This is a genomic window from Microbulbifer magnicolonia (assembly GCF_035117725.1).
In the GTDB taxonomy this organism is placed as follows: Bacteria; Pseudomonadota; Gammaproteobacteria; order Pseudomonadales; family Cellvibrionaceae; genus Microbulbifer; species Microbulbifer magnicolonia.
Map to the genome: position 1 here is coordinate 1 of NZ_JAYEFD010000006.1, position 55,536 is coordinate 55,536.

Genomic DNA, 55,536 nt, shown 5'->3' on the forward strand with positions numbered 1-55,536 from the left:
GATTCGAGCCAATGGCTCTCACCCTCCGGGCTGCCTTTGGCAGTCCAAACGGCGTTGCCGTTTGTCAGGCTTCTAAATAAAAGAAAGGGCCACCCATCGGGTGGCCCTTTTTTTATTTATGCGCCCGACGATGGGCAACTGCCGAATATGGTGGGAGTAGGGTGAGGAGCGGTTGCCGCAGGCAACGCAAAGCATGCTTTGCGAGCGACGAACGCCTCGCCATGGATGGCGAGGCCGGGGCTCAACCGAACACACCGCTGTCGCGCCAGGGATGGCAACGCAAACGCCAAAAGCCTCTGCAAAACCACCCGCAGACCGTACTCCCGGGCAACCACTGGATTCCAACGAAACCGCTGAACGCCCCGCAGACAGCACCTGCCGTAGCCGCGAGCCACACAAAAATCCCGCCAGCGCCAAAACTCCCACCATCACCGCAAAAGCGCAGAGACACCCCCCTGCCGTCTCGGCTGCACAATACCAGCACAGTCGATTCCGCAATCGCAGACTTGACACGCTGCTTCTGTGGCCTGGCTGTGGCCTTCGACATGCCGATGAAAAACCGCCGTCCCGCCCTTGCCAATGATGTGCCGTGATAATCCCGAAAGCGCAGTTTCGACGTGGCGCTTTTTTATGCGCCCAGTGCCAGGCGCACGGCGGTAGGCCTCAGCGCCAATATCCCAAAGTTATGCACAGCTATGTCCAAGGATTCTGTGCGTAACAAGATGGTCATGCGAATTGGCGGTAAAGAACTGGCTGAGGCCTCGCCTATCAGCTGGGCCCTATCTGTGGCGCACTCGCTCCCGGCTGCGTCGACACTCCAGGTAATGCACTTTTATGAACTTCTACTAACTCGACGCTACCCTGGTATCGCAGCTGCCAGGGCAATTTCCTCGCAAACAAGCGCAGACTTGGAACGGTGTTTTTTTATGCGTCTCCGGCGATTGCAGCTACTGCGGGGCTCGGCGCCGATATCCCAACCTTATTCACAGCTCTGTCCATGGATTCTGTTAATAACGGGAACTTGCAGCCATCGGGACTGTGCCGATGGCAGATATCCTGCGCCGCTGGCCGCACTAGTGCCCGTGCAATAAATCCTTACAATGGCGCTATCAAATTTCCTGCAATTAACCGCGATCCAATTTCCTATGCAACGTATTCAAACTGCCGCAAAGCAAAGCTTTTCCCTGTCCCGGCTGGCAATGGGGCTCTGGCGCCTTGCTGACTGGGGTTACTCGTCCAAGGAAACACTTCGTCTGCTGGAGCAGCTGATCGAACACGGCGTCACCACGATCGACCTGGCCGATATTTATGGGGACTATCGCTGCGAGCAGCTCGTCGGCGAAGCATTGAGGTTAAAGCCGGCATTGCGAGGGCAGATGGAAATCGTCTCCAAATGCGGGATCAAACTGGTGGGCGGTGGCAATGACTATGCGCTCAACCACTATGACACCAGTGCGGCACACGTAATAGCTGCGGCGGAGTCCAGCTTGCAAAAAATGGGCATTGAATCACTGGACCTCTTGCTGATCCATCGTCCCGATCCCCTGATGGATGCAGACGAACTCGCCCGTGGTCTGGATCGACTGGTGGCTGATGGCAAGGTGCGCGCGGTTGGTGTTTCGAATTTCCTTCCGCACCAGGTTGCGCTATTACAGTCCCGACTGTCCGTGCCTCTGGTCGTCAACCAGATTGAGGTGTCGCTGCTTAACTGTGAGCCGATGTTCGACGGCCAGCTGGACTATTGTCAGCGCGAGAGAGTGATTCCGATGGCGTGGTCGCCTTTTGCTGGCGGCAGGCTGTTCACTGGCTCCAGTGAGGCTGAGTTGCGGGTCCAGGGGTGTCTGGAAGAATTGTCGCGGGAGCTGGACATGGAGCCGCAGCAGATAGCCCTGGCCTGGCTGTTGAAGCATCCATCGGGGATGGTGCCGGTGCTGGGGAGTGGCAAGATATCCCGTTTGCGCAGCGGCATCGAGACTCTGGAAAAGGAGATGCCGCGGGAGGCCTGGTTCCGGCTGTTGCGCGCCGCCCGCGGTCGGGATGTGGATTAACGCTCGTAGGCGTTTTCCGGTACCAGGTCGTAGCTCCGGTCGCCCAGATCAAACTCTTCCAGTGGGGCCAGCTGCGTGGGAACCGAGTAGTGCCGCAACGGCTGGTCGTCACGCCAGTCCATCACGTGCAGGTTCTCACCCTCTATGCCGTGCAATAAAGTTCCGAACTCCGTCACTGCGGCGGTGACCAGTGATTGATATTCCAGTTTGTCGCCAAGTTTGGCGAAGCGGAAATCCTGCCCGGCTTGCTCAATACGAAGCCAGCCGGCACCGCGCTTTTTGTCCGCCTCGCCAATGACGAGCGGACCCTGCTGGTCCCGGAATAGCGGTATCAGCGGAGTGCGGCTGTGCGGATCCTCCGGGGTGCCGAGCCAGACCCAGCCGGACAGCCCGATACGGCTGAGCTGCCACTCGCTGAGCCAGACCGTCTGTTCGTCGTCGATACGAAACTCGCTGTACTCGCGCTGGCCCGAACGATGATCAAAATTGATTTCCGCGTTGGGGTTATCCCTGCGGAAATTGTGCAGTTGCTGGGTCATCTCGTAATTGACTTCCCAGCGCTTCTGCAGCCGCCACTGGATCGGGTATTGCCCCCATTCGACGATGTACTCCTCGCGATCGCGCACGGTCTGCGCGACCCGCCAGAAGGCGCCGTCGATCAGAATGCAGGTGTCCCCGGGCTTACTGCCGGGGGCTATGATGCTGCACTCGGGCGATGCTTCCGATGCGTTGACCACATGTTCACTGCGGCCCTCGATGACTTCATACCAGGGGAAGCCGTGGCGCAGGGGCGGGGGAAAGGCGAGAGGCGGGCGCCCGGCCAGCAGACGGCGGAACAGCACCGACTTCTCGATTTCCAGGTCTGAAAGCGTATAGCCTTCCTTGTGTGTGATCTGACCCCAGGCGAAAGCGGCGCGGATTAGTTGTTTTTCTCGATCTGAAAAGCTCATGGGTACAAGCAGTGGGGGAAGCAAAGCGAAACCTTACCACTGTGGGCCCGGCGGCGCTAATGCTATCGGCGATGGTGCGCTGTGATGGCGACACAACTGATAAAAGTTCGCTAGACTGGCGCTCTTTCCATGGTTTGTAAGAGGGAGACATGGTCGTGGTATGGATGCGACGGCTGCTGTTGGGTGCAGTACTTCTGATCGGGATCGTATCGTCGGCATGGGCAGATGCGCAGGGAGGGCCGGCCGCCCGGACCTGCTACCTGGACGGCTGGGGCGAATCCCTGCGCTGTTACCGGGTGGCGGTTGGCGAGGGTCCCGGCAGCGAGGCGCTGGCGGTAATGGTGGCGCCGGCGGTCAATGATATCGGGCGCGAACCCCTGTACCTGCTCGCCGGCGGGCCGGGCCAGGCAGCGAGCGACCTGGCACCGCTGCTGAATGCCTTTCGCAAGATCAACCGCGAACGCGCCATTGTCATGGTGGACCGGCGCGGGGCCGGCCGCTCCGGGGCCTTTCGCTGTGGGTTCGAGCGCGAGATGCCGGCGGACCTGCAGCGTTTTTCCCGGCAGCTGGCGGACTGCTACCTGCAGCGGGCGGATTTTGCCGAATCGCTCAGCAGCCGCCAGGCGGTGGAGGACCTGGAACGCGTGCGTCGCTATTTCGGCCACAACCGCATTGCACTCTGGGGCGGCTCCTGGGGTACGCGCACGGCGCTGCTGTACCAGCAGTGGTATCCGCAATCCCTGAGCATGCTGGTGCTCGATGCCGTGGCTCCGATCGAGACCAAGGTGTTTCTGACCGCGACGGCAGCGGAGCGGGCGCTGCGCAAGCTCGACCGGGATTGTGCGAGTGACCCTGCCTGTTCTAGGTTCGGAAACTGGAGGGGCCAGCTCGCGCAAATAATGGCCGGCTGGGACGGGGAGCGGGCGGCCGTGTTTCCCGATCCACTGACCGGTGCTCCCGCGGCCGAACCTGTGCCGCGCTGGGTGCTCGCGAATGCCATCCGCGCCGCTCTATACGACCCGGCCGCCGCCGCGCAGCTGCCCTACGCAGTGCACCAGGCGAGTCGCGGCAACTATCTGCCGCTGTCGGGTATTACCGGCCTGTTTATCAACACGGCCGATTCGATGGCCATGGGGCTGACCTTTTCCGTCGCCTGTGCTGAGGAACTCAATCGCATCAGCGCGGACGAGGTCGCGGCGGACAGTCTGGACTCCTTCCTCGGTTCGGCCTTCTTCGACCTTTTCCATAGCGGATGTCGGGCGTGGCCGGTCGGTGCGAAGCCCTATGGTACTCCCGAGCCGCGGGCCCAGCCGGTGCTGCTGATCTCCGGCGAAGCCGATCCGATCACGCCGCCCTACTACGCAGAGCAGCAGCTGGGTTATCTGTCGCACAAGCAGCACCTTGTGGTGCCCGGCGGGGGGCATATCAACTCCCGTCGCGGTTGCATTCCGGACCTGATTGCGCGCTTCCTCAATGCGCCGGATATGCCGCTTGACCAGGCGTGTGTGGCGGAGATCCGCCGGCCGCCGTTTATGGTCGACGCTTTCGGGCCGGCGCTGGGCAGCGAGAGCCGCACCGAGCGGCGAGGAGGACAACTGTGATCGCCGTGGAATCAGTCGAAAAGCAGTTTGCCGGCCGGAAAGTGCTGAGCGATCTCAGTTTCACGGTACCGGACGGGCAGATAACCGCGCTGCTCGGCGCCAACGGTGCCGGCAAAACCACTTGCCTGCGCATTATCACCGGGCTGTTGCGCGCCGACGCGGGGCGCGTGCTGCTCGGTGGAGTCGATGTGGCAGTCCAGCCGATGGCAGCGCGCCGGCAACTGGGTGTAGTCGGCGATCGCGAGGGGCTCTATGAGCGCCTGACCGTCGTCGAGTACTTGTCGCTTTTTGCCCGCATGCAGGGGCTGACCGGGGCGAGCCTCAAACGGGCGCTTGAGTCGGTGCGGGAAGCGCTTGAGCTGGACGATCTATGGCTGCGCCGCACCCGCGGCTTCTCCCAGGGTGAGCGCATGAAGGTCTCCCTCGCGCGCGCGCTGGTGCACCGGCCCCAGCACCTGATTCTGGACGAACCGACCCGCGGACTGGATGTGCTGGCGGCGCGGCTGCTGCGCCGAACGCTGCTGCGACTGCGCGCCGAGGGCACCACCATACTCTTCTCCAGCCATGTGATGTCCGAAGTGTCCGAGCTCTCGGACCGGGTGCTGATCATGGCCGCGGGGCACATCGTCGGTGGCGGTTCGCCGCAGGAGCTGATGCGTATCAGCGGTTGCGACAACCTGGAAGACAGTTTCGTCGCCCTGGCTTATGGCGCGGCGGCGGACAAACGGCGGGAGGCGCTGGCATGACTGGGGTTGATCGCATTTTCTCCCGGCCAATGGTGGCATTGTTGCGCAAGGAGTTCCTCGAGGCCTGGCGCGATCGCCGCGCCTTATGGATGGCGATCTGTTTTTCGCTGCTGTTTCCGGTGCTGCTGGCCGCTTCGACTATCTTCTTTGTCAAAAAACACACCGAGGAATCCACGCGGCTGGTATTGCTGGGCGGCGAGGATGTGCCTTTGCTGGCACAGCAACTGCGCGGTGCAAGTCTCGAGGTGGACGTGGTGGCGGAGGCCGAGCCGCGCCAACTGCTCGCCGATGGTTACGATCTTGTCCTGCAGGTGGAGGAGGGTTTTGTCGAAGCCTATCGCCAGTTTCGCACTCCCAAGCTGTACCTCTATGTCGACAGCTCTTCCGCTTCCGCCGGCAGGGCTGAGCGCCATCTGCAGGAGCGCCTCGGCCAGCTGCAGCAATTGATTGCGGGTCAGCGCCTCGCCGCCCGCGGCGTGGCGCCGCAACTGCTGGCCCCCTGGCAATTGCAGGTGCGCGATGTAAGTACGCCGTCGAGTCGCGGGACTCTGATCCTGGCAATGGTGCCCGGGCTGCTGATCCTGACCCTGTTTGTAGCCAGTCTCGCCACGTCGGTGGATACCTCGGCCGGCGAGCGCGAGCGCCTGAGTCTGGAAACGCTGTTGCTGCAGCCGCTGCCCGGCTGGCAGCTGATCGCGGCCAAGACGCTGGCGGTCGCCAGTATGGGCTGGCTGGGCGCACTGCTGGCCGTCGGCGCACTGGTCGCACTGATGCCGCTGATGCCGCTCGCCGAGCTGGGCATTCAGCAGGCCACCACCACCTCGGGCGTGATCATCATGGGTCTGTTATTGTTGCCGTTGGCGCTACTGGTGGCGGTTGTTCAGATACTCCTGGCGCTGCGTTCGCAATCCTTCAAGGATGCGCAGACCCAGTTGAGTATTTTGCAGCTGGCGCCGGTCACATTGCTGATGGCCCTGGACATGTCGCGCGTGGAGCTGAGTGAGCCTTTCTGGCAGCTGGTGCCCCTGGTTGGCCAGCAGCAGTGGCTCAAGTCCCTTCTGGTGGGGGATGCGGTATCCGTGGCACTGGTGCTGGCGGGATCTCTGGTGTCCCTGCTGTTGGTGGCCGTAGCCATTGCCTGCGGCAGCCGCGCCCTGCGCCGCGAGAGTCTGCTCGGGGCGGTATAGCAAAGCGAATTGAGTAAAGAAACGGCATGAGTGACTCCCGCGAAGGTCTTTTGACCATAGACCTGCAGGCGATCGGTGAAAACTATCTGGATCTCTGTGACCGCCTGGCCAGTGGCAGTCGCTGCGGTGCGGTGGTCAAGGCGGATGCTTACGGCCTCGGTATGGCACAGGTGGCGCCGGCGCTGCACCGGCGCGGCTGCCGCGACTTCTTCGTCGCGACTCAGGCCGAGGGCGAGAGCCTGCGCAGGGCGCTTGGCGACGCGGTCAACATAGTGGTGCTGACCGGCGTGCGCGACGGTGCCGAGCTGGAGTGCGCCCGCGCCGGGCTGGTGCCCACCCTGTTCACCCTGCAGCAACTGCGCAACTGGGTCGCAATCTGCGCGCGGGAGAAACTGGCGGCGCCCTGTGCGGTCAAGGTCGACTCGGGCATGACCCGGCTCGGCATGACCCCGGAGGAGTTCGAGCAATTGCTGGCGGACCCAGAACTGCTGCGCGCCGCCAATATCCAGCTGTTACTCAGCCACCTGGCCTGTGCGGATGAGCCGCAGCATCCGTTGAATGAAATTCAACTGCGCAGTTTCAAGCGGGCTGGCGAGCGGCTGCGGGCACAGTGTCCGGAAGTGCTGCTGAGTCTCGCCAATTCCTCCGGGATCTTCCTCGGCGAGGAGTACCACTTCGACATCGCCCGTCCCGGCTCTGCTCTCTACGGCGTCAACCCGGTACCGGGATCCCGCAACCCGATGCGGGCGGTGGTGGAGCTGAGCCTGCCGATAGTGCAGAAACGCCACGTCAGCGGCGACCAGCAGGTCGGCTACGGCGCTACCCAGAGCATTGCGGCCGGCAGCTGGCTGGCGGTGGCCCGCGGTGGCTATGCCGACGGTATACTGCGTGCCCAGAGCGGTCGCGGCTGCGGCTGGGGGGGCGGCCGGCGCTTGCCGATGGTGGGGCGGGTGTCGATGGACTCCACCACTTTCGATATCAGTGCCCTCAGCGCCGCCGAACGCGATACGCTGGATTCCATCGAGGTGCTCAACCGGGAGCTGACGGTCGACGAAGTGGCGGAATACGCCGGCACCATTGGCTACGAGATACTGACCAGTCTGGGTAACCGCTACTTTCGCCGCTATCTGAGAAGCTGAATTTGCACGACTCTACCCCGAAAAGTCCGCTGGAACAGTTGCGTCCGGTCCTGAACCTGCTGGCCGATGGCGAGGTGCACTCCGGCGAATCCCTCGGCGCGGCGCTGGGGGTGAGCCGTGCGGCGGTATGGAAGCAGCTGCAAAAGCTCGAGCGATACGGGCTGGCGCTGGAGTCGGTCAAGGGGCGCGGCTACCGCCTGCCCGGCGGCCTGAACCTGTTGTCATCGGAGGCGATCACGGCGGGGCTGGCGCCCGCGAGCCGGGATCTGCTGCGGCAATTGATTCTGTGCGACGAGGTGGATTCGACCAACGCCCAGCTGCTGGCCCGCCTGGAGCGTGGCTGCGGCCACGGTGTGGCGATGTTCGCCGAGCGACAGACCGCCGGCCGCGGGCGGCGCGGGCGCAACTGGATCAGCCCGTTCGGCGGCGGTATCAACCTGTCCGTCGGCTGGCAGTTCAGTGGCGGCGTGCAGCTGCTGGAGGGTTTGAGTCTGGCCGTGGGCGTGGCCCTGGCGCGCGCACTGGCGGAATTCGAGGTGCCGGATGTGCGCCTCAAGTGGCCCAATGATGTCTGGTGCCGGGGGCGAAAACTGGCGGGTGTGCTGCTGGAGCTCAGCGGCGACCTCACGGATCGCTGTGCGGTGGTGGTGGGCATCGGGCTGAATGTCGGTCTGCGCGGCGAGAGCCCCGCCGCGATAGATCAGCCGTGGATTGATCTGCACAGCGTGCGCCCCGGTATCGATCGCAACCGGCTCGCCGCCGCCATGCTCAATCAACTGCTGCCGCTGCTGCAGGCCTATCCGGAGCGCGGCTTCGGCGCCTATCGGGAGGCGTGGCTGGCGCTGGATCAGTTCGCGGGCCGGCCGGTGCGGTTGCAGTCCGCGACGCGGGAATGGTGCGGCACCGCCGCGGGCGTCGATCGCTCCGGTGCGCTGATCCTGGATATGGATGGCGAGCAGCGACTGTTTCACGGCGGCGAAGTCTCCCTGCGGGAGGTCTCGTGATACTCGAGCTGGATCTCGGCAATACCCGCGGCAAGTGGCGGCTGCTGGACCAGGGTGGCCCCTGCGCGCGCGGCAGTCTCTCCATTGCCGAGCTGCGCGAGGGGCGAACGCCGGACGCCTGGTCGGAGTTTCGTTTGCAGCGGGTGCGGGCCGCCAATGTCGCGGGTGTTGCGGTTGCCGAGGCGCTGACCGCTGCGGTGCGCGACCGGTTTGCGCTGCCGGTGGAATTCGCGCAGGTGGTTCCGCGCTGCGCCGGCGTCACCTGTGGCTACCACAACGTCGGGCGCCTGGGGGTGGACCGCTGGCTGGCAGTGCTCGCCGCCCATCACCGGGATCCCCGCCCTGCGCTGATTGTGGACTGCGGCAGTGCCGTGACCCTCGACTTGCTGGATAATGGCGGCCGCCACCTGGGGGGCTACATAGTGCCGGGGCTCGACCTGATGCGCCGGACGCTGTACAAGGATACGGATGCGGTCAAGGTGCCCCAGGCCTTCGCCCCCGGGATGCCCCTCTCGCCGGGGCGCGACACCGGCGAGGCGGTGAACCGCGGCCTGGTATTGATGGTGCTCGGGGCGATAGATCGCGCTTTGGACGTGCTGGCCCGTTCCGGCGCGGATGAGCCGCTGCTGTGGCTGACCGGCGGTGATGGTGCGCTTTTGTCGTCCCTGTGCCGATTCCCGCACCAGTTGGTGCCCGAGCTGGTGCTGGACGGCTTGGCACTTAGTAACCCATGATATTTCTTGCAACTTTATGCGCTGGATAGTTCTCGCTCTGCTGTTCGCCAATATCGGCCTCTTTGCCTGGTTTCAGACCGCGGGTCGCCCCGCCGTCTCGCCGGCGGATGCGCGGGCGCGGCCCCCCGCCGAAGAGGGCGAGCGTATTGCCCTGGTCCGCGAGGTTTCCCGCGAGCAGTTCGCGGCAGCGCCGGTACCGCCAACGCCAGAGCCCCCGAAACCGAAAGCGGCTGGGACAGAGCAGTTGTGCACATTGCTGGGGCCGTTTGTCGAGGAGTATCAGGGGCGCGATATAGTGCAGCGCCTGCAGGCCCTGCAAGTGGAGGGGCGTCTGCGTGAAGTCGAGATGGACGGGCAGATGCGCTATTGGGTCTTCCTGGCTCCGCTGGGTTCCCGGCGCGAGGCCTTGCGCAAGTTGCGCGAATTGCAGGCGGCCGGTGTAGACAGTTATGTGATCCCCAAGGGCTCACTGGCCAACGGCATTTCCTTCGGTATCTTCACCGAGCTCGACCGTGCCGAATCGCTGGCGGCGGAACTCAGGGACCGCGGTGTCGACGCTCAGTCCCGCGAGGAGCCGCAGACTTATCTCGAGCGCTGGATAGTGCTGGAGCCCGGTGCGGCGGAGCAGCTGGCGGACGACTTCTGGGTGCAGTTGCAGGCCGAGTATCCGGAGTTGGACCGGCGCCAGAATCTCTGCAGCGAAGTAAGAGAAGGTTAGCCGGGGTGCACGCCCGCCGCGCAGCCGTTGGCGCAGGAGTCGTCGTCTGTGCGCCGCTTGCCGCCACTGCAACCTTCGCCAGAGGGGCAAATCTTCTCTCGCAGCTCGGGGTCTCCCGGTTAAAAAGACGGTTTAAAAAGACGGTTGCTTGTCGGCAGAACATCCCCTAGAATCCCGCCTCCACTTACGGGGCCGCTTGCGGTTTCCGGGGTGCGGGACAGGGCTGGCGTAGCTCAGTTGGTAGAGCAGCTGACTTGTAATCAGCCGGTCGGGGGTTCGACTCCTCTCGCCAGCTCCATTTTTGTCCCGGGTGCTGCAGCGCTTAGATTTCATAGAAGGTTCCGCAGATAAGTGCGTGAATTTAAAAGGAAAAGGTGTTGACAGCGCGGCGGGTCGTGTAGAGAATACACGCCGCTTTGAGCAGGGGTTCCCGAGTGGCCAAAGGGATCAGACTGTAAATCTGACGCGCAAGCTTCGGTGGTTCGAATCCACCCCCCTGCACCATATTAAGGCGTCGCAAGGCGCCGCCAGCGGAAGGTTAAGGCCTTTTGCTAAGAGGTTCCCGCATGCGGGCTTGGTCCTGCGGGCATAGTTCAATGGTAGAACCTCAGCCTTCCAAGCTGATGATGCGGGTTCGATTCCCGCTGCCCGCTCCATACTGAGTCTGGAGCCAGGTGGGAATAAGTCGCCCCCAAGATAAGATGTTGGTGGTGGCGAGGTGAGTGGTCGAGGTTGGCTGCTTGCCGGATCGGCGCCCTGCGGGGTGGTCGATGTAGGCAGTAATGTGCTCATGTAGCTCAGGGGTAGAGCACACCCTTGGTAAGGGTGAGGTCGGCGGTTCAAATCCGCCCATGAGCTCCATTTTATGGCCGCAGTGGCAGGTGCCCCTGCGGCTATTTGTATCCGGGCTCGGCGGCCAATTTGGGCTTGGCTGGGGTCGGATGCGCCTGTTCTGGACGTGGGTGGCGCTGGTATTTGCGCGCCTATATTAGGAGGCTGCAATGGCAAAAGAGAAGTTTGAACGTTCCAAGCCCCACGTAAACGTGGGCACCATCGGTCACGTTGACCACGGTAAAACCACCCTGACTGCAGCGCTGACCCGCGTTTGCGCCGAAGTATGGGGCGGCCAGGCTGTAGCGTTTGATGGTATCGACAACGCTCCGGAAGAGCGCGAGCGCGGTATCACCATTTCTACCTCCCACGTTGAATACGAGTCCCCGACCCGTCACTACGCGCACGTTGACTGCCCGGGACACGCCGACTACGTGAAGAACATGATCACCGGTGCTGCCCAGATGGACGGCGCTATCCTGGTCTGTTCCGCTGCTGACGGCCCCATGCCGCAGACCCGCGAGCACATCCTGCTGTCCCGTCAGGTAGGTGTACCCTACATCGTGGTATTCCTGAACAAGGCCGACATGGTTGACGACGAGGAGCTGCTGGAGCTGGTAGAGATGGAAGTTCGCGAGCTTCTGGACCAGTACGAGTTCCCGGGCGACGACACCCCGATCATCGTTGGTTCTGCCCTGATGGCCCTGAACGGCGAAGACGACAACGGCCTGGGCACCAGCGCTGTCAAGAAGCTGGTTGAAACCCTGGACGAGTACATCCCGGAGCCGGTGCGCGCTATCGACCAGCCGTTCCTGATGCCGATCGAAGACGTATTCTCCATCTCTGGTCGCGGTACCGTAGTAACCGGCCGTGTAGAGCGTGGCATCGTCAAGACTGGTGACGAAATCCAGATCGTTGGTATCAAGGAAACCACCACCACCACCTGTACCGGTGTGGAAATGTTCCGCAAGCTGCTGGACGAAGGCCGTGCTGGTGAGAACATCGGCGCCCTGCTGCGCGGCACCAAGCGTGACGAAGTAGAGCGTGGTCAGGTGCTGGCCAAGCCGGGTTCCATCACCCCGCACACCAAGTTCGAAGCGGAAGTGTACGTGCTGTCCAAGGACGAAGGTGGTCGTCACACCCCGTTCTTCAAGGGCTACCGTCCGCAGTTCTACTTCCGTACCACCGACGTGACTGGTGCGTGTGAGCTGCCGGAAGGCACCGAGATGGTTATGCCGGGCGACAACGTCCAGATGACCGTAACGCTGATCGCCCCGATCGCCATGGAAGAAGGTCTGCGCTTCGCGATCCGCGAAGGTGGCCGTACCGTTGGCGCCGGCGTGGTAGCCAAGATCATCGAGTAATCTTTGATCGCCGCGCCGCCGGAGTTCTCCGGCGGCGCGCTTTGCTAAATGTGGGGGAGGGTGTTAAGATCCGCCCCCTCGTTTTTAGGGCGCAGTGTGTCCCTGTTTGTTTAGGCCAGTAGTTCAATTGGTAGAGCACCGGTCTCCAAAACCGGCTGTTGGGGGTTCGAGTCCCTCCTGGCCTGCCAATTTTCAATCGCCCCGCCTTGTATGTGCCTGAGGGCGTCGCCAGCTCCTGCATCTGTAAGGGCTTGCGTGTGTAAGCGCTAAGGGCTTATCTATAGTGCGTTAAGGGCTTCTTTGTATGAATGCTAAGGTAGAAGCGAAATCCTTTCGTCTTGACGGCCTGAAGTGGCTGCTGGTGGTGCTGTTGGTTGGCGCTGCTGTTGCGGGCAACTCCTATTACGCCGAATTCCCCCTCCTGTACCGTGTTCTGGCGCTCGTTGCGATCTGTGCCGTGGCGCTCGTTGTGGCGGTCAATACTGCCAAGGGCAGCGCGTTCTGGAATCTGTTGCGTGAGGCGCAAACGGAAGTCCGTCGCGTAGTCTGGCCGACCCGCCAGGAGGCAACCCAGACCACGCTGATCGTGGTGGTATTCGTATTGATTATGGCGCTGATTTTGTGGGCGCTGGATACCGCCCTTGGATGGGCGGCCTCCAAAGTCATCGGCTAAAGGTTGATACATGTCTAAGCATTGGTACGTGGTTCAGGCTTACTCCGGCTATGAGAAGCGCGTCGCCGCCTCTCTGAAGGAGCGCATCGAGCTGCACGAGATGGATCACCTGTTTGGTGATGTGCTGGTTCCCACCGAGGAAGTGGTGGAGATGCGCGCCGGCCAGAAGCGTAAGAGTGAACGTAAGTTCTTCCCCGGTTACGTGCTGGTCGAGATGGAGCTGAACGACGACACCTGGCACCTGGTCAAGGAAACGCCGCGCGTACTTGGCTTTATCGGTGGTAAGGCGGATAAGCCGGCGCCGATTACCGAACGCGAAGCTCAGGCTATTCTGCATCGTATAGATGATTCCGTAGCCAAGCCGAAGCCCAAGACCCTGTTCGAGCCCGGCGAGATGGTGCGGGTTACGGATGGTCCGTTTAACGATTTCAACGGTGTGGTGGAAGAGGTCAACTACGAGAAGAGCCGCCTGCGTGTGGCGGTGCTGATCTTCGGTCGCTCCACGCCGGTCGAGCTGGAATTCAGTCAGGTCGAGAAGACCTGAGGCTGGCTGGAAGTTTTCGGCCCTCTTTCGCCGCGCGGTGGAAGAGGGCTTTCGCGTCTCCGAAAATTGCGCTGTGCCATTTTCGGGGCATACGGGGAGCCGGGCGTTGCAATCCTTGAGATTGTCCAGCGCAGGCGTTACCACCCAACCAGAGGAGAGCTGTAATGGCTAAGAAAGTCGAAGCTTATATCAAGCTGCAAGTGAAGGCCGGTCAGGCCAACCCGAGTCCGCCCGTCGGCCCCGCGCTGGGTCAGAAAGGCGTGAACATCATGGAGTTCTGTAAAGCGTTCAACGCTCAGACCCAGGGTCTGGAGCCGGGCCTGCCGGTGCCGGTAGTGATCTCTGTTTACAGCGATCGCTCCTTCACCTTCATCATGAAATCTCCGCCGGCCGCAGTGCTGCTGCGCAAGGCTGCAGGTATCAAGAGCGGCTCTGGCCGTCCGAACACCCAGAAAGTGGGCAAGGTCACCCGCGCCCAGCTGGAAGAAATCGCCAACACCAAAATGGCAGACCTGACTGCATCCGATATGGACGCGGCCGTGCGCACTATCGCCGGTTCCGCTCGCAGTGCCGGTATCGAAGTGGAGGGTCTGTAAGTGGCTAAGTTGAGCAAGCGTCAGCGCGCAATCGCTGAGAAGGTGGATTCCGGTAAGGCCTACGGTATCGAAGAGGCCGTAGCCCTGCTGAAAGAACTGTCCAATGTGAAGTTTGCCGAAACCGTGGACGCGTCCATCAATCTGGGCATCGATCCGCGCAAATCCGACCAGGCAGTCCGCGGCGCCACTACGCTGCCGCACGGCACTGGCAAGGAAGTGCGTGTGGCCGTATTCGCCCAGGGTGCCAATGCCGACGCGGCGAAAGAAGCCGGTGCCGACCTGGTGGGTATGGATGAGCTGGCTGCCGAAGTAAAGGCCGGCAAGATGGACTTCGACGTGGTGATCGCTTCTCCGGATGCGATGCGCGTTGTCGGTCAGCTGGGCCAGATCCTGGGTCCGCGCGGCCTGATGCCGAACCCGAAGACCGGTACCGTAACCCCGGACGTGGTAACTGCGGTCAAGAATGCCAAGGCCGGTCAGGTGCGTTTCCGCGCCGACAAGGGCGGTATCATCCACGGTGGTATTGGTAAGGTGAGCTTTGATCTGAATGCGATCAAGGAGAACCTGGAAGCGCTGGTTGCCGACCTGAAGAAGGCCAAGCCGGCTTCATCCAAGGGCGTGTATCTGAAGAAGATCACCCTGAGCACCACCATGGGCCCGGGGCTGACCATCGATCCGTCTTCCCTGAGCATTTAATTGCCGCTGGGAGCGCCGAGCACCGGCTCGGCTCGCGGGCCAGCGGCCCGCCAGGCAATGCCGCTCTCCAGCTAACAGAACTTTGGGGTCTGCTGTGCACTGTGCAGCGGGCCGTCAAAGACCGTAGGTGCCGGGCGCGTTTGAGGTTTAGCGCGTCTGGCTTAATCCGGGCTTCGACCGGGGCGGCCATCCGAGGCTGGCCACTGAGGAGTCCGAGCCTACGCAGACGGTGTTGCCCAAACCAGTATTTTGCTGGATTTGAGCTTTGAGCACCGGAACGGATCGGGGTGTGTATCCCCCGGTCTTTTTTCAAATCCAGGAGTGACACTATGGCTATTGGACTCGAAGACAAGAAAGCGATTGTCGCAGAAGTCCAGCAAGCTGCTTCGAGCGCTCTGTCGGCGGTAGTTGCGGATTCCCGCGGCGTAACCGTGAACGACATGACCGCTCTGCGCAAAGAGGCGCGCGAGAACGGCGTTTGGTTGAAAGTCGTCCGCAATACTCTGGCGCGTCGCGCTCTGGCAGGTACCGAGTACGAGTGTCTCGTAGAGAAACTCGTCGGTCCCAGCATTATTGCATTCTCCAACGAACACCCGGGTGCCGGTGCGCGCATCCTGAAGGAGTTCGCTAAAAAGAATGACAAGCTGGAACTGAAAGGTGCTGCCTTCGAAGGCGCGGTCACCGACGTTGCACTGTTGGCAAGCCTGCCGACTTACGACGAGGCGATCGCCAAGCTGATGAGCGTGTTGAAAGAAGCATCTGCTGGCAAGCTGGTTCGCACTATTGCGGCCATTCGCGACCAAAAAGAGCAGCAAGCTGCCTAATTTCTTCGCTGTGCGAAGTGGCGGTTTTCAAAGTCTCTTTTTTTAATGAATAGACGAGCAGTTTACTGCTCACACAAATCAGGTACTGACTCATGTCTCTGACTAAAGAAGATATCATCAATGCTGTTGCCGAAATGTCTGTTAAGGACGTTGTCGAGCTGATCGAAGCAATGGAAGAGAAGTTCGGCGTAACTGCAGCTGCTGCAGTTGTTGCTGGCCCGGCTGCTGCTGAAGCGGCTGAAGAGAAAGACTCTTTCGACATCGTTCTGACCTCTGCCGGCGAGAAGAAAGTAAACGTGATCAAGGCCGTTCGCGGCATCACCGGCCTGGGCCTGAAAGAAGCCAAGGAGCTGGTAGACGGCGCGCCGAGCACTCTGAAAGAAGGTGCAAACAAAGCGGAAGCCGAAGATGCCAAGAAGCAGCTGGAAGAAGCTGGCGCAACTGTAGAACTGAAGTAATTCGGTTGTTGCGACTCTCCGCTGTCAGCCGGTTTGACCGGTTGGCGGCGGCAAGGCTGGTGGACTTTGTCCGCCGGCCTTTTTGCCGTTTGCGGCATCGAGGTTTTTGTGGGTCTTCCTTCAGGCGAAATGACTGGCTGGACCGCGAATACACCTTATCGCACTCTGCGCGCGGCTGAAAAGCGCGAGCGCTGGCAGAGAAAGCAGAGAGGGTTCCGATCAGAGTAGCGATGCTGCTTTGCTCAGAGGCTTCTCGCCCGGAGGGGCTCCTTGTCGCCGTTAGAGGCCGGAGCTCCACGAAGTCTTGTCACTGATCAAGCTGGGGAATATGAATGGCTTACTCATACACTGAGAAAAAACGTATCCGCAAGGATTTTGGCAAACTGCCGAAGGTCATGGATGTGCCTTTCCTGCTTGCGATACAGCTGGATTCTTATCGCAATTTCACACAGGCCGACAAGCGCCCCGACGACAGGCTCGACGTCGGTCTGCAAGCGGCGTTTAAGTCCGTATTTCCGATTGTCAGCTATTCCGGCAATGCCGCCCTGGAGTATGTGAGCTACACGCTGGGCAAGCCGGCTTTCGACGTCAAGGAGTGTACCCTCCGCGGCGTGACCTACGCCTGCCCGCTGCGGGTGCGCGTACGTCTGATCATCTACGATAAAGAGTCTGCCAGTAAGTCCATCAAGGACATCAAAGAGCAGGAAGTTTACATGGGCGAAATTCCGCTCATGACCGACAACGGTACCTTCGTGATCAACGGTACCGAGCGTGTGATCGTGTCCCAGCTGCACCGTTCCCCGGGTGTATTCTTCGATCACGACAAAGGCAAGACCCACTCTTCCGGCAAGCTGCTGTACGCCGCGCGCGTGATCCCCTACCGCGGTTCCTGGCTGGACTTCGAGTTCGATCCGAAGGACCTGGTCTACGTGCGTATTGACCGTCGCCGCAAGCTGGCAGCGACCATCCTGCTGCGCGCCCTGGGTTATTCCTCCCAGGAAATGCTGGAAATGTTCTTCGAAACCAGCAAGTTCGACCTGCACGAAGACAGCGTCAGCCTGGAATTGATCCCGTCCCGCCTGCGTGGCGACGTGGCCTCTTTCGATATCAAGGACGGCAAGGGCAAGGTCATCGTCGAGGAAGGGCGCCGCATTACCCCGCGCCACATCCGTCAGCTGGAGAAGGCAGGCGTCGAGCGCCTCGAGGCGCCGCTGAGCTATCTCTACGGCCGCGTGCTGGCCCACGACATCATCGATGAATCCACCGGTGAAGTGGCGGTCGAGTGCAACAGCGAAATCACCGAAGAGGTGATCGGCAAGCTGCGGACACTGAACGTCAAGAAGCTCGAGACCCTGTATACCAATGATCTGGACCGCGGTCCGTTCATTTCCGATACGCTGCGCGCAGATCCGTCCCGCACCCAGCTGGAAGCGCTGGTGGAAATCTACCGCATGATGCGCCCGGGCGAGCCGCCGACCAAGGAGTCTGCGGAGTCCCTGTTCGAGAACCTGTTCTTCACCGACGAGCGCTACGACCTGTCTGCGGTCGGCCGCATGAAGTTCAACCGCCGTCTGGGCCGCGAAGACGAAACCGGACTGGGCACCCTGAGCAAGGAAGACATCGTCGATGTACTGAAGACGCTGATCGATATCCGCAACGGCCAGGGCATGGTCGACGACATCGATCACCTGGGTAACCGCCGCGTGCGTTCCGTCGGCGAAATGGCCGAGAACCAGTTCCGTGTCGGTCTGGTGCGCGTCGAGCGCGCAGTGAAAGAGCGCCTGTCCATGGCGGAGTCCGAGGGCTTGATGCCGCAGGACCTGATCAACGCCAAGCCGGTGGCGGCCGCGGTGAAGGAGTTTTTCGGCTCCTCGCAGCTGTCCCAGTTTATGGACCAGAACAACCCGCTGTCGGAAGTGACCCACAAGCGTCGCGTGTCCGCGCTCGGTCCGGGTGGTCTGACCCGCGAGCGCGCCGGCTTCGAGGTGCGCGACGTGCACCCGACCCACTACGGCCGGGTGTGCCCGATCGAGACGCCGGAAGGCCCGAACATCGGACTGATCAACTCTCTGGCGGCCTACGCCCGCGCCAACCACTACGGCTTCCTCGAGAGCCCGTACCGCAAGGTGGTCGACGGCCAGGTGACCGACGACATCGAATACCTGTCCGCGATCAACGAGGCCAACTACGTGATCGCCCAGGCGTCCGCTGCCGTGGATGAAAGCGGCCGCTTTACCGATGACCTGGTCAGCGTGCGTCACCAGAACGAATTTACCCTGAAGACGCCGGACGAGATCCAGTACATGGATGTGTCAGCGAAGCAGGTCGTATCCGTCGCCGCGGCGATGATCCCGTTCCTCGAGCACGACGATGCCAACCGCGCCCTGATGGGCTCGAACATGCAGCGCCAGGCCGTACCGACGCTGCGCGCCGAGAAGCCGCTGGTGGGTACCGGTATGGAGCGCACCGTGGCGCGCGACTCCGGTGTCTGCGTGGTGGCCCGTCGCGGCGGTGTGATCGAGCGTGTCGATGCCAGCCGTGTGGTTGTGCGTGTCGCCGATGCCGAGGTGGAGGCCGGTGAGGCGGGTGTGGATATCTACAACCTGACCAAATACACCCGCTCCAACCAGAACACCTGTATCAACCAGCGCCCGATCGTGAAGACCGGCGACGTGGTCGAGCGCGGCGATATTCTCGCCGACGGCCCGTCCGTGGACCTGGGTGAGCTGGCGCTGGGCCAGAACATGCGCATCGCGTTCATGCCCTGGAACGGTTACAACTTCGAGGACTCGATCCTGATCAGTGAGCGCGTGGTGCAGGAAGACCGCTTCACCACCATCCACATTCAGGAACTGACCTGTATTGCCCGCGACACCAAGCTGGGCAGCGAGGAAATCACCGCGGATATCCCCAACGTGGGCGAGTCTGCGCTGAACAAGCTGGATGAGTCCGGCATTGTCTACATCGGTGCGGAAGTGGGCGCCGGCGACATTCTGGTGGGCAAGGTGACGCCGAAAGGTGAAGCCCAGCTGACCCCGGAAGAAAAACTGCTGCGCGCCATCTTTGGGGAAAAGGCGTCCGACGTGAAGGACACCTCCCTGCGCGCGCCGAGCGGTACCCGCGGTACCGTCATCGACGTGCAGGTCTTCACCCGCGATGGTCTGCAGAAGGACCAGCGCTCCCTCGATATCGAGAAGGCGCAGCTGGACGAGGTGCGCAAGGACCTGAACGAAGAGTACCGCATCGTCGAAGGCGCCACCTTCGAACGCCTGCAGGCGGCACTGGAAGGCCAGAAAGTGGCGGGTGGCAAGGGCGTCAAGAAAGGTGACGTGCTCAGCGCTGAGGTGCTGGCGAGCCTGCCGCGCGAGGACTGGTTCAAGCTGCGCATGGCCGAAGAGAGCCTGAACGAGCAGCTGGAAAAGGCCGAGGCACAGCTGAAAGAGCGCCGCAAGCTGCTCGACGAAGCCTTCGAGGACAAGAAGAAGAAACTGGAGTCGGGCGACGACCTGGCGCCGGGCGTGCTGAAGATCGTCAAGGTCTACCTGGCGATCAAGCGCCGCATCCAGCCGGGCGACAAGATGGCCGGTCGCCACGGTAACAAGGGTGTGATCTCCGTGATCAAGCCCGTCGAGGATATGCCCTACGACGAGAACGGCGAGCCGGTGGATATCGTTCTGAACCCGCTGGGTGTACCGTCGCGGATGAACGTCGGTCAGGTCCTGGAAATGCACCTGGGTATGGCTGCCAAGGGTCTCGGCGAGAAGATCGACCGCATGATCAAGGAGCAGCAGGAAGTCACCAAGGTGCGCGGCTTCCTGGAAGAGGTTTACAACTCCACCGGTGGCCGCAAGGAAGAGCTGGACGAGCTGTCCGACCAGGAAGTGCTGGCGATGGCGGAAAACCTGCGCAGAGGCGTGCCGATGGCTACGCCGGTATTCGACGGTGCCGACGAGAGCGAGATCAAGCAGCTGCTGCGCCTGGCGGATGTGCCGGATTCCGGCCAGATCACGCTGTACGACGGCCGTACCGGTGATTCCTTCGAGCGCCCGGTAACCGTGGGTTACATGTACATGCTGAAGCTGAACCACCTGGTGGACGACAAGATGCATGCGCGTTCCACCGGTTCCTACAGCCTGGTAACCCAGCAGCCGCTGGGTGGTAAGGCGCAGTTCGGTGGCCAGCGTTTCGGGGAGATGGAGGTCTGGGCACTGGAAGCTTACGGCGCCGCCTATACCCTGCAGGAAATGCTCACGGTCAAATCCGACGACGTGGAAGGCCGGACCAAGATGTACAAGAACATCGTGGACTCCGACCACCGCATGGAGCCGGGTATGCCGGAATCCTTCAACGTACTGGTCAAGGAAATCCGCTCTCTCGGCATGAACTTCGAGCTTGAGCACGAGTAAGACCGGCATCAATCGGATTTAGTAGATACAGGTCGGTGGCGCAGTCGTAAGCGCCGCCGGCCAACCCGGCTCAAAATGCTGCAAGCCGGGTTGACTACCCCCTAGTGGAGGAAAGGCCTTGAAAGATTTGTTAAACCTGGTGAAAGACCGGGAACAACTGGAAGAGTTTGACGCCATCCGTATCGGTCTGGCGTCTCCGGATATGATCCGCTCCTGGTCCTACGGCGAAGTGAAGAAGCCGGAGACCATCAACTACCGCACCTTCAAGCCGGAGCGCGAAGGCCTGTTCTGTGCCAAGATCTTTGGTCCGGTCAAGGACTACGAGTGTCTGTGTGGCAAGTACAAGCGCATGAAGCACCGCGGCATCATCTGCGAGAAGTGCGGCGTCGAAGTGACCAAGGCCAAGGTGCGCCGCGAGCGCATGGGCCACATCGAACTGGCGAGCCCGGTTGCGCACATCTGGTTCCTGAAATCGCTGCCGTCCCGTATCGGCCTGCTGCTGGACATGACCCTGCGCGATATCGAGCGCGTGCTCTACTTCGAATCTTATGTGGTGACCGACCCGGGTATGACCACCCTGGAGCGCGGCCAGCTGCTGAACGACGAGCAGTACTTTGAGGCGATGGAAGAGTTCGCCGACGAGTTCGAAGCCAAGATGGGCGCCGAGGCGATCCAGGAGCTGATGCGCGACATCGAGCTGCCGGCGGAAATCCAGCGCCTGCGCGAAGAGATCCCGTCCACCAACTCCGAGACCAAGATCAAGAAGCTGTCCAAGCGCCTGAAGCTGCTGGAAGCCTTCTACAAGTCCGGCAACAACCCGGAGTGGATGATCATGCAGGCGCTGCCGGTACTGCCGCCGGACCTGCGCCCGCTGGTACCGCTGGACGGCGGCCGCTTTGCGACCTCCGACCTGAACGACCTGTACCGCCGCGTGATCAACCGCAACAACCGTCTGAAGCGCCTGCTGGAGCTGAACGCGCCGGATATCATCGTGCGCAACGAAAAGCGCATGCTGCAGGAAGCCGTGGACGCGCTGCTGGACAACGGCCGCCGCGGCCGCGCCATCACCGGTTCCAACAAGCGCCCGCTGAAGTCCCTGGCGGACATGATCAAGGGCAAGCAGGGCCGTTTCCGTCAGAACCTGCTGGGTAAGCGCGTCGACTACTCCGGCCGTTCCGTGATCGTGGTCGGTCCGACCCTGCGCCTGCACCAGTGCGGTCTGCCGAAGAAAATGGCCCTCGAGCTGTTCAAGCCGTTCATCTTCGGCAAGCTGGAAGCGCGCGGCCTGGCCACCACCATCAAGGCGGCCAAGAAAATGGTCGAGCGCGAAGAGGCGGTGGTGTGGGACATCCTCGACGAGGTGATCCGCGAGCACCCGGTGCTGCTGAACCGCGCCCCGACCCTGCACCGTCTGGGTATCCAGGCGTTCGAGCCGGTGCTGATCGAAGGTAAGGCGATCCAGCTGCACCCGCTGGTGTGTGCGGCCTATAACGCGGACTTCGACGGTGACCAGATGGCGGTGCACGTACCGCTGACCATCGAGGCGCAGCTTGAAAGCCGCGCGCTGATGATGTCCACCAACAACATTCTGTCCCCCGCCAACGGCGAGCCGATCATCGTGCCGTCGCAGGACGTGGTACTGGGTCTGTACTGGATGACCCGCGAGCGCGTCAACGACAAGGGCGAGGGTATGTTCTTCGCCGACATCAAGGAAGTGAGCCGCGCTTATTACGCCAAGCAGGTAGGCCTGCAGGCGCGCGTGAAAGTGCGTATCAACGAAGCAGTTGTCGGTGAAGACGGCGAGAAGCATCCGTCGCGCAAGGTCTACGACACCACCGTGGGCCGCGCGTTGCTGTGGAATATCGTGCCGGAAGGTCTGCCTTTCGACATGGTCAACCAGCCGATGAAGAAGAAGGCGATCTCGCGCATCCTGAACGAGTGCTACCGCAAGGTGGGTCTGAAGGCGACGGTGATCTTTGCCGACCAGCTGATGTATACCGGTTTCGACTTCTCCACCAAGTCCGGTTCCTCCATCGGTGTGAACGACTTCGAGATCCCGGCGGCCAAGGCCGAGCTGATCGCCGCTGCGGAAGCGGAAGTGAAGGAGATCGAGAGCCAGTTTGCCTCGGGCCTGGTAACCGCCGGTGAGAAGTACAACAAGGTGATCGACGTCTGGTCCCGTACCAACGACAAGGTCACCCAGGCGATGATGGCCGGCATCAAGAAAGAGAAGGTGATCGATCGCGAGGGTAAAGAGGCCGAGCAGGACTCCTTCAACTCGGTGTTCATGTATGCAGACTCCGGCGCTCGTGGTTCTGAGGCGCAGATCCGTCAGCTGGCCGGTATGCGCGGCCTGATGGCGCGTCCGGACGGCTCCATTATCGAGAACGCCATTACCGCGAACTTCCGTGAAGGCCTCTCCGTACTGCAGTACTTCATCTCCACCCACGGTGCCCGTAAGGGTCTGGCGGATACCGCCCTGAAGACCGCGAACTCCGGTTACCTGACCCGCCGTCTGGTGGATGTGGCCCAGGACGTGGTGATCACCGAAGTGGACTGCGGCACCGACGACGGCCTGACCATGGCGCCGGTGATCGAGGGCGGCGACGTGATCGAGTCCCTCGGCGACCGTATTCTCGGCCGTGTAGTGGCCCGTGATGTACTGAAGCCGGGCAGCGACGAGATCGCCGTTTCCGCCGGCACCATGATCGACGAGAAGTGGGTCGAGCGTATTGAGGGGATGGGTATCGACGAGGTAATCGTCCGTTCACCGATTTCCTGTGAGACCGCCCACGGCATCTGTGCCCAGTGTTACGGCCGCGATCTGGCCCGCGGCCACCGCGCCAACTCTGGTGAGTCTGTGGGCGTCGTTGCCGCCCAGTCTATCGGTGAGCCGGGCACCCAGCTGACCATGCGGACCTTCCACATCGGTGGTGCGGCGAGCCGCGCCTCCGCGGCGGACAGCATCCAGGTGAAGCAGTCGGGTACCGTGCGCCTGCACAACGTGAAGACCGTGAAGACCGAGAGCGGCACCCTGGTAGCGGTTTCCCGCTCCGGTGAGCTGGCCATTGCCGACAGTGCCGGCCGTGAGCGCGAGCGCTACAAGCTGCCCTACGGCGCCATCATCAGCGTCGCGGAAGGTGCCGAGGTGGATGGCGGCCAGGTAGTGGCCAAGTGGGATCCGCACACCCACCCGATCATTACCGAAGTGGCTGGCTGGGTGAAGCTGTCCGGCATGGAAGACGGCCTGTCGATCCGCAAGCAGACCGACGAGATCACCGGTCTGTCCTCCATCGAGGTGATCGACCCTGCCGAGCGTCCGGCTGCCGGTAAGGACCTGCGTCCGGCCGTGACCCTGATTGATGAAAACGGTGAAGAGCTGACCCTGGCGAGCAGCAACGCGCCGGCGCACTACGCGCTGCCGCCGCGCGCCATCCTCAGCCTGAAAGATGGCGACAAGGTGAGCGTCGGTGATGTCATCGCCCGTATTCCGCAGGAATCCGGCAAAACCAAGGACATCACCGGTGGTCTGCCGCGCGTGGCCGACCTGTTCGAAGCGCGCAAGCCGAAAGAGCCGTCCATTCTGGCGGAGATCTCCGGTACCGTGTCCTTCGGCAAAGAGACCAAGGGCAAGGTACGCCTGCAGATCACCCCGAAAGACGGCCAGCCGCTGGCCAGTGGCAAGGATCACTACGAGGTACTGATTCCGAAGCACCGCCAGCTGACGGTGTTCGAAGGTGAAACCGTAGAGAAGGGCGAGGTCATCTCCGATGGCCCGTCCAACCCGCACGACATTCTGCGCCTGAAAGGCGTCGAGGAGCTGGCGCGCTACATCACCAACGAGATCCAGGAGGTTTACCGCCTGCAGGGCGTGAAGATCAACGACAAGCACATCGAAGTGATTGTTCGTCAGATGCTGCGCAAGGTGGAAATCCTCGAGATGGGTGACTCCGAGTTCATCAAGGGTGACCAGGTGGAGTACCAGCGGGTCATCGAAGAGAACGAGCGCCTGCGCGCGGAAGGCAAGCAGCCGGCCCAGTTCGAGCGCCTGCTGCTGGGTATCACCAAGGCGTCTCTGGCCACCGAGTCCTTCCTGTCCGCGGCCTCCTTCCAGGAGACCACCCGCGTACTGACCGAAGCGGCGGTGACCGGCAAGGAAGACAGCCTGCGCGGCCTGAAGGAGAACGTGGTCGTGGGTCGCCTGATCCCGGCCGGTACCGGTCTGGCGCACCACCTGGAGCGCAAGCGCAAGCGCAGCCTGCAGCTGGAAGAGGGCTACGGTGAAGGCCCGTCCGCCGCAGAGGTGGAAGCGGCCCTGACCGAGGCCCTGAAGTCCTCCGGGGAGTAACTTCTTACGCCTCCACTCCCGCTTGCGGGGGAGGGGGCGGGGGAGAGAGCGCTGGAATTAGGCACCGTAGCGGCCCTGCTACCGGTGCCTTTCCGCCAGACGCGCCGTGAATACATCCCTGTAGGCTTGTCGGCCGGATCCCTCCGGCCGACAGTCTGGCGAAAAGGCCCCGCTATCAGGCCCTTCGCATCAGGCTTCGTGTGTTCGTTCAGGCTGAGACTGCTTGTCGGCAATGAAGGTTAGTGCTTACTTTCATTGCCAATTGACTGGGCGGGCCGCCGCCTATAGAATGCGGCCCCCGCTTATGTGGGGTGTACTGTCCGGCTCTCTTGTTAGGAGCGGTCGGCAGCACACACAGACGACTGGGCCCCCGCTTTCCAGGTGGGGGCGTTTTATTTTTGGAGTGATTTTTAATGGCAACGATCAACCAGTTGGTTCGTAAGCCGAGAAAACGCAAAGTCGAAAAAAGCGACGTTCCCGCTCTGCAGGCCAACCCGCAGCGCCGTGGAGTTTGCACTCGTGTGTACACCACTACACCGAAGAAGCCGAACTCTGCACTGCGCAAGGTTTGCCGTGTGCGCCTGACCAACGGTTTCGAAGTAACTTCGTACATCGGTGGTGAAGGTCACAACCTGCAGGAGCACAGCGTGGTGCTGATTCGCGGCGGTCGTGTAAAGGACCTGCCGGGTGTGCGCTACCACACTGTACGCGGTGCACTTGACTGTGCCGGCGTTAACGATCGCAAGCAGGGCCGTTCCAAATACGGCGCCAAGCGTCCTAAAGGTTAATCCCCTTTAACGATTTGCGTTTCGGTTTCCAACCGGAGTAAGGCTGAGCTCGCCGAGTTGTAAGTGTTTACGGCGGCGTCTCAGAGTAACCCTGAAGAGAGGCAATTCTCATGCCAAGAAGACGAGTAGTCGCCAAGCGCGAAGTACTGCCCGATCCTAAATTCGGGAATGTCACCCTGGCCAAGTTCATGAACCACGTCATGATCAGCGGCAAGAAATCTGTGGCAGAGCGCATCGTATACGGCGCTCTGGACATGGTTTCAGAAAAACTTAACAAAGACCCTATCGAAGTTTTCGAAGAGTCCCTGGAAAATATTGCGCCGATGGTGGAAGTGAAATCCCGCCGTGTTGGTGGTGCGACTTACCAGGTGCCGGTAGAAGTGCGTCCCTCGCGCCGCATGGCACTGGCAATGCGCTGGCTCGTAGAGTTCTCCCGCAAGCGCGGTGAGAAGTCCATGGCCCAGCGTCTGGCCAACGAAATGATCGACGCGTCCCAGAACAAGGGCGGCGCGGTCAAGAAGCGTGAAGACGTTCACCGTATGGCGGAAGCCAACAAGGCGTTCTCTCACTACCGCTTCTAAGTCTGATGAATATCACCATCGGAAATTAATACCGAAAGGCAGCACGGAAATTTCCAGGCTGCCTTTTGCCGTTATATCGAGGAAACTACTGTGGCACGTAAAACGCCTATCGCACGCTACCGCAACATCGGTATCTGTGCTCACGTAGACGCTGGTAAAACCACCACCACCGAGCGCGTACTCTTCTACACCGGCCTGTCCCATAAGATTGGTGAGGTGCATGAGGGTGCGGCCACCATGGACTGGATGGAGCAGGAGCAGGAGCGCGGTATCACCATTACTTCTGCGGCGACCACCTGTTTCTGGTCCGGTATGCAGCAGCAGTTCGACCAGCACCGCATCAACATTATCGACACCCCCGGGCACGTAGACTTCACCATCGAAGTAGAGCGCTCCCTGCGCGTACTCGACGGCGCTGTCGTGGTTCTGTGTGGTTCTTCCGGTGTGCAGCCGCAGACCGAAACCGTATGGCGCCAGGCCAACAAATACCACGTTCCGCGCATGGTGTTCGTGAACAAGATGGACCGCACCGGTGCCAACTACCGCAAGGTTGTCGGCCAGCTGAAGACCCGCCTGAACGCCAACGCGGTGCCGCTGCAGATGACCATTGGCTCTGAAGACGAGTTCAAGGGTGTTGTCGACCTCGTCAAGATGAAGGCCATTCTGTGGAATGAAGCCGACCAGGGCATGACCTTCGAATACGCCGATATCCCCGCTGACATGCAGGACGAGTGCAACGAGATGCGCGAATTCCTGGTGGAAGCGGCAGCGGAAGCCAGCGAAGAGCTGATGGAGAAGTACCTGGAAGAGGGCGACCTGACCGAGGAAGAGATCAAGGCCGCCATCCGTCAGCGTACCCTGGCCAACGAAATCGTGCCGGTTCTGGGCGGTTCCGCGTTCAAGAACAAGGGTGTGCAGGCGGTTCTGGACGCAGTCATCGAATACCTGCCGGCGCCGACCGAAGTTAAGGCCATCGAAGGTACCCTGGAAGACGGCGAGACCGTTGAGACCCGCGAAGCCGACGACACTGCGCCGTTCGCTGCGCTGGCGTTCAAGATCGCTACCGATCCCTTCGTGGGCACCCTGACCTTCTTCCGTGTTTACTCCGGTAAGCTGGAGAGTGGCACCGGGGTATACAACTCCGTGAAGCACAAGCGCGAGCGCATCGGTCGTATGGTGCAGATGCACGCGAACAACCGTCAGGAAATCAAAGAAGTACTGGCGGGCGACATCGCCGCCGCGATCGGTCTGAAGGACACCACTACCGGTGACACCCTGTGTGACGAGAACAACAAGATCGTTCTCGAGCGTATGGAGTTCCCGGAGCCGGTAATCTCCGTGGCGGTAGAGCCGAAGTCCAAGCCGGACCAGGAGAAAATGGGTATCGCACTGGGCAAGCTGGCTCAGGAGGACCCGTCCTTCCGTGTGAAGACTGACGAAGAGACCGGCCAGACCATCATCTCCGGTATGGGTGAGCTGCACCTGGACATCATCGTCGACCGTATGCGTCGCGAGTTCAATGTCGAGGCCAACATCGGTAAGCCGCAGGTGGCCTACCGCGAGCGCATCACCAACAAGTGTGAGATCGAGGGCAAGTTCGTTCGCCAGTCCGGTGGTCGCGGTCAGTACGGCCACGTGTGGATCCGCTTCGAGCCGAACCTGGACGCGGACGCGGAAGACAGTCTGGTATTCCAGAACGAACTGGTCGGTGGTGTGGTGCCGAAGGAATACGTTCCGGCGGTGCAGAAAGGTATCCAGGAGCAGATGCAGAACGGTGTTCTCGCCGGCTACCCGCTGCTGGGCCTGAAGGCTACCATCTACGACGGTTCCTACCACGATGTGGACTCCAACGAAATGGCGTTCAAGATCGCTGCGTCCATGGCCACCAAGCAGCTGGCCCAGAAAGGCGGCGCGGTACTGCTTGAGCCGATCATGAAAGTGGAAGTGGTAACTCCGGAAGAGAACATGGGTGACGTGGTGGGCGACCTGAACCGCCGCCGCGGCCTGATCCAGGGCATGGATGAGAGTGCGTCCGGTAAGGTGATCAACGCGGAAGTGCCGCTGGCCGAAATGTTCGGCTACGCGACTGACCTGCGTTCTGCCACGCAGGGCCGCGCCACTTACACCATGGAGTTCGAGAAGTACGCGGAAGCGCCGAAGAACGTTGCCGATGAGATCATCGCAAAGAACAAGGCTTAATTTACTTTGACTCAAAGTGCCCCGGCTTTGCCGGGGCCTCTTTGACAAACTTTTAGCTAGAGGATCCTGAAAATGGGAAAAGAGAAGTTTGAACGTTCCAAGCCCCACGTAAACGTGGGCACCATCGGTCACGTTGACCACGGTAAAACCACCCTGACTGCAGCGCTGACCCGCGTTTGCGCCGAAGTGTGGGGCGGCCAGGCTGTAGCGTTTGATGGTATCGACAACGCTCCGGAAGAGCGCGAGCGCGGTATCACCATTTCTACCTCCCACGTTGAATACGAGTCCCCGACCCGTCACTACGCGCACGTTGACTGCCCGGGACACGCCGACTACGTGAAGAACATGATCACCGGTGCTGCCCAGATGGACGGCGCTATCCTGGTCTGTTCCGCTGCTGACGGCCCCATGCCGCAGACCCGCGAGCACATCCTGCTGTCCCGTCAGGTAGGTGTACCCTACATCGTGGTATTCCTGAACAAGGCCGACATGGTTGACGACGAGGAGCTGCTGGAACTGGTAGAGATGGAAGTTCGCGAACTTCTGGACCAGTACGAGTTCCCGGGTGACGACACCCCGATCATCGTTGGTTCTGCCCTGATGGCCCTGAACGGCGAAGACGACAACGGCCTGGGCACCAGCGCTGTCAAGAAACTGGTTGAAACCCTGGACGAGTACATCCCGGAGCCGGTGCGCGCTATCGACCAGCCGTTCCTGATGCCGATCGAAGACGTATTCTCCATCTCTGGTCGCGGTACCGTAGTAACCGGCCGTGTCGAGCGTGGCATCGTCAAGACTGGTGACGAAATCCAGATCGTTGGTATCAAGGAAACCACCACCACCACCTGTACCGGTGTGGAAATGTTCCGCAAGCTGCTGGACGAAGGCCGTGCTGGTGAGAACATCGGCGCCCTGCTGCGCGGCACCAAGCGTGACGAAGTAGAGCGTGGTCAGGTGCTGGCCAAGCCGGGTTCCATCACTCCGCACACCAAGTTCGAAGCGGAAGTGTACGTACTGTCCAAGGACGAAGGTGGTCGTCACACCCCGTTCTTCAAGGGCTACCGTCCGCAGTTCTACTTCCGTACCACCGACGTGACTGGAGCGTGTGAGCTGCCGGAAGGCACCGAGATGGTTATGCCGGGCGACAACGTCCAGATGACCGTAACGCTGATCGCCCCGATCGCCATGGAAGAAGGCCTGCGCTTCGCGATCCGCGAAGGCGGCCGTACCGTTGGCGCCGGCGTGGTGGCCAAGATCATCGAGTAATCTCTACTCCTGATCCGAAACGAAAAGGCCGCAGCGGAAACGCTGCGGCCTTTTTGTGCCTAGGAATATGCGATCAGTGGCCCGTTCAGGAGAGGCTGCCGGGACCTGTCAGTACCTCATACTGTGCCCGCTCGCGGCGAAGATAAATGGCAAGCAGCATAAAGAGCAGGCCGGGAGTCATGCAGATGCAAGTCAGGGCCGCCGCGGGTACAGCCACCGGGTGCTTCTGCACCATAGCAGCTGCAACGGCGTTGATGTCGTCTAGATTGGCGAATACCCAGAAAAAGCCACAGAAAAACGCAAATAACATCGCTGTTACGAACAGCAATGCTGCAAGCATCAGCAGGTTGTCAATGTTTTCATTATCGGTGGGCTTGTAGGCCATTTTGAGTCACCGTGATCCTCGCTGGTCATTGTCAGCCGGATTTGCGGGTTACAGGGAAGTATAGACCACGCCCCCGAATGCTGGTGGCGCAGGAGAACACTCGCGCCCTTCCGCCGCAGTTGGCAGGCGCAGTATCGTCTGGCGCCGGCTCCGATCACGGACGCCGGCGCAATTTTGCAGCCCCTATTACGGCCAGTCTTTGCTCAGATCACAGCTGTGACTGCCGGAAAACAACTTCGCAAAGCGTGCGCCATCCATTTCCACCAGCTCCTCATGGTCACCGGCTTCGAAGTAAACGGTGTCGCAGTGACGCAGGCTGTTGTCCAGCAGAGTGGTGACGCCGTAAGCCTGCCCCAGTGGCGGCAGGGCACCCAGTTCGCAATCGGGGAAGACACGCCCCAGTTCATCCTCCGGCACCATTTCCAGGTGATTGCGCCCGGTTTCCTCGTGCACCGCACGCATATCCAGACTGCTGCTGGCCGGAATGACCGCCATCACATACCCCTGGTCGTCCTTCATCAAGATGGCCTTGGCGACCTGGTCCTCGCGCACATGGGCAGCGTGCGCGCTTTCCCTACTGGTGTGGCTGTGCGGATGTTGGACCAGCTGGTAATCGACTGACTGGTCGCGCAAATACTGACTCACTCTCGCGGCAATGGTCATTTTCTTACCCTCTTTCGGCTGCCGATAAACAATTGTAGTTTGCCGGAGCCCGGATTCGCGCCGGCGGCGGGCCGCAAAACTAACCCCGCAATCGGGTTGACAGGCAATTGCGTGGCCCGTAGAATTCGCGCTCCTTTTCGCCCGCCCTCGGGGCTGTGTAAAAGGACGTTCTTTAGTTATTAAGTTGGAGTTTGATTCCATGCAGGGTCAACGTATCCGAATTCGCCTGAAGGCGTTCGATCACAAGCTGATCGACGCGTCTACCCAGGAGATCGTCGAGACGGCCAAGCGCACTGGCGCGCAGGTTCGCGGTCCCATTCCGCTGCCGACTCGCAAAGAGAAGTACACCGTGCTGATTTCTCCGCACGTCAACAAAGACGCGCGCGACCAGTACGAGATCCGTACTCACAAGCGTTTGCTGGACATCGTTGAGCCTACCGAGAAAACCGTCGACGCGCTGATGAAGCTCGATCTGGCGGCCGGTGTTGAGGTTCAGATCAGTCTCGGCTAACACTTTAAATTAACTACCGAATCCCGGGCGAAAAAGGTCCGGGTAGTGTAACGCTCTGAAACTGGGCGGCCGCAGTGGGTTAAAGCCCCGTGCACTGAGAGGTTGATAAAGATGACTATAGGTATTGTCGGCCGCAAAAGCGGCATGACTCGCATCTTCACCGAAGATGGCGCTTCTATTCCGGTTACCGTTATCGAGGTAGCTCCGAATCGCGTCACCCAGGTGAAAACTGTGGAAACTGACGGCTATGCTGCGGTTCAAGTAACCGTGGGCAATCGCAAGGCTTCCCGTGTCTCCAAGCCCCAGGCGGGCCACTTCGCCAAAGCCAACGTAGACGCTGGCTCTGCTCTGTTCGAACTGCGTACTGACGGTTCCGACGAGACTTTCGAAATCGGTTCTGAAATCACTGTTTCCGGCTTTGAAGCTGGTCAGAAGATCGATGTAACCGGCACTTCCAAGGGTAAAGGTTTTCAGGGCGGTATTAAGCGCTGGAACTTCCGCACCCAGGACGCCACTCACGGTAACTCCCTGTCTCACCGCGCTCCCGGTTCTATCGGTCAGTGCCAGACTCCTGGTCGAGTGTGGAAAGGCAAGAAGATGGCCGGTCACATGGGTGCCGAGCGCGTAACCGTGCAGAATCTGGAAGTGGTTCGTGTCGACGCCGAGCGTAATCTGCTGCTGGTCAAGGGCGCCGTTCCAGGTGCTCCGGGTGGCGACGTTATCGTTCGTCCGGCAGTAAAAGCCTAAGTCTGAGGGGAAATAGATATGGAACTGAATATCGCTACTCCCGAAGGCGCTAAAGGCACTGTAGCTGTCTCTGAAGTGACTTTCGGACGTGAATTCAATCAGGACCTGGTGCACCAGGCGGTTGTGGCCTACATGGCCGGCGCCCGTCAGGGAACCAAGGCCCAGAAGAACCGCGCTGACGTTTCCGGTGGCGGCAAGAAGCCCTGGCGTCAGAAAGGTACTGGCCGTGCCCGTGCCGGTACCATCCGCAGCCCGCTGTGGCGTTCCGGTGGCGTAACTTTCGCCGCCGAACCGCGTGATCACAGCGTCAAGCTGAACAAGAAAATGTACCGCGCTGCTCTGCGCTGCATTCTGTCTGAGCTGGCCCGTCAGGAACGCCTGGTTGTCGTTGAGTCCTTCGATGTGGACGCACCGAAAACCAAGCAGCTGGTGAGCAAGCTGGCCCAGTTCGATCTGTCTAATGCGCTGATCGTGACCGAGGAAGTGAGTGAAAACCTCTACCTGGCCGCGCGCAACCTGCACAAGATCGACGTTCGCGACGTGCAGGGCATCGATCCGGTAAGCCTGATCCGCTTTGACAAAGTCGTGGTTACCGTTTCTGCGCTCAAGAAAATTGAAGAGGTGCTGGGATGAACCAAGAGCGACTCTACAAAGTACTGCTCGGCCCGGTAATTTCCGAAAAAGCTGCTGTGTTGGCGGACTCCGCCAATCAAGTGGTTTTCAAGGTCACCACCGGTGCCGATAAAGCCGAGATCAAGGCCGCGGTAGAAAAGCTGTTCAACGTTTCCGTTGAGCAGGTTCGCACCGTGAACGTAAAGGGCAAAACCAAGCGTACCCGCTTCGGCGTTGGCCGTCGCAACGACTGGAAAAAAGCCTACGTTCGCCTGGCCGAAGGCAGCGACATCAACTTTGAAGCTGCTGAGTAAAGGGGACAGTTACAATGGCTATTGTAAAAGCAAAACCGACCTCTGCCGGCCGTCGCCACCTGGTCAAGGTTGTTAACCCCGACCTGCACAAGGGTGCGCCTTACGCGCCTCTGGTAGAGAGCAAAAGCAAAAGCGGTGGTCGCAACAACGCTGGCCGCATTACCACCCGTCACGTAGGTGGTGGTCACAAGCAGCACTACCGCATGGTGGATTTCAAGCGCAACAAGGACGGTATTCCGGCCAAGGTTGAGCGCCTGGAATACGATCCGAACCGCAGTGCGCACATCGCTCTGGTCTGCTACGCGGACGGCGAGCGTCGCTACATCATCGCGCCGAAAGGTCTGAAAGCGGGTGCAACCGTTCAGTCCGGAGACGCCGCACCGATTGTTGTCGGCAATACCCTGCCGCTGCGCAACATTCCGGTGGGTGCCGTGATTCACGCGATCGAACTGAAGCCGGGCAAAGGTGCTCAGCTGGCCCGTTCTGCCGGCGCCTCTGTGCAGCTGGTGGCGCGTGAAGGTCAGTACGCGACCATCCGTCTGCGTTCCGGTGAGATGCGTAAGGTATTGTCCGAGTGCCGCGCCACCCTGGGTGAAGTGAGCAACTCCGAGCACAGCCTGCGCAAGCTGGGTAAAGCTGGTGCGAAGCGCTGGCGCGGTGTTCGCCCGACCGTTCGCGGTGTGGCGATGAACCCGGTCGATCACCCGCATGGTGGTGGTGAAGGTCGTACCTCTGGTGGACGTCACCCGGTAACGCCGTGGGGCATTCCGACCAAGGGTAAGAAAACGCGCAAGAACAAGCGCACCGATAAGATGATTGTACGTCGTCGCGGCAAGTAATTCTCAATAGAGAGTGCCGCGCGGTGTGTGAGCAGCTAAAGAGGAATCTAAAGTGCCACGCTCATTAAAGAAAGGTCCCTTTATTGATCTGCACCTGATCAAGAAGGTGGAGGCGGCGATCGAAGCCAATGATCGTCGACCGATTAAAACCTGGTCCCGCCGTTCCATGATTATGCCGGAAATGGTTGGACTGACGATTGCCGTGCACAACGGTCGTCAACACGTGCCCGTACTGGTCAACGAAGAAATGGTTGGCCACAAACTGGGCGAGTTCGCCGCTACCCGCACTTACCGCGGTCACGCTGCGGACAAGAAAGCGAAGAAGCGCTAAGCCGAGGTTATAACGATGGAAGTAGCAGCAAAATTACGCGGCGCTCGTCTGTCGGCGCAAAAGGCGCGACTGGTAGCTGATCAGATTCGCGGCAAAGGCGTTGAAGAAGCCCTGGATATTCTGGCATTCAGCAATAAAAAGGGTGCGGCGATCGTCAAGAAGGTTCTGGAATCGGCCATCGCCAACGCCGAGCACAACGAAGGTGCCGACGTTGACGAGCTGAAGGTGTCCACCATTTTCGTGGACGAAGGTATGACCATGAAGCGCATCAAGCCGCGCGCCAAGGGTCGTGCCGATCGTATTTTCAAGCGTACTTGTCACATCACTGTGAAAGTGGCCGAGAAATAAGAGAGCAGGCGAGAAAACCATGGGACAAAAAGTACATCCTACCGGCATTCGTCTGGGTATCGTTAAAAAGCATACCTCTGTTTGGTATGCCGGCAGCGACGAGTACGCAGACAAGCTGTACACGGATCTGAAAGTTCGCGAATTCCTTCGCAAAAAGCTGGCCCACGCTTCCGTGAGCCGTATCGAGATCGAGCGCCCGGCGAACACCGCGCGTGTGACCATTCACACCGCCCGCCCCGGTATCGTGATCGGTAAAAAAGGTGAAGACGTTGAGCGTCTGCGCAATGAAGTGAGCGCGCAGATGGGCGTTCCGGTGCACATCGACATCGAAGAAGTGCGCAAGCCGGACATGGACGCAGCGCTGGTGGCCCAAAACGTGGCCCAGCAGCTGGAGCGCCGTGTAATGTTCCGTCGTGCGATGAAACGCGCGGTTCAGAACGCCATGCGTCAGGGCGCCGAAGGTATCAAGATTCAGGTAAGTGGCCGTCTCGGCGGTGCGGAAATCGCCCGTACCGAGTGGTACCGCGAAGGTCGTGTGCCGCTGCACACCCTGCGTGCCAATATCGACTACGCCACAGCTGAAGCGATGACTACTTACGGCATCATCGGTATCAAAGTCTGGATCTTCAAAGGTGAAGTCATCGGTGACGAAATGCCCGATGAGAAGCCGACGAAGACCCGCAAGAAAGCTGCTAAATAAGGGGTACGCAAATGTTGCAACCAAAGCGTACAAAATTCCGCAAGGTACAGAAGGGTCGCAACCGCGGTCTTTCTCAGCGCGGCTCTAAAGTGAGCTTTGGCGAGTTCGGCCTCAAGGCCATCGGTCGCGGTCGCATTACTGCCCGTCAGATCGAAGCGGCTCGTCGCGCAATGACTCGTCACGTTAAGCGTGGCGGCAAGATCTGGATTCGCGTGTTTCCGGACAAGCCCATTACCAACAAGCCCCTCGAAGTGCGGATGGGTAAAGGTAAAGGTGGCGTTGAATACTGGGTGGCTCAGATCCAGCCGGGCAAGGTTCTCTATGAAATGGAGGGCGTGTCCGAGGAACTGGCTCGCGAAGCTTTCGAGCTCGCTGCGGCCAAGCTGCCTGTAAAGACAACTTTCGTTAAGCGTTCGGTGATGTAATGAAGACTGCAGATCTACGCGAAAAGTCAGTTGAGGAGCTGAACCAGGAATTGCTGAATCAGCTCGAAGCTCAGTTCAAGCTGCGTATGCAGAAGTCCACTGGCCAGCTGACTCAGACCCATCTGCTGAAGCAGGCTCGTCGCGACATTGCTCGCATTAAGACTGTGTTGACCGAGAAGGCAGGTATTTAATCATGGCTGAAGCAAAACTGAAGCGTACTCTGACCGGCAAGGTCGTGAGTGACAAGATGGATAAAACCATCACCGTTTTGATCGAGCGCCGTGTTAAGCACCCGATCTACGGCAAAATCGTGAGCAAGTCCACCAAGCTGAAGGCACACGACGAGAACAATGAGTGCAACATCGGTGATGTTGTAACCATCGAAGAATCTCGCCCGCTGTCCAAGAGCAAATCCTGGGCTTTGCAGAAAATTGTAGAGCGTGCGGCGAAGGTTTAACCCCTAGCGCATTGAAGAGTTTCGGAGAGAGACGATGATTCAAGCGGAATCCTACTTAGAAGTAGCCGACAACAGTGGGGCTCGCCGTGTCATGTGCATCAAGGTGCTGGGCGGCTCCCATCGTCGTTACGCCGGCGTGGGCGACATTATCAAGGTGACCGTTAAGGAAGCCATCCCCCGCGGTAAAGTGAAGAAGGGTCAGGTAATGAACGCCGTAGTGGTTCGCACCAAGAAAGGTGTGCGCCGCGCGGACGGATCCCTGATCAAATTTGACGATAACGCAGCGGTGCTGCTGAACCAGCAATTGGCGCCGGTCGGCACCCGTATTTTTGGCCCGGTAACTCGCGAGCTGCGCGGTGAGAAGTTCATGAAGATCATCTCGCTGGCACCAGAAGTTATCTAAGCCTGAGGCGGAGAAATAGAGTTATGCGCAAGATCAAGCGTGACGACGAAGTGATCGTTATCGCCGGTCGCGACAAGGGCAAGCGCGGTTCAGTACGCAAGGTGCTGAACGACGGTCGCCTGATCGTATCCGGTGTTCAGATGATCAAGAAACATCAGAAGCCGAACCCCCAGCTGGGCGTTGCCGGTGGCATCGTGGAGAAAGAAGCTGCTATCCAGGCTTCCAACGTGGCCATCTTCAACCCCAGTACCCAAAAGGCTGACCGGGTGGGCTTTAAAGTACTGGAAGACGGCACTAAGATTCGCGTCTTCAAATCCAGCGGCGAAGCCATCTAAGGCTTTAGGCGCAGAAGCAGGTTGGTAGATCATGGCAAAGCTTAAAGAGCTCTACACGAAAGAACTCGCGCCCAAGCTGAAAGAAGAGCTGGGGCTCGAAAATGTGATGGCAGTGCCGCGCATCACCAAGATCACCATCAACATGGGTGTTGGTGAGGCTGTTGGTGACAAGAAGGTGCTGGATCACGCTGTCGAAGATATGACAGCAATTACTGGTCAGAAACCCATCATCACCAAGGCGCGCAAGTCAATTGCGGGCTTCAAGATCCGTGATGGCTGGCCGATCGGCTGCAAGGTAACTCTGCGCGGTGAGCGCATGTACGAGTTCCTGGAGCGTCTGATCGACATCGCGATTCCGCGTATCCGCGACTTCCGTGGCATCAGCCCGAAGCAGTTCGACGGCCGCGGTAATTTCTCGATGGGTGTGACCGAACAAATTATCTTCCCGGAAATCGACTACGACAAAGTAGACAAGCTCCGTGGCCTGGATATTTGTATTACTACTACAGCAGCCAACGATGACCAAGGTCGTGCACTGCTGAAAGCGTTTAACTTCCCGTTCAAGGGTTAAGAGGATTCCATGGCGAAGAAATCCATGATTGCGCGCGAAGACAAGCGCGCTCGAACCGCAGCTAAGTACGCCGAAAAGCGTCAAGAGCTGAAGGCGATCATCGCCAGTACCACTGTTTCCGAAGAGGAAAAGTGGGAGGCTCAACTCAAGCTGCAGAAACTGCCGCGCGATGCAAGCCCGGTACGTCAGCAACGCCGCTGCCGTATTACTGGTCGCCCCCACGCTGTCTACCGCAAGTTCGGCCTGTGCCGTAACAAACTGCGTGAAGCAGCCATGCGTGGTGATGTTCCCGGCCTGGTTAAGTCCAGCTGGTAAGTTGGCTTGAGGAGTCGTAAAAAATGAGTATGCAAGATCCGTTGGCAGATATGCTGACCCGCATCCGCAACGCCCTGGCTCGCGGAAAGGCGGAAGTCACCCTGCCTTCATCCAAACTGAAAGTGGCTGTAGCCAAAGTCCTCAAAGACGAAGGCTACATCACTGATTGCACCGTAAGCGAAAACGCCAAGCCGGAAATGACTATTGCTCTGAAATACTTCCAGGGCAAGCCGGTTATCGTTGAACTGGACCGCGTTTCCCGTCCGGGTCTGCGCGCTTACACTGGCAAGAAAGCTCTGCCTACCGTGCGCGGTGGCCTGGGTATCGCGATTGTATCCACCTCCATGGGTGTGATGACCGATCGCGCTGCGCGTCAGGCCGGTGTCGGTGGCGAAGTGCTCTGCACCGTATTCTAAGCGGGGGTTGGTATGTCTCGAGTAGCAAATGATCCAGTAAAAGTCCCCGCAGGTGTTACCGTTGACCTGAAAGGCCAGGATATCGCTGTAAAAGGCGGTAACGGTAACCTGAACATGGTGATTCACAGCGATGTAGAAGTGAGCCAGGCCGACAGCCAGCTGACTTTCGTAGCGCGCAATAATTCCAAGCAGGCCAAGGCGCTGGCAGGTACTACCCGCGCACTGGTTAACAACATGGTGGTAGGCGTCAGCCAGGGCTTCGAGAAGAAGCTGCAGCTGATCGGTGTAGGTTACCGTGCCAAAGCGGCCGGTAAGACCGTGAACCTGACCCTGGGCTTCTCCCACCCGATCGATTATCAGCTGCCGGAAGGTGTGACTGCGGATACGCCGACACAGACTGAAATCGTACTGAAGAGCAGCAATAAGCAGCTGCTGGGCCAAGTGGCCGCCGAGATCCGCGCGTTCCGTCCGCCGGAGCCCTACAAAGGTAAGGGTGTCCGCTACGCCGACGAGCGTGTGTATCGCAAAGAGGCCAAGAAGAAGTAAATAGGGCATAGATATGAACGTTAAGAAAGCATCTCGCTTGCGTCGTGCACGTCGTGCCCGCGCCAAGATCCGTGAGCTGGCCGCCGTTCGCCTGACAGTGAACCGCACGCCGCGCCACATTTACGCACAGATCCTGTCCGCCGAAGGCAACAAGGTACTGGCTTCCGCCTCTACCCTGGACAAGGACCTGCGTTCCGGTAAAACCGGTAACGTCGATGCCGCAAAAGCGGTTGGTACTCTGATCGCCGAGCGCGCCAAGGCCGCCGGTGTTGAACAAGTTGCCTTCGATCGCAGCGGTTTCAAGTACCACGGCCGCGTTAAGGCCCTGGCTGACGCTGCCCGCGAAGCCGGTCTGAAATTCTAAGGGTTGAGTTATGGCTAGAGAGAAAGACAAAAGCAACGACGAAGGCCTGCAGGAAAAGCTGGTCCAGGTCAATCGCGTTGCCAAGACTGTAAAAGGCGGTCGTATCTTCGCCTTTACCGCACTGACCGTAGTGGGCGACGGCAACGGCCGCGTCGGCTTCGGCCGCGGCAAGGCTCGCGAAGTGCCGGTCGCTATCCAGAAGGCGATGGAAGCTGCGCGTCGCAACATGATCCAGGTCGAGCTGAATGGTGACACCATTCAATACGCGACCAACGGGCGTCATGGCGGCTCCAAGGTTTACATGCAGCCCGCTTCCCAGGGTACCGGTGTTATCGCCGGCGGTGCCATGCGCTCCGTACTGGAAATGGCTGGCGTACACAACGTACTGGCCAAGTGCTACGGCTCCACCAACCCGGTGAACGTGGTGCGCGCGACTTTCAGCGCTCTGGAGCAAATGCAGAGCCCGGAAGACGTCGCAGCCAAGCGCGGTAAATCAGTCGATGAAATCCTGGGCTAATTGCGGCCCGGACAAAAGGTTATTGGTGGGTTAAGACCATGGCTAAGAAGACCATTAAAGTCACCCAGACCAAGAGCATTCACGGACGCCTGAAGAACCATCAGGCGTGCGTTGCCGGTCTGGGCCTGCGCCGCATCGGTCACACTGTGGAAGTGGAAGACACTCCCTCTGTGCGCGGCATGATCAACAAAGTAAATTATATGGTTAAGGTTGAGGGGGAATAAGATGCGTTTGAACGAACTGTCTCCCGCAGAAGGCCACAAGCAAAGCGCCAAGCGCGTTGGTCGTGGTATCGGCAGCGGCCTGGGTAAAACCGGCGGCCGTGGCCACAAGGGCCAGAAAGCCCGCTCCGGCGGTTCCGTGCGTCCGGGTTTCGAAGGCGGTCAGATGCCGCTGCAGAAGCGCCTGCCGAAGTACGGTTTCACCGCGCGCGTTACTCGCTTCGTTGCGGAAGTGCGCCTGGCGGAGCTGGCCAAGGTCGACGCGGACGTAATCGATTTGGCAGCGCTGAAGAATGCCGATATTATCGGCAGCCACATTAAGCGCGCCAAAGTGTTCCTGTCTGGCGAACTGACCAAAGCGGTTACCGTGAAGGGTCTGGGCGTCACCAAGGGTGCGAAAGCGGCCATCGAAGCTGCTGGCGGTAAAGTAGAAGACTAATCGAGGCCCCAATGGCACGACCAGGATCCGGTGTAAATCCCCTGGGCAACAGCAAGGGATTGGGCGAGCTTTGGGCTCGCCTTCGTTTTCTGTTCCTCGCGATTCTTGTGTATCGCGTCGGAACGCATATTCCGGTGCCCGGTATAGACCCGGAGAAGCTGTCGAACCTATTTAACCAGAACCAGGGCACAATCCTGGGCCTGTTTAACATGTTCTCCGGCGGCGCCCTGGAGCGCATGAGCATCCTGGCACTGGGCATCATGCCCTACATCTCCGCGTCCATCATCATGCAGTTGATGACCGCGGTGACGCCCTCTCTGGAAGCTCTGAAGAAGGAGGGGGACGCCGGGCGGCGCAAGATCAACCAGTACACCCGTTACCTGACGGTGGTGCTGGCTCTGATCCAGGGTATCGGCATGACCTTCGGTCTGGCTGGCCAGAACCTGGCCTACTCAGCCGAGCCGGCATTCGGTTTCTACTTTGTGGCGGTAACGTCACTGGTAACTGGTGCGGTGTTCATGATGTGGCTGGGTGAGCAGATCACCGAGCGCGGTGTCGGCAACGGCATCTCCATGCTGATTTTTGCCGGTATCGTAGCCGGTCTGCCCAGTGCCGTCGGTCAGGCGTTTGAGCAGGCGCGCCAGGGTGAGCTGCATATCCTGCTGCTGTTGGCCATTGGCTTCGTGGCGCTGGCGGTAGTGTATTTCGTTGTGGTGATGGAGCGCGGTCAGCGTCGGATCACGATCAACCACGCCCGCCGCCAGGCCGGTCGCTACTCCGCAGCTCCGGCTGCGCAGTCCAGCCACCTGCCGCTGAAGGTGAACATGGCCGGTGTTATTCCGGTGATCTTCGCCAGCAGCATCCTGCTGTTCCCGGCTACGCTGGCGCAGTGGTTTGGTCAGGGCGGTGAAGGTGTGGGTGCGCAGATTCTGCAGTGGATGGCGCTGCAGCTGGGCCCGGGTCAGCCGCTGAACATTATTCTGTTCGCACTGCTGATTGGTTTCTTCTGCTTCTTCTATACGGCGCTGATGTTCAACCCGAATGAAGTGGCAGATAACCTGAAAAAATCCGGCGCTTATGTGCCCGGCATCCGTCCCGGTGAGCAGACCGCACGTTACATCGACAGCGTGCTGACCCGACTCACTCTGGTAGGTGCCGTATACATCGCGCTGGTATCCCTGCTGCCGCAGTTCCTGGTGGTAGGACTGAATGTTCCCTTCTATCTGGGGGGTACCTCACTGCTGATCGTTGTCGTGGTAGTGATGGACTTTATGGCACAGGTACAATCGCACCTGCTGTCTCACCAGTACGAAGGTTTGATGAAAAAAGCGAACCTGCAAGGCTATGGTCGTCGCTAGTGCGTCACCTGCTCGCAGTTTGATTGAATTGAGGTAAGGTCATGAAAGTACGCGCTTCTGTTAAAAAGATCTGCCGTAACTGCAAAATCGTACGTCGCAAGGGTGTTCTGCGGGTCATCTGCAGCGCCGAGCCGCGTCACAAGCAGCGGCAGGGCTAATCCGCGCGCGGCGCGGTGCGCCGCAAACGCGCAGATTAGCACCCCGCCATGGAAGGCGGGGCCGGTGTCGGCTCCAGGGAGGGCGACTAGCGACGCCAGTTCGTTCGTGAAAGAATCAGCCGGATTACACAGCCCCGTGTATTCCGGCGACACCGCAACCCCTCCCGGGTGCGCGGTGGAGACCGACGAGTCATATCTTGGCGGTCTCAAACTGGGGGCGTTGACTGTCGTCTACAACCTTTTCGGGAAACCGGAGAGGGGGTGGGCTATTGCAATTTAGTGTCTGAAAAGCTATTCTTGCGCGCCTTTTTCGTGGCGCCGCCGGTTTTTTAGTCGCTGTCAGCGCCGAATTCAAAGCTGAGTCACACGCTTATTTGCAGTAAGTGGCTCCCAATACGTGGAGTAAGCCTCTATGGCACGTATTGCTGGTGTCAATGTACCAGACCACAAGCACGCCGTGATCTCCCTGACCCATATTTACGGGGTAGGTCGCACCACGGCAAAGTCTATTTTGGCAGCGATTGGTATCGCTGAATCCACCAAAATCCGCGACCTGTCTGAAGAGCAGATCGAATCCATCCGCGGTGAAGTTGCGAAGCTCACCGTTGAGGGCGACCTGCGTCGTGAAGTATCCATGAACATCAAGCGTTTGATGGACCTGGGTTGCTTCCGCGGCCTGCGTCACCGTCGCAGTCTGCCGCTGCGCGGTCAGCGCACCAAGACTAACGCCCGTACCCGTAAGGGTCCGCGCAAGCCCATTCGTAAATAAGTTTTGGGCAAGTAAGACTCGCAATCGCGGATTAACAAGCCCGTCCCCCAAGTGAGGCGGGATTTGATACAGGATTTAGGATACAGGTATGGCTAAGCCAAAAACTACTGTTCGCAAGAAGGTCAAAAAGACCGTTGTTGACGGTATTGCCCACATCCACGCATCGTTCAACAACACGATCGTAACGATCACTGATCGTCAGGGTAATACCCTCAGCTGGGCCACCGCGGGTGGTTCCGGTTTCCGTGGCTCTCGCAAGAGCACCCCGTTTGCAGCCCAGGTTGCCGCGGAGCGCGCAGGCACTGCCGCTCAGGAGTACGGCCTGAAAAACCTAGACGTAGAAGTTAAGGGCCCTGGCCCCGGTCGCGAATCCGCTGTTCGCGCACTGAACAACTGCGGCTACAAGATCACCAACATCACCGACGTGACGCCGATCCCGCACAATGGATGTCGTCCGCCCAAGAAACGTCGCGTGTAAGAGGGGGCTGACAAAATGGCACGTTATATTGGACCGAAATGTAAGCTTTCCCGTCGGGAAGGTACCGATCTGCAGCTGAAGAGCGGTGTACGCCCGCACGACTCCAAGTGTCGCGCGGAATCCAAGCCGGGTCAGCACGGCGCCGGCCGCGGCCGCCTGTCCGACTACGGCGTACAGCTGCGTGAAAAGCAAAAAGTTCGCCGCATCTACGGCGTACTGGAAAAGCAGTTCCGCAACTACTATAAGGAAGCGGCTCGCCTGAAGGGCGCCACTGGTGAAAACCTGCTGCAACTGCTGGAAAAACGCCTGGACAACGTGGTTTACCGCATGGGCTTCGGCTCGACTCGTTCTGAGGCGCGTCAGCTGGTTGCCCACAAGGCGATCCTGGTGAACGGCACCGCTGTGAACATCCCCTCTTACCAAGTGAAGGAAGGTGATGTGATCGCGGTGCGCGAAAAGGCCAAGAAGCAGCTGCGTATCCAGAATTCCGTTTCCCTCTCCGCCGCACGCGGCGATGTCGAGTGGGTAGACGTCAACGCGAGCAAGCTGGAAGGCGTTTTCAAGCGCGTTCCGGATCGCGTGGATCTGCCGGCAGAGATCAACGAAAACCTTATCGTGGAACTCTACTCCAAGTAAGATCTAATCCACTTTAAGGAATGCAACTGTAAACAGGTATGGCTATGCAGACTGCTGTCAACGAGTTTTTGACACCGCGTCGTATTGACGTCACCGAGTACAACCCGAACCATGCCAAAGTGGTTCTGGAGCCCCTGGAGCGTGGTTTCGGCCACACTCTCGGCAATGCGCTGCGTCGCATCCTGCTGTCCTCCATGCCGGGCTGCGCCGTCACCGAGGTCGAGATCGACGGTGTTGAGCACGAGTACAGCGCGATCGAAGGTGTGCAGGAGGACGTAATTGAAATCCTGCTCAACCTGAAGGAAATCGCCGTTGTCATGCACGGCAAGGATCAGGCGGTACTCAGCCTGAGCAAGAAGGGCCCGGGCGCAGTGACCGCTGGAGATATCCAGGTCGATCACGATATCGAGATCGTCAACCCCGAGCACGTGATTGCCAACATCACCGGCGACGTGGAACTCAGCCTGCGTCTGACAGTGGCGCGCGGCCGCGGCTATCAGCCCGCCGACGCCCGTCGCGACGAAGAGGAAGAGACCCGTTCCATCGGCCGTCTGCAGCTGGATGCCTCCTTCAGCCCGGTGCGCCGCGTGTCCTACAGCGTGGAATCCGCGCGTGTAGAGCAGCGCACCGACCTGGACAAGCTGGTTCTGGACCTGGAGACCAACGGTACCCTGGATCCGGAAGAGGCCATCCGTCGCGCCGCCACTATCCTGCAGCAGCAGCTGGCAGTGTTCGTGGACCTGGAAGGCGAGAAAGAGGCCCAGCCCAAGTCCGAGGAGCCTGAAGTCGATCCGGTGCTGCTGCGCCCGGTAGACGACCTGGAGCTGACCGTGCGTTCGGCCAACTGTCTGAAAGCAGAGAATATCTACTACATCGGTGACCTGATTCAGCGCACCGAAGTGGAACTGCTGAAGACCCCGAACCTGGGCAAGAAGTCCCTGACTGAAATCAAGGATGTCCTGGCTTCCCGCGGTCTGTCCCTGGGTATGCGCCTCGAGAACTGGCCGCCGGCCAGCCTCAAGGGCGACAGCAAGCTCAGCCCCCTGTAAACAGTTTTAGTAGGCGCGGCCAGTGGCCGTGTAATAGAAAGAAACCGAGCGGTGCCACGATTTAGCGCGACACCGCTCAAGAACGACTTGCTGAGACAGCACCTGTCGTTAGCAAAAACGTCGTAAGGAATTGAGTCATGCGTCATCGCTATAGTGGCCGTAAATTCAGCCGTACCAGCGCTCACCGCAAGGCCATGTTCAAAAACATGACCGCCTCTCTGGTAGAGCACGAACTGATCAAAACCACACTGCCGAAAGCCAAGGAGCTGCGTCGCGTCGCCGAGCCGCTGATTACCCTGGCCAAGAAGGACAGTGTTGCCAACCGCCGACTGGCTTTCGCCCGTATCCGTGACAAGGATGCCGTGCGCAAGCTGTTCGACGAGCTGGGCCCGCGTTACGAGGCCCGTCCGGGTGGTTACATCCGCATCCTGAAATGCGGTTTCCGCGCCGGCGACAAGGCCCCGATGGCCTACGTCGAGTTGGTTGATCGTCCCCAGGTTGAGGGCGACGAAGCCGAAGTTGCCGAAGCGTAAGCTGCGGCAGCCGAGGGCAAAGGAAGGCCGGTCATTGACCGGCCTTTTTTTTTTCATTCGGGCCATCCATGGCCTCAGGAGCGGCCATCCATACCGTTTCGCGTGAAGCGCTTCGCCTTGCTTCACCCGCGGTCAGGTCAGGCCGGCCGAAAGTGCTCCCCCGGCGCCTGTATGTAGGTTGCTATCGATACGAGGTAATCCCGTATGTCATTTGAACAGCTGCTCGCCAACCTCAATCCGCAGATTATCGGCAGCCTCAAGCGTGCCATTGAACTGGGCAAGTGGCCCAATGGTGCCGCGCTGACCAATCAGCAGCGCAGCCTGTGCGCCGAAGCAGTGGCCAACTGGGAGAAGCGCAACCTGCCGATGGAAGCCCAGGTCGGCTATGTGCCACCAAAGAAAACCCCCTGTGCCGATCGCGCCGAGGAAGAGCAGCAGCTCAACTGGGTCTGATTTTCTGCCTGCGCGAATGCCGCTTCGATCCAACCTTCCACCCAGCGCTCCCGTTATCCGCAACAGAGGCGCGGATATCTACATCACTCTGCGCACAAGCGTTCACCAATCGCCGATTCTCTGCTTACATGGATGCCGGGCCGCGCTATCGTGCGGCTCCGTAGATCAGTAACGAACTCGGCGGAAAATAATGCGCAAAAAGATCCGGATACTAACGGCAGGCATCGCGACAGTGGGCGCTTCAGTTTTGGCGATCCAGTATTTTGCTGCTGATACCCCGATTCAGGGCAGCCGGCAAGGAGCGCCAACGTCGCCTGCGGTCGCGGCTGAAGCGTCGGCGAACGACGAGCTGCTTAACGAGTTGGGATTGGCCGAAGAAGAGATTGCTGCGCTCCTCAGCCACCCGCGCGTAGCGACTTATCTGCAGCGCGAAGGCGACAAGAAGGCGCTGCGAGAATACTTTTCGGGCAGCGACACCGCACCATCCGACGCGGAGATCTGGCAATTGATAGAGAGTATCGAAAGCCGCGGCCACATCCTGGCTTACGAAGCCCTGGCACTCAAACTCGCCTGGCTGGAGCGGAACAGCGCAACCAAGGCCGAATTCGATCAGGCAGCTGCGGCGCTGGTGGAGACTTACCGCCAGAAGGCAGAACGCAGCGCACGCGAATATGATCCTTACGAAGACGTACCGGGTTTTGCCGAATACAAGGCGGCGGAAAAGCGCATAGTGCGGGAGGTGCAGGAGATGTCGTCCTTCCCGGATGGTATGAGTCGGCAGGAATACCTGCGCAAGCGCTTGCAGGAGGCGCGGCAGGCCGCTTACGGATCCTGATCGATGGAATAAAATCGCGGCCGGAGCCGCGTATTTTATCTGCGGCCGACTAAAGAAGGCCGCCCACTAGATCGTAAAACCAGTTGTGATTGTTTTCGAAGTCTGAAACCTGATCCGACTCGTAAGCCCGCATCACAGCCCCGCCCCGGTAATTGACGATATTGTTGAGGAAATCCCGCAACACCAGGCCGTGCTCGGCGATTTCACCGTATTCCAGGTCGAGAATTGTGGTGCAATGACTCTCGTTGAAATCCCGATACATCGGGAAATAGTAGCCCCAGTTACTGGTCTGTTCGAGCAGCGGGATCAGGTTGTTATGGGTGTCGTATTGCCACTTCTGCCGCAATTTTTTCAGGCGTGATGCTGCATCGGGATCGCTGTAAATGTCCTCGTGGAATCGCTCATAAGAATACGAAGAGAAATTGCCATCGGCGAGGAAGTGGGTGATACCGAGGCGGTCGCCGGGGAACTTGTTTGACAGTGCGGCATAAAGCGAAGCCAGCTCATCATTGTCGAATCCCGGAGTGATACTGGCGAGCATATTGATAGGGTTTTCTGCCGAAGGGTCACCGCCCGGAGTGAAGGTGGTCCAGGAGTCCAGTACTTCGTTGTGGAGCGGCGCCGATGGGTAGCGGGTGCTGTCACTGCTCGCCAGCGGCGCGCGGTAGAGCGGGCCGGAATCATCGATCAGGTAGCCGTAATCAACGTTCATATCACCGCGCAGTTTGGAGTAATTCAGCAGGGCTCCGATACTGCCGGCACTGCATCCCGCCGCGACCATCTGCTTGGGCTTCTGCAGATTGTTCTTCACCCAGGAAGTCACCGCCTGCACATTGCGCAGCCCGTTGTGATGCCACACCAGGTCTGCATTCTGGCCGGTCGGGTCTTCGTAGATCTCGGTCTTGTCGCCGACGTAGATGTCACCGGTGCAGTAGGGTACGTACACCAGGTTCCACTCGCCGGTCTTGAACTGATTGTACGGGTGGTGGGTATAGATCAGCGGTGACACCGCGGCCGTGGCGAGATTGGCGGAGTTCTGGAAATCGAGCAGGTTAATATTCTGCACGTAGTTGTCGGGAATGCCGTTAGGGTTGCGGGCGCCACGGATGCCCGCCTGCCCGGAGCAGCTCTCGTAATCCCAGCAGGCACCACCGCCTTCGAAGTAGAAAATGGTATTGCTGGTGTCCGGTACCCGATGGACAAAGAACTTGTAGGGTGATCCGTTACCGCACATGGCACCGGTGCTCGCCGGGACATCGACTCGCTGCCAGTTGTCGTAGTCGGCGGGATCGAAACCATCATTGAAATTCGGATTGTCCAGAGACAGCGGGTACATACCCTGGGTCTGTGCCGGTGTCACCGGTGCATTGGCTTCGCGTGGGCTTATCAGGTTGCCGAGCGTGGCCCAGAAACCGTAATCGCCGGGTTCGGCCCGTACATTGCTGGCGAGCAGTGAAGTGCTGGCGGCAACCGCCAGCGTCAATTGACGGAGAGCTTTTGTCATTATTGATCCCCTTGCGTTAAGTAGAGTTTTCTCTCTGGACTGCGTCGAATTGATAACGCGGAGTCGTACTACTTGGGGACTACAGAAAAAATGACACCCTTAATCGACCGAGTCAGTTTGGACGCTTGTCCAAATCGCCTTTTGGGTAAAACGCCCAGAGATTAGTGAATAAATTCTGGGTGGTCTAGAAAATTTCAAATGAAAACCCTTTGGTCATCATAGACGTACCAGTCTCAAAATAATGGGCAGACCTGCAGCACTTTCTATCGATGTAGAGGGGCAAAAAAGACACCGGCGCGGGTTAACGCTATCGTTACTGCCGCGGCCACTTGCGTCGTGAATATAGCCATAGTGAGAGCACGGTAGTGCGGCGCTCGCGCGGGGTCGCCCTGTCCTATGTCCTCACCGGACTTTACCTGTCGCCAGCACTCGGAGAAACTGGCGTACTACATAGCGAAAAGAATAAAGGCCGGGAACAGCATATGAGAGCGATCCAGAGGGCGGCGTTGGGCCTGGGTACGCTGGCGGCAGGAGCGCTGCTGGTCGGTTATCTGCATTTGCCGGTGAGTGTGCCGAAGCAGCTTGCGCAGCGCGACTACGCAGCCGAGGCCCTGCATTTCGATGTGGAAATCCTGCGCGATAACTGGGGCATCCCACATATCTACGGAAACAGCGATGCGGACGCGGCCTTCGGCCTCGCCTATGCCCATGCCGAAGACGACTTCGCCACCATCCAGGACGTAATCCTCGCCACCCGCGGCCAACTGGCCGCGGAGAAAGGCCTCGCGGCGGCGAAGACCGACTACCTGGTGCAGTGGATGGGCATCTGGCCGGCGGTAGCGAGTGGTTACTCACGGCTGTCGCCCGCAGCGCAGGCTGTGGCCGAGGCCTATGCCGCCGGCCTGAATCTCTATGCGGCGCGCCACCCGCAGGCGGTTTCGCGCTATCTGCTGCCGGTTACGGGCGAGGACCTGGTGGCCGGCTTTACCTTCAAGACGCCGATGTTCTACGGCTTCGACAAGGCCCTCGGCGAGCTGCTGGAGCCACAGGCGCCCCGCGAGATCGCCAAGTCCGGTGACTCCGCACTAGCATGGACGCCCCGACAAGCGCTGCCAATCGGCAGCCAGGGCATCGCCGTGGCCCGGCACAGGTCGGGTGACGGTGCCGTCCGCCTGCTGATCAATTCGCATCAACCGCTGACCGGCCCGGTCGCCTGGTACGAGGCGCGGGTGCACTCCGGCGAGGGTTGGAACATGGCCGGCGCCACCTTCCCCGGCGCGCCGGTAATCATTCACGGCCACAACGAATACCTCGGCTGGGCCAACACCGTGAATAAGCCCGACCTGGTGGATATCTACCAGCTCGAGATCAACCCTGAAAACCCCGCTCAGTATTTGCTCGACGGCCAGTGGCGCGACTTCGACAGGCGCGAAGCGAAGATCCGGGTCAAATTGCTCGGCCCCCTGCACTGGACCTTCCGCGAGGAGATACTGATCGCGGAACACGGGCCGGTATTCATCACCGACCACGGGGCATACGCCGTGCGCTGGGCGGGCATGGGTGAAGTGCGCACCCTGGACATGATGCTGGCACTGAACAAGGCCTCCGATAAAGCCGAGTTCGAGGCCGCGCTGAAAATGCAGGCCATGCCCAGCATCAACTATGTGTACGCCGACAGGGACGGCAATATCGGCCACTACTACAACGCCATGTTTCCCGCGCGCAGCGAAGGCTGGGACTGGCAGAAGTACCTGCCCGGCGACCGGTCAGAACTGATCTGGCGCGGATACCGCGATTTCCAGTGGATGCCGAAAACCCTGAACCCGGATAGCGGCCTGGTTTACAACGCCAATAACTCGCCATTTCAGGCCACCGATGGCGATGACGATGCCTGGGCCGAGGACTTTCCGCCTTCCATGGGCATAGAAGCGGTTGTTACCAATCGAGCGCTGCAAATCGAGAGCCTCTATGGCGCGCGCGAGACAATTTCCGCGGAGGACTTCGAATCCCTGAAATACGACCATCGCTACCACCCGGACTCTTACCAAGTGCGGACCCTGCGCCAGTGGCTGGCAGCGGAGAAGCCGGCGGAACTGCAGGGCGAAAGATACCGGGCCGCGCTGGCTTCTCTTGCCGCCTGGAATCTGGCAACCGACAGGGACAATACAGCGGCGGCGCTGGCGATACTGACCCTGGAGCCCGTACAGCGGGCCAGTGGCGCTTTGACCGATTTCGCCGAGATGGACAGTGCTTTCCAGGGTGCGGTCGACAGGCTGCACGACTTCTACGGCCGCACCGAAGTGCCGTTCGGTGAGATCAACCGGCATGTGCGCGGCAAGCGCAGTTGGCCGCTGAATGGCGGTCCGGACACGCTGCGCGCAGTCTACGGCGGCCCCCTCGACGACAGCGGTAAATTTGCGAACAAGGCCGGCGACAGTTTTATCATGCTGGTCGAGTGGGATGGCGAGGGCGGGGTGCACTCACGCGCGGTGCACAACTTCGGTTCGGCCACGCTGGATGCCGGGTCGCCCCACTATGCGGATCAGGCGGAGCTCTTTGCCCGGGAAGAACTCCGCGACGTATTTTTCGGGCGCGAAGCGCTGCTCAACAATCTGTCGCGCCGCTATCGCCCCAACCGGCTGTAACCGGTGGGAAACCCGGCTGCTGCTGTGATGCCTCGCAATAACGCCGACGCCTCCGCAGCCATAACCGCTCAGTCTCAAACTGCTGGTGGATAGGCCTCCCTACTGTGCAGCCAGAGCCGCCTGTAGTTGATCCATTAACCGCACTTTGCCAGCGAGTATTTCCCGCGCTTGCCGTAGGCTGACTTTCGAAAAGCTGGCGCGGTCATTGGGTTTCAGCTGCCCGAGCATATGCTGGTCGGCACTAATCACATGCGCGATACGCGGATAGCCGCCGATGGTCTGTCCCTCGACGAAAGAGACAATCGGCTGGCCGCTCGGCGGTACCTGAATGGTGCCGGGGCACAGGCCGGAGGAAACCAGCTGCGGCATTTCTTTCACGCCCAGCGCGTCGCCTGACAGGCGGATGCCCATGCGATTGCTCTGCGCCGAGACCCGAAATGCCTGCCGGTAGAACGCCCGCTGTGCTTCATCGCTGAAGTAGGGCTCTTCGGCGCCGGCGACGACCCGCAGTCGCGGGTGCCCGGTGTACTTGAGTCGAAACTTTTCTTCGAGGCAGAGCGGGCGGACGCGCCGAATCCGCCTGAAATGGATAGTATCTCCCGCCCGAATAGCCCTGCCCTCCAGGCCGCCGAATTCCCCGAGCAGATAAGTGCTGAAACCGTCCAATACCAGCGGCAGCTCCATCTGCCCGGAGAAGGCGATATAAGCCCTGGCGCCGCTGCGGAGCCCGCCGAAGCTAAGGGTGTCGCCGCACTTTATCTGCAGCACCCGGTTGCTTTCGACATCGTGATTATTCAGTTGCAGTTCGAAATCTGCGCCGACAATCGCGATCGAGATATCGCACTGGAACTCGACGCTTGGACCGGTCAACGTCACCTCGAGTGCCGGGTTCTCCGGCGGATTGCCCAGCAGCAGATTGGCCAGCGTCATCGCCACCGAATCGGCGGCGCCGCCGCGGGAAATGCCGTAACGCATCAGTCCCGTTCGGCCGAGATCCTGGACGCTGGTTTGCAGGCCGGACTTTAGGAAGCGAATGCTCACGGACCCGGCTCCAGCGGCGTGACTTCCAGGGCGCCCTGTTCAAACCCCTCGAACTGCTGCCTGTCGATCGGATAAAATGCGATCCGGTCCAGCGGCTCGGCGATAAATGGCTGTGCGCCTTGCGGCCGAAACAGATTGACCGGCGTGCGCCCGATAATCTGCCAGCCGCCCGGTGTGGCCTGCGGATAAATGCCGGTCTGGCTGCCGCCAATGCCCACGGAGCCGGCGGCTACCCGCAGCTCGGGGTTGTCCTTGCGCGGGCAGTGCAGTTCCGGCGGCAGTCCGCCGAGATACAGGAAGCCCGGGGTAAAGCCCAGCATATGCACCAGGTAGTGCGGGGCGCAGTGGCTGGTGATGATTTGCTCTGCAGACAGGCCGGTGTGAGCGCTTACCGCCGCCATATCCGGGCCAAACTCCGCTTCGTAGCAGACCGGCAGGCGGATCAGGCGGGGGCTTCGCTCGAGCGCCGGCGGCCGGCTGAGCAGCGCGCCCGCGAGAGCCTCCACGCGAACCGTCAGATTTGTGCCGTCGCACTGCATTGGATCGAAGCAGACCGTCAGACACTGATAGGCGGGGATCAGGTCCTGTACGCCATCCCACTTCTGCGCCGTGATTTCCTGCTGCAGGGCGATAATGTACTGGCTGAGTTCTTCGCCGGGCGGTGCGTCGAAGCGGATATCCAGCGCGCTGTCGCCGTTGCTGGCGATGGTGAATGCAAACTTCATCGGCGCACGGCGATTCCCTGCGATTGGAAATGCAGCAGCAGCCGTTGCGCAATTGCGGCCGCATTGGGGTTGTCCCCGTGCACGCAGATACTGTCGACAGAGAACTGCAGCGGCGCGCCGGAGCATGACTCGAATGGCCGGCCTTGGGCCAGGCACAGGGCCTGCGCCAGACAGAGGTCAAGCTCGGAAATGACGGCGCCCTCCATACTTCTCGGCGCGAGCTGATGATCGTTCAGGTAGCGGCGATCCATGAAACCCTCGCGGATAAACGGCTGCCGGTGCCTGCGCGCCGCAGCTTCCATTTCCCCGTTGGCGAGCCCCATGATTTTGAGAGCCGGAAACTCTTCGGCGAGGAAGCCGACCAGCCGTTCGGCAAGCGCGCGATCGGCTTCGGCATCGTTGTAGAGGGCCCCGTGCAGCTTGATATGGTCCAGCCGAACGGCCGCTTCCCCGGCGACGTCGCGGAGCCGATTGACCTGTTCCCAGATGGATTCGAGCAGGCTGCCGAGCTCTATTTTTAGCGACACGCGGCCGAAGTTGTCCGGATCCGGGTAACCGGGATGGGCACCGACGAGCAGGCCATTTCTCCGCGCATTGGCGACAGACAGCTGCATGGTGGTGAGATTGCCGGCGTGGCCGCCGCAGGCGATATTGCAGCGGGAAATATACGGCATTATCTGCGCATCCCGCGCGCAGTCGGCGGCCGTTTTGCCTTCCCCCAGATCGCAATTGATATCTATCGTCTGCATTTATAACCAACCCAGGGCGGACATCAGGCTGCGGCCGCCGAGTAGCAGTGTCACCAACAGAACAAGCAGGCCCAGCAGGTTTTGTATGCGCGAATTCCGGTATTGCCCCAGTCTCGCCGAGTTCATTTCCCACAGCAGAAAAGCCGTAACGATCGGCAGCAGCAGTCCGTTTGCCACCTGGGCAAACCAGATAAGCCTGACCGGGCGTAATCCCAGGGTGGCGACCAGTGTCCCTATGATCAGGATCGCCAGCCAGACCAGGCGGAAGCCGGCAGAGCGCATATCGGCTTTCATACCCAGTATACCGCTCAGCGCATAAGCGGCAGCCAGCGGCGCGGTCAGGGCCGAGGAAATGCCGGCGGCGAACAGTCCAATACCCATAAAATACCGGGCACTGGCGCCAAACAGCGGTTGCAGCGACAGGGCGATATCCGCAGTTCCGTTCAATAGGATTTGCTTGCCAAAAAAGGCGGAGGCCGCGGTCGAAACTATCGCGATGGAAATCAGCCCGCCCAGCGGAATGGAGAAATAGATGTCCCGGCGCGCCTGTGGCAGCTGTTCCGGGTGCCGCCATTTCTTGCCGACACTGGAACTGTGGAGGAACAGGTTGTAGGGCACCACGGTGGTGCCGATCAGTGCGATGACGGTCAGCCCGGCGCCCGAGGGAATGCCGGGCAGCAGCAGCCCCTTGAAGAGGGCCGCGAGGTCCGGTTTTGTCAGCGCGAGCGTGGCCAGGAACGCGAGGCTCATCAACAGGACCAGCGACACCAGCGCGCCCTCGATGATGCGGTATTCGCCGCGCCACAGCAGTGCGCCGGCCGTGGCGGCGACGATCAGCGGCCAGGCATCGAATCTGAGCGGCGTGTGGCTGATGGCCGAGGCCAGGGTATTCAGCCCCATGCTGGCGCCGGCGATATTGCCACTCTGGTAGGCGGCGTTGCCGACGACGATGGCGCTGACCACCAGTGTGATGGCCAGGCCGCGCGCCAGTGGCTGTTGAAAGGTCTGGCGAATGTTTTCGCCGAGCCCCTGCTGGGTCACTATGCCGAGGCGCGCCGTCATCTCCTGCAGGATCACGCTCGCCAGTATGGCAAACAGCAGTGCCCACAGCAGCGCATAGCCGAACTCGGCACCGGCCAGGTTGGCGGTGACCACGGTGCCCGGGCCGATAAAGGCGGCGGCCACCATGGTGGCGGGGCCAATATTCAGGAACTTGCCAAATTTCATTATCGTTATTGTTGCTAGCGTAAGTTTTTTGGTAGCGATGAGTTAATCACAGGGATTGGCAAATACCAACGGTCGCCGCCTGTCCGGTTTACGTGGCAGCGGCGAGTAACTGCCGGATGCCCAAGGAAAAAAGGGCGAAGCCTTGTGGCTTCGCCCTTTGTTTTTTGGCGTCGGTGCGGTGACTCAGGCGCGCGCCGCCGCCAGCATCGGCTTCAGGAAACGCCCCGTATGGGACGCATCGATCTCCGCGACCTGTTCGGGTGTGCCGGTGGCAATGATCTGGCCGCCGCCGGAGCCGCCCTCCGGGCCCAGGTCCACGATCCAGTCGGCGGTCTTGATCACGTCCAGGTTGTGCTCGATCACGACGATGGTGTTGCCGTGATCGCGCAGGCGGTGCAGTACGTCGAGCAGCAGCTGGATGTCGGCGAAGTGCAGGCCGGTGGTGGGCTCGTCGAGAATGTACAGGGTCTTGCCGGTATCGCGTTTGGACAGTTCGCGCGACAGCTTGACCCGCTGCGCCTCGCCGCCGGAAAGCGTCGTCGCCGCCTGGCCCAGTTTGATATAGGACAGGCCCACATCCATCAGCGTCTGCAGTTTCTTGGCGATGGCCGGCACCGGGTCGAAGAATTCCCGCGCGTCCTCGACGGTCATCTCCAGCACTTCGTGGATGTTTTTGCCCTTGTACTGCACTTCCAAAGTTTCGCGGTTGTAGCGCTTGCCCTTGCAGGTGTCGCAGGGCACGTAGATATCCGGCAGGAAGTGCATCTCCACCTTGATCACGCCGTCACCCTGGCAGGCCTCGCAGCGGCCGCCCTTGACGTTGAAGCTGAAGCGCCCCGGCTTGTAGCCGCGGGATCTGGCCTCCTGGGTGCCGGCGAACAGATCGCGGATCGGCGTGAATATTCCCGTGTAGGTGGCGGGGTTCGAGCGCGGCGTGCGGCCGATCGGGCTCTGGTCGATGTCGACGCACTTGTCGAAATGCTCGAGACCGCGCACCGTCTTGTAGGGCGATGCCTTTAGCGTGGTCGCCTTGTTCAGCGCCGTGGCCGCCAGCGGGTACAGGGTGGTGTTGATCAGCGTCGACTTGCCGGAGCCGGACACGCCGGTGACGCAGGTGAACAGCCCCACCGGAATCTCCAGATCGACACTCTGCAGGTTGTTGCCGGTCGCGCCCTCGATTTGCAGAAACTGGTCGCCCGCCGGGTTGCGCTGTTCC

61 protein-coding genes and 5 tRNA genes (1 of these 66 only partly in view) are annotated in these 55,536 nt (G+C 60.1%); 57 read left to right on the plus strand and 9 right to left on the minus strand.

The window, feature by feature from the left end:
• The first annotated feature begins 1,100 nt into the window (after positions 1–1,100).
• Positions 1,101–2,048: an aldo/keto reductase gene (locus RRF64_RS17870; RefSeq protein ID WP_323847294.1), complete on the plus strand. Its 948-nt coding sequence runs from the start codon at positions 1,101–1,103 to the stop codon at positions 2,046–2,048.
• Here RRF64_RS17870 and RRF64_RS17875 read toward each other — a convergent pair.
• On the minus strand, positions 2,045–2,998 hold the full coding sequence (locus tag RRF64_RS17875) for a hypothetical protein (RefSeq protein ID WP_323847295.1): 954 nt from the start codon (positions 2,996–2,998) through the stop codon (positions 2,045–2,047). The two genes, RRF64_RS17870 and RRF64_RS17875, sit on opposite strands and share 4 nt — an antisense overlap.
• A 149-nt stretch (positions 2,999–3,147) precedes the next feature.
• Here RRF64_RS17875 and RRF64_RS17880 point away from each other — a divergent pair, with 149 nt between their 5' ends.
• From RRF64_RS17880 to tuf (RRF64_RS18000), 25 genes are all read left to right on the plus strand, one after another.
• Complete coding sequence (locus tag RRF64_RS17880) at positions 3,148–4,599, plus strand: alpha/beta hydrolase (RefSeq protein ID WP_323847296.1); 1,452 nt, start codon at positions 3,148–3,150, stop codon at positions 4,597–4,599.
• Positions 4,596–5,345 (plus strand): ABC transporter ATP-binding protein, encoded by a 750-nt coding sequence (locus RRF64_RS17885; protein ID WP_323847297.1) that lies wholly within the window; start codon positions 4,596–4,598, stop codon positions 5,343–5,345. The genes RRF64_RS17880 and RRF64_RS17885 overlap by 4 nt, the downstream gene beginning before the upstream one ends.
• On the plus strand, positions 5,342–6,532 hold the full coding sequence (locus RRF64_RS17890) for an ABC transporter permease (RefSeq protein WP_323847298.1): 1,191 nt from the start codon (positions 5,342–5,344) through the stop codon (positions 6,530–6,532). The genes RRF64_RS17885 and RRF64_RS17890 overlap by 4 nt, the downstream gene beginning before the upstream one ends.
• A 26-nt stretch (positions 6,533–6,558) precedes the next feature.
• The gene (gene alr, locus RRF64_RS17895; RefSeq protein WP_323847299.1) at positions 6,559–7,671 is read left to right on the plus strand and encodes an alanine racemase; all 1,113 of its coding nucleotides are present in this window, start codon (positions 6,559–6,561) and stop codon (positions 7,669–7,671) included.
• 2 nt (positions 7,672–7,673) lie between these two features.
• Positions 7,674–8,675, plus strand: a complete 1,002-nt coding sequence (gene birA, locus RRF64_RS17900; RefSeq protein WP_323847300.1) for a bifunctional biotin--[acetyl-CoA-carboxylase] ligase/biotin operon repressor BirA — start codon at positions 7,674–7,676, stop codon at positions 8,673–8,675.
• Positions 8,672–9,409: a type III pantothenate kinase gene (locus RRF64_RS17905; RefSeq protein ID WP_323847301.1), complete on the plus strand. Its 738-nt coding sequence runs from the start codon at positions 8,672–8,674 to the stop codon at positions 9,407–9,409. Before birA ends, RRF64_RS17905 begins: the two co-directional genes overlap by 4 nt.
• Positions 9,410–9,425: 16 nt before the next feature.
• Positions 9,426–10,127: an SPOR domain-containing protein gene (locus tag RRF64_RS17910; RefSeq protein WP_323847302.1), complete on the plus strand. Its 702-nt coding sequence runs from the start codon at positions 9,426–9,428 to the stop codon at positions 10,125–10,127.
• 222 nt (positions 10,128–10,349) lie between these two features.
• A tRNA-Thr gene (locus tag RRF64_RS17915) sits at positions 10,350–10,425 on the plus strand.
• Positions 10,426–10,547: 122 nt separating this feature from the next.
• Positions 10,548–10,631, plus strand: a tRNA-Tyr gene (locus RRF64_RS17920).
• Between the two features lie 78 nt (positions 10,632–10,709).
• Positions 10,710–10,783: transfer RNA gene (locus RRF64_RS17925), tRNA-Gly, on the plus strand.
• 130 nt (positions 10,784–10,913) lie between these two features.
• Positions 10,914–10,988, plus strand: a tRNA-Thr gene (locus RRF64_RS17930).
• 140 nt (positions 10,989–11,128) lie between these two features.
• Entirely contained in the window at positions 11,129–12,322 is a 1,194-nt protein-coding gene (gene tuf, locus RRF64_RS17935) for an elongation factor Tu (protein WP_323847303.1), read from the plus strand.
• Between the two features lie 112 nt (positions 12,323–12,434).
• Positions 12,435–12,510, plus strand: a tRNA-Trp gene (locus RRF64_RS17940).
• Positions 12,511–12,626: 116 nt separating this feature from the next.
• Complete coding sequence (secE, locus tag RRF64_RS17945) at positions 12,627–12,995, plus strand: preprotein translocase subunit SecE (RefSeq protein ID WP_323847304.1); 369 nt, start codon at positions 12,627–12,629, stop codon at positions 12,993–12,995.
• Positions 12,996–13,005: 10 nt separating this feature from the next.
• A complete protein-coding gene (gene nusG / locus RRF64_RS17950; RefSeq protein ID WP_323847305.1) occupies positions 13,006–13,539 on the plus strand; it encodes a transcription termination/antitermination protein NusG in 534 nt (177 codons plus the stop codon).
• A 164-nt stretch (positions 13,540–13,703) separates the two neighbouring features.
• Positions 13,704–14,135 (plus strand): 50S ribosomal protein L11, encoded by a 432-nt coding sequence (gene rplK / locus RRF64_RS17955; RefSeq protein WP_323847306.1) that lies wholly within the window; start codon positions 13,704–13,706, stop codon positions 14,133–14,135.
• Positions 14,136–14,831 carry a 50S ribosomal protein L1 gene (gene rplA / locus RRF64_RS17960; RefSeq protein WP_323847307.1) on the plus strand — a complete coding sequence of 232 codons (696 nt, stop codon included), beginning with the start codon at positions 14,136–14,138 and terminating at the stop codon, positions 14,829–14,831.
• 329 nt (positions 14,832–15,160) lie between these two features.
• The gene (rplJ, locus tag RRF64_RS17965) at positions 15,161–15,655 is read left to right on the plus strand and encodes a 50S ribosomal protein L10 (protein WP_323847308.1); all 495 of its coding nucleotides are present in this window, start codon (positions 15,161–15,163) and stop codon (positions 15,653–15,655) included.
• 92 nt (positions 15,656–15,747) lie between these two features.
• Positions 15,748–16,113 carry a 50S ribosomal protein L7/L12 gene (gene rplL, locus RRF64_RS17970; protein WP_323847309.1) on the plus strand — a complete coding sequence of 122 codons (366 nt, stop codon included), beginning with the start codon at positions 15,748–15,750 and terminating at the stop codon, positions 16,111–16,113.
• A gap of 332 nt (positions 16,114–16,445) precedes the next feature.
• Positions 16,446–20,519, plus strand: coding sequence for a DNA-directed RNA polymerase subunit beta (gene rpoB, locus RRF64_RS17975; protein ID WP_323847310.1), 4,074 nt, complete (start codon positions 16,446–16,448; stop codon positions 20,517–20,519).
• A 118-nt stretch (positions 20,520–20,637) separates the two neighbouring features.
• Complete coding sequence (gene rpoC, locus RRF64_RS17980; protein WP_323847311.1) at positions 20,638–24,867, plus strand: DNA-directed RNA polymerase subunit beta'; 4,230 nt, start codon at positions 20,638–20,640, stop codon at positions 24,865–24,867.
• Positions 24,868–25,280: 413 nt separating this feature from the next.
• Positions 25,281–25,655, plus strand: a complete 375-nt coding sequence (gene rpsL, locus RRF64_RS17985; protein WP_323847312.1) for a 30S ribosomal protein S12 — start codon at positions 25,281–25,283, stop codon at positions 25,653–25,655.
• 110 nt (positions 25,656–25,765) lie between these two features.
• Positions 25,766–26,236: a 30S ribosomal protein S7 gene (gene rpsG / locus RRF64_RS17990; RefSeq protein ID WP_073277984.1), complete on the plus strand. Its 471-nt coding sequence runs from the start codon at positions 25,766–25,768 to the stop codon at positions 26,234–26,236.
• Between the two features lie 90 nt (positions 26,237–26,326).
• Entirely contained in the window at positions 26,327–28,435 is a 2,109-nt protein-coding gene (fusA, locus tag RRF64_RS17995; RefSeq protein ID WP_323847313.1) for an elongation factor G, read from the plus strand.
• Positions 28,436–28,507: 72 nt separating this feature from the next.
• On the plus strand, positions 28,508–29,701 hold the full coding sequence (gene tuf, locus RRF64_RS18000; RefSeq protein ID WP_323847314.1) for an elongation factor Tu: 1,194 nt from the start codon (positions 28,508–28,510) through the stop codon (positions 29,699–29,701).
• Between the two features lie 85 nt (positions 29,702–29,786).
• Here the strand turns inward: tuf (RRF64_RS18000) and RRF64_RS18005 are convergent, their stop codons facing one another.
• Both RRF64_RS18005 and RRF64_RS18010 read right to left on the minus strand, forming a co-directional pair.
• Complete coding sequence (locus RRF64_RS18005) at positions 29,787–30,086, minus strand: hypothetical protein (protein WP_323847315.1); 300 nt, start codon at positions 30,084–30,086, stop codon at positions 29,787–29,789.
• Positions 30,087–30,272: 186 nt separating this feature from the next.
• Positions 30,273–30,749: an aminoacyl-tRNA deacylase gene (locus tag RRF64_RS18010; RefSeq protein WP_323847316.1), complete on the minus strand. Its 477-nt coding sequence runs from the start codon at positions 30,747–30,749 to the stop codon at positions 30,273–30,275.
• 199 nt (positions 30,750–30,948) lie between these two features.
• Here RRF64_RS18010 and rpsJ point away from each other — a divergent pair, with 199 nt between their 5' ends.
• The 30 genes from rpsJ to RRF64_RS18160 all read left to right on the plus strand — a co-directional run bounded on the left by rpsJ (position 30,949) and on the right by RRF64_RS18160 (position 46,429).
• Complete coding sequence (gene rpsJ, locus RRF64_RS18015; protein WP_010133849.1) at positions 30,949–31,260, plus strand: 30S ribosomal protein S10; 312 nt, start codon at positions 30,949–30,951, stop codon at positions 31,258–31,260.
• A gap of 111 nt (positions 31,261–31,371) precedes the next feature.
• Positions 31,372–32,007, plus strand: coding sequence for a 50S ribosomal protein L3 (rplC, locus tag RRF64_RS18020; protein WP_323847317.1), 636 nt, complete (start codon positions 31,372–31,374; stop codon positions 32,005–32,007).
• An 18-nt stretch (positions 32,008–32,025) separates the two neighbouring features.
• Entirely contained in the window at positions 32,026–32,640 is a 615-nt protein-coding gene (gene rplD, locus RRF64_RS18025) for a 50S ribosomal protein L4 (protein ID WP_073277494.1), read from the plus strand.
• Positions 32,637–32,933, plus strand: coding sequence for a 50S ribosomal protein L23 (gene rplW / locus RRF64_RS18030; RefSeq protein ID WP_323847318.1), 297 nt, complete (start codon positions 32,637–32,639; stop codon positions 32,931–32,933). Before rplD ends, rplW begins: the two co-directional genes overlap by 4 nt.
• 14 nt (positions 32,934–32,947) lie before the next feature.
• Positions 32,948–33,772, plus strand: a complete 825-nt coding sequence (gene rplB / locus RRF64_RS18035) for a 50S ribosomal protein L2 (RefSeq protein WP_323847319.1) — start codon at positions 32,948–32,950, stop codon at positions 33,770–33,772.
• A 52-nt stretch (positions 33,773–33,824) separates the two neighbouring features.
• Positions 33,825–34,103, plus strand: coding sequence for a 30S ribosomal protein S19 (gene rpsS, locus RRF64_RS18040; RefSeq protein WP_020411388.1), 279 nt, complete (start codon positions 33,825–33,827; stop codon positions 34,101–34,103).
• 15 nt (positions 34,104–34,118) lie between these two features.
• The gene (gene rplV, locus RRF64_RS18045) at positions 34,119–34,451 is read left to right on the plus strand and encodes a 50S ribosomal protein L22 (RefSeq protein ID WP_323847320.1); all 333 of its coding nucleotides are present in this window, start codon (positions 34,119–34,121) and stop codon (positions 34,449–34,451) included.
• A 19-nt stretch (positions 34,452–34,470) separates the two neighbouring features.
• Positions 34,471–35,151 carry a 30S ribosomal protein S3 gene (gene rpsC, locus RRF64_RS18050; RefSeq protein WP_323847321.1) on the plus strand — a complete coding sequence of 227 codons (681 nt, stop codon included), beginning with the start codon at positions 34,471–34,473 and terminating at the stop codon, positions 35,149–35,151.
• Between the two features lie 11 nt (positions 35,152–35,162).
• Positions 35,163–35,576, plus strand: a complete 414-nt coding sequence (rplP, locus tag RRF64_RS18055; protein WP_010133841.1) for a 50S ribosomal protein L16 — start codon at positions 35,163–35,165, stop codon at positions 35,574–35,576.
• A complete protein-coding gene (rpmC, locus tag RRF64_RS18060; RefSeq protein WP_323847322.1) occupies positions 35,576–35,767 on the plus strand; it encodes a 50S ribosomal protein L29 in 192 nt (63 codons plus the stop codon). Before rplP ends, rpmC begins: the two co-directional genes overlap by 1 nt.
• A 2-nt stretch (positions 35,768–35,769) precedes the next feature.
• Entirely contained in the window at positions 35,770–36,033 is a 264-nt protein-coding gene (rpsQ, locus tag RRF64_RS18065; RefSeq protein WP_091391187.1) for a 30S ribosomal protein S17, read from the plus strand.
• Positions 36,034–36,067: 34 nt separating this feature from the next.
• On the plus strand, positions 36,068–36,436 hold the full coding sequence (rplN, locus tag RRF64_RS18070; protein ID WP_067151032.1) for a 50S ribosomal protein L14: 369 nt from the start codon (positions 36,068–36,070) through the stop codon (positions 36,434–36,436).
• 23 nt (positions 36,437–36,459) lie between these two features.
• Positions 36,460–36,771 carry a 50S ribosomal protein L24 gene (gene rplX, locus RRF64_RS18075; RefSeq protein WP_323847323.1) on the plus strand — a complete coding sequence of 104 codons (312 nt, stop codon included), beginning with the start codon at positions 36,460–36,462 and terminating at the stop codon, positions 36,769–36,771.
• 31 nt (positions 36,772–36,802) lie between these two features.
• On the plus strand, positions 36,803–37,342 hold the full coding sequence (rplE, locus tag RRF64_RS18080) for a 50S ribosomal protein L5 (RefSeq protein WP_323847324.1): 540 nt from the start codon (positions 36,803–36,805) through the stop codon (positions 37,340–37,342).
• 9 nt (positions 37,343–37,351) lie between these two features.
• Positions 37,352–37,657, plus strand: a complete 306-nt coding sequence (gene rpsN / locus RRF64_RS18085) for a 30S ribosomal protein S14 (protein WP_323847325.1) — start codon at positions 37,352–37,354, stop codon at positions 37,655–37,657.
• Between the two features lie 23 nt (positions 37,658–37,680).
• Positions 37,681–38,073, plus strand: a complete 393-nt coding sequence (gene rpsH, locus RRF64_RS18090) for a 30S ribosomal protein S8 (protein WP_323847326.1) — start codon at positions 37,681–37,683, stop codon at positions 38,071–38,073.
• Between the two features lie 12 nt (positions 38,074–38,085).
• Positions 38,086–38,619, plus strand: a complete 534-nt coding sequence (gene rplF / locus RRF64_RS18095; RefSeq protein ID WP_323847327.1) for a 50S ribosomal protein L6 — start codon at positions 38,086–38,088, stop codon at positions 38,617–38,619.
• Between the two features lie 13 nt (positions 38,620–38,632).
• Entirely contained in the window at positions 38,633–38,983 is a 351-nt protein-coding gene (rplR, locus tag RRF64_RS18100; protein WP_323847328.1) for a 50S ribosomal protein L18, read from the plus strand.
• 10 nt (positions 38,984–38,993) lie between these two features.
• Entirely contained in the window at positions 38,994–39,500 is a 507-nt protein-coding gene (gene rpsE, locus RRF64_RS18105) for a 30S ribosomal protein S5 (RefSeq protein WP_323847329.1), read from the plus strand.
• Between the two features lie 38 nt (positions 39,501–39,538).
• Complete coding sequence (rpmD, locus tag RRF64_RS18110) at positions 39,539–39,724, plus strand: 50S ribosomal protein L30 (protein ID WP_323847330.1); 186 nt, start codon at positions 39,539–39,541, stop codon at positions 39,722–39,724.
• A 1-nt stretch (position 39,725) separates the two neighbouring features.
• Positions 39,726–40,160, plus strand: coding sequence for a 50S ribosomal protein L15 (gene rplO / locus RRF64_RS18115; RefSeq protein WP_323847331.1), 435 nt, complete (start codon positions 39,726–39,728; stop codon positions 40,158–40,160).
• A gap of 11 nt (positions 40,161–40,171) precedes the next feature.
• Positions 40,172–41,518: a preprotein translocase subunit SecY gene (gene secY / locus RRF64_RS18120; protein WP_323847332.1), complete on the plus strand. Its 1,347-nt coding sequence runs from the start codon at positions 40,172–40,174 to the stop codon at positions 41,516–41,518.
• 41 nt (positions 41,519–41,559) lie between these two features.
• Positions 41,560–41,676, plus strand: coding sequence for a 50S ribosomal protein L36 (gene rpmJ, locus RRF64_RS18125; protein ID WP_010133825.1), 117 nt, complete (start codon positions 41,560–41,562; stop codon positions 41,674–41,676).
• 412 nt (positions 41,677–42,088) lie between these two features.
• Positions 42,089–42,445 carry a 30S ribosomal protein S13 gene (gene rpsM / locus RRF64_RS18130; protein WP_323847333.1) on the plus strand — a complete coding sequence of 119 codons (357 nt, stop codon included), beginning with the start codon at positions 42,089–42,091 and terminating at the stop codon, positions 42,443–42,445.
• 88 nt (positions 42,446–42,533) lie between these two features.
• Complete coding sequence (gene rpsK, locus RRF64_RS18135) at positions 42,534–42,923, plus strand: 30S ribosomal protein S11 (protein ID WP_020411406.1); 390 nt, start codon at positions 42,534–42,536, stop codon at positions 42,921–42,923.
• 15 nt (positions 42,924–42,938) lie between these two features.
• Positions 42,939–43,559, plus strand: coding sequence for a 30S ribosomal protein S4 (gene rpsD, locus RRF64_RS18140; RefSeq protein ID WP_323847334.1), 621 nt, complete (start codon positions 42,939–42,941; stop codon positions 43,557–43,559).
• Between the two features lie 44 nt (positions 43,560–43,603).
• On the plus strand, positions 43,604–44,608 hold the full coding sequence (locus RRF64_RS18145; protein ID WP_323847335.1) for a DNA-directed RNA polymerase subunit alpha: 1,005 nt from the start codon (positions 43,604–43,606) through the stop codon (positions 44,606–44,608).
• 137 nt (positions 44,609–44,745) lie between these two features.
• Entirely contained in the window at positions 44,746–45,141 is a 396-nt protein-coding gene (gene rplQ / locus RRF64_RS18150; protein ID WP_323847336.1) for a 50S ribosomal protein L17, read from the plus strand.
• A gap of 204 nt (positions 45,142–45,345) precedes the next feature.
• Positions 45,346–45,594, plus strand: a complete 249-nt coding sequence (locus RRF64_RS18155) for a DUF1315 family protein (RefSeq protein ID WP_323847337.1) — start codon at positions 45,346–45,348, stop codon at positions 45,592–45,594.
• A gap of 190 nt (positions 45,595–45,784) precedes the next feature.
• Positions 45,785–46,429 carry a hypothetical protein gene (locus RRF64_RS18160; protein ID WP_323847338.1) on the plus strand — a complete coding sequence of 215 codons (645 nt, stop codon included), beginning with the start codon at positions 45,785–45,787 and terminating at the stop codon, positions 46,427–46,429.
• A gap of 49 nt (positions 46,430–46,478) precedes the next feature.
• Here RRF64_RS18160 and RRF64_RS18165 read toward each other — a convergent pair whose 3' ends face one another.
• Positions 46,479–47,933, minus strand: coding sequence for a pectin acetylesterase-family hydrolase (locus RRF64_RS18165; RefSeq protein WP_323847339.1), 1,455 nt, complete (start codon positions 47,931–47,933; stop codon positions 46,479–46,481).
• A 482-nt stretch (positions 47,934–48,415) separates the two neighbouring features.
• On the opposite strand from RRF64_RS18165, the gene RRF64_RS18170 reads away from it, so the two are divergent.
• A complete protein-coding gene (locus RRF64_RS18170) occupies positions 48,416–50,578 on the plus strand; it encodes an acylase (RefSeq protein ID WP_323847340.1) in 2,163 nt (720 codons plus the stop codon).
• A 99-nt stretch (positions 50,579–50,677) separates the two neighbouring features.
• Here the strand turns inward: RRF64_RS18170 and RRF64_RS18175 are convergent, their stop codons facing one another.
• The 5 genes from RRF64_RS18175 to uvrA all read right to left on the minus strand — a co-directional run.
• A complete protein-coding gene (locus RRF64_RS18175; RefSeq protein WP_323847341.1) occupies positions 50,678–51,619 on the minus strand; it encodes a 5-oxoprolinase subunit C family protein in 942 nt (313 codons plus the stop codon).
• Entirely contained in the window at positions 51,616–52,344 is a 729-nt protein-coding gene (gene pxpB, locus RRF64_RS18180) for a 5-oxoprolinase subunit PxpB (RefSeq protein WP_323847342.1), read from the minus strand. The genes RRF64_RS18175 and pxpB overlap by 4 nt, the downstream gene beginning before the upstream one ends.
• Positions 52,341–53,093, minus strand: a complete 753-nt coding sequence (pxpA, locus tag RRF64_RS18185) for a 5-oxoprolinase subunit PxpA (protein ID WP_323847343.1) — start codon at positions 53,091–53,093, stop codon at positions 52,341–52,343. The genes pxpB and pxpA overlap by 4 nt, the downstream gene beginning before the upstream one ends.
• Positions 53,094–54,320, minus strand: a complete 1,227-nt coding sequence (locus RRF64_RS18190; RefSeq protein ID WP_323847344.1) for an Nramp family divalent metal transporter — start codon at positions 54,318–54,320, stop codon at positions 53,094–53,096.
• Positions 54,321–54,503: 183 nt separating this feature from the next.
• Positions 54,504–55,536: the final stretch of an excinuclease ABC subunit UvrA gene (gene uvrA, locus RRF64_RS18195; RefSeq protein WP_323847345.1), read on the minus strand. 1,802 nt of this gene lie beyond the right edge of the window; 1,033 of the gene's 2,835 nt are visible here — the last part of the coding sequence; its start codon lies beyond the right edge, outside the window; the stop codon is at positions 54,504–54,506.

Bases quoted from the DNA above. Each gene is read 5' to 3' on its own strand.
- RRF64_RS17870 (WP_323847294.1), top strand. From the start codon at position 1,101: ATGGCGCTATCAAATTTCCTGCAATTAACCGCGATCCAATTTCCTATG.
- RRF64_RS17875 (WP_323847295.1), bottom strand. From the start codon at position 2,998: ATGAGCTTTTCAGATCGAGAAAAACAACTAATCCGCGCCGCTTTCGCC.
- RRF64_RS17880 (WP_323847296.1), top strand. From the start codon at position 3,148: ATGGTCGTGGTATGGATGCGACGGCTGCTGTTGGGTGCAGTACTTCTG.
- RRF64_RS17890 (WP_323847298.1), top strand. From the start codon at position 5,342: ATGACTGGGGTTGATCGCATTTTCTCCCGGCCAATGGTGGCATTGTTG.
- alr (WP_323847299.1), top strand. From the start codon at position 6,559: ATGAGTGACTCCCGCGAAGGTCTTTTGACCATAGACCTGCAGGCGATC.
- RRF64_RS17910 (WP_323847302.1), top strand. From the start codon at position 9,426: ATGCGCTGGATAGTTCTCGCTCTGCTGTTCGCCAATATCGGCCTCTTT.
- tuf (WP_323847303.1), top strand. From the start codon at position 11,129: ATGGCAAAAGAGAAGTTTGAACGTTCCAAGCCCCACGTAAACGTGGGC.
- secE (WP_323847304.1), top strand. From the start codon at position 12,627: ATGAATGCTAAGGTAGAAGCGAAATCCTTTCGTCTTGACGGCCTGAAG.
- nusG (WP_323847305.1), top strand. From the start codon at position 13,006: ATGTCTAAGCATTGGTACGTGGTTCAGGCTTACTCCGGCTATGAGAAG.
- rplK (WP_323847306.1), top strand. From the start codon at position 13,704: ATGGCTAAGAAAGTCGAAGCTTATATCAAGCTGCAAGTGAAGGCCGGT.
- rplJ (WP_323847308.1), top strand. From the start codon at position 15,161: ATGGCTATTGGACTCGAAGACAAGAAAGCGATTGTCGCAGAAGTCCAG.
- rplL (WP_323847309.1), top strand. From the start codon at position 15,748: ATGTCTCTGACTAAAGAAGATATCATCAATGCTGTTGCCGAAATGTCT.
- rpoB (WP_323847310.1), top strand. From the start codon at position 16,446: ATGGCTTACTCATACACTGAGAAAAAACGTATCCGCAAGGATTTTGGC.
- rpsL (WP_323847312.1), top strand. From the start codon at position 25,281: ATGGCAACGATCAACCAGTTGGTTCGTAAGCCGAGAAAACGCAAAGTC.
- rpsG (WP_073277984.1), top strand. From the start codon at position 25,766: ATGCCAAGAAGACGAGTAGTCGCCAAGCGCGAAGTACTGCCCGATCCT.
- tuf (WP_323847314.1), top strand. From the start codon at position 28,508: ATGGGAAAAGAGAAGTTTGAACGTTCCAAGCCCCACGTAAACGTGGGC.
- RRF64_RS18005 (WP_323847315.1), bottom strand. From the start codon at position 30,086: ATGGCCTACAAGCCCACCGATAATGAAAACATTGACAACCTGCTGATG.
- RRF64_RS18010 (WP_323847316.1), bottom strand. From the start codon at position 30,749: ATGACCATTGCCGCGAGAGTGAGTCAGTATTTGCGCGACCAGTCAGTC.
- rpsJ (WP_010133849.1), top strand. From the start codon at position 30,949: ATGCAGGGTCAACGTATCCGAATTCGCCTGAAGGCGTTCGATCACAAG.
- rplC (WP_323847317.1), top strand. From the start codon at position 31,372: ATGACTATAGGTATTGTCGGCCGCAAAAGCGGCATGACTCGCATCTTC.
- rplD (WP_073277494.1), top strand. From the start codon at position 32,026: ATGGAACTGAATATCGCTACTCCCGAAGGCGCTAAAGGCACTGTAGCT.
- rplW (WP_323847318.1), top strand. From the start codon at position 32,637: ATGAACCAAGAGCGACTCTACAAAGTACTGCTCGGCCCGGTAATTTCC.
- rplB (WP_323847319.1), top strand. From the start codon at position 32,948: ATGGCTATTGTAAAAGCAAAACCGACCTCTGCCGGCCGTCGCCACCTG.
- rplV (WP_323847320.1), top strand. From the start codon at position 34,119: ATGGAAGTAGCAGCAAAATTACGCGGCGCTCGTCTGTCGGCGCAAAAG.
- rpsC (WP_323847321.1), top strand. From the start codon at position 34,471: ATGGGACAAAAAGTACATCCTACCGGCATTCGTCTGGGTATCGTTAAA.
- rplP (WP_010133841.1), top strand. From the start codon at position 35,163: ATGTTGCAACCAAAGCGTACAAAATTCCGCAAGGTACAGAAGGGTCGC.
- rpmC (WP_323847322.1), top strand. From the start codon at position 35,576: ATGAAGACTGCAGATCTACGCGAAAAGTCAGTTGAGGAGCTGAACCAG.
- rpsQ (WP_091391187.1), top strand. From the start codon at position 35,770: ATGGCTGAAGCAAAACTGAAGCGTACTCTGACCGGCAAGGTCGTGAGT.
- rplN (WP_067151032.1), top strand. From the start codon at position 36,068: ATGATTCAAGCGGAATCCTACTTAGAAGTAGCCGACAACAGTGGGGCT.
- rplX (WP_323847323.1), top strand. From the start codon at position 36,460: ATGCGCAAGATCAAGCGTGACGACGAAGTGATCGTTATCGCCGGTCGC.
- rplE (WP_323847324.1), top strand. From the start codon at position 36,803: ATGGCAAAGCTTAAAGAGCTCTACACGAAAGAACTCGCGCCCAAGCTG.
- rpsN (WP_323847325.1), top strand. From the start codon at position 37,352: ATGGCGAAGAAATCCATGATTGCGCGCGAAGACAAGCGCGCTCGAACC.
- rpsH (WP_323847326.1), top strand. From the start codon at position 37,681: ATGAGTATGCAAGATCCGTTGGCAGATATGCTGACCCGCATCCGCAAC.
- rplF (WP_323847327.1), top strand. From the start codon at position 38,086: ATGTCTCGAGTAGCAAATGATCCAGTAAAAGTCCCCGCAGGTGTTACC.
- rplR (WP_323847328.1), top strand. From the start codon at position 38,633: ATGAACGTTAAGAAAGCATCTCGCTTGCGTCGTGCACGTCGTGCCCGC.
- rpsE (WP_323847329.1), top strand. From the start codon at position 38,994: ATGGCTAGAGAGAAAGACAAAAGCAACGACGAAGGCCTGCAGGAAAAG.
- rpmD (WP_323847330.1), top strand. From the start codon at position 39,539: ATGGCTAAGAAGACCATTAAAGTCACCCAGACCAAGAGCATTCACGGA.
- rplO (WP_323847331.1), top strand. From the start codon at position 39,726: ATGCGTTTGAACGAACTGTCTCCCGCAGAAGGCCACAAGCAAAGCGCC.
- secY (WP_323847332.1), top strand. From the start codon at position 40,172: ATGGCACGACCAGGATCCGGTGTAAATCCCCTGGGCAACAGCAAGGGA.
- rpmJ (WP_010133825.1), top strand. From the start codon at position 41,560: ATGAAAGTACGCGCTTCTGTTAAAAAGATCTGCCGTAACTGCAAAATC.
- rpsM (WP_323847333.1), top strand. From the start codon at position 42,089: ATGGCACGTATTGCTGGTGTCAATGTACCAGACCACAAGCACGCCGTG.
- rpsK (WP_020411406.1), top strand. From the start codon at position 42,534: ATGGCTAAGCCAAAAACTACTGTTCGCAAGAAGGTCAAAAAGACCGTT.
- rpsD (WP_323847334.1), top strand. From the start codon at position 42,939: ATGGCACGTTATATTGGACCGAAATGTAAGCTTTCCCGTCGGGAAGGT.
- RRF64_RS18145 (WP_323847335.1), top strand. From the start codon at position 43,604: ATGCAGACTGCTGTCAACGAGTTTTTGACACCGCGTCGTATTGACGTC.
- rplQ (WP_323847336.1), top strand. From the start codon at position 44,746: ATGCGTCATCGCTATAGTGGCCGTAAATTCAGCCGTACCAGCGCTCAC.
- RRF64_RS18155 (WP_323847337.1), top strand. From the start codon at position 45,346: ATGTCATTTGAACAGCTGCTCGCCAACCTCAATCCGCAGATTATCGGC.
- RRF64_RS18160 (WP_323847338.1), top strand. From the start codon at position 45,785: ATGCGCAAAAAGATCCGGATACTAACGGCAGGCATCGCGACAGTGGGC.
- RRF64_RS18165 (WP_323847339.1), bottom strand. From the start codon at position 47,933: ATGACAAAAGCTCTCCGTCAATTGACGCTGGCGGTTGCCGCCAGCACT.
- RRF64_RS18170 (WP_323847340.1), top strand. From the start codon at position 48,416: ATGAGAGCGATCCAGAGGGCGGCGTTGGGCCTGGGTACGCTGGCGGCA.
- pxpB (WP_323847342.1), bottom strand. From the start codon at position 52,344: ATGAAGTTTGCATTCACCATCGCCAGCAACGGCGACAGCGCGCTGGAT.
- pxpA (WP_323847343.1), bottom strand. From the start codon at position 53,093: ATGCAGACGATAGATATCAATTGCGATCTGGGGGAAGGCAAAACGGCC.
- RRF64_RS18190 (WP_323847344.1), bottom strand. From the start codon at position 54,320: ATGAAATTTGGCAAGTTCCTGAATATTGGCCCCGCCACCATGGTGGCC.